This window comes from Alkaliphilus metalliredigens QYMF (assembly GCF_000016985.1).
Classification (GTDB): domain Bacteria; phylum Bacillota; class Clostridia; order Peptostreptococcales; family Natronincolaceae; genus Alkaliphilus_A; species Alkaliphilus_A metalliredigens.
On the sequence record NC_009633.1, the window covers coordinates 2,593,902 to 2,648,054 of the forward strand.

A 54,153-nucleotide genomic window follows, 5' to 3' on the forward strand; every position below is an offset into this window, starting at 1 on the left:
CCAGCATTGGACGTGAGGTCCCAGCGGCCACCGAAATACGGCAACCTTTCTCCTTCATTTCTCATGTAAACCCTGTCTTGGCCATGATCACTGTTGTCTTGAGGGAATAGTGCTAAAGTTTTTAGTATTTCTGGGATGTCTACTCCACTTGCAGCACTTATAGTCTCAAATGTTTCGTTTGCAGAACTAGAACCTCCGGTAGGGTTCTGGATGCTTGTATTGATTCTAATGCCACTAGGGGAAGAAGTAGCTGCATCAAGTTTCAAAGTTCCCGTAGTGCCAGGATCTACAAATGAACCATCTGGCATAATAGCTTTCCAAAGAGTACTATTAACACTTTGATTTACGTGCATTGCAGCATTGTTATAAGGGATAATTTGAATTTCTCCATCAACTAACCTGTATCCACCAAACCACTCCCAGACGTTTCCGTTAAGGTCATAAATTCCATCCGTAGTTCCATCGTGTGCCCAGCTTGCAGGTCCAGATCCAGTGGCTACTCTTTGTATTCTTCCAGAGCTGTCAAGACCTGTCGATGCTATCCCTCTTTCATGAGCTGCAGAGTGATCACTTCCATAATTATTATTACCTCTTGGCATTGTTCCATTTTTCTTGGACCATAGAGCTAATGCAGCTCTTTCTGCATTAGTCATAAGATGCCAACCCATACCTTTGTTCTCGCAAAATTGTTTTGCCTGGTCAAAGTTCAATGAATGTCTTGGATCCATCAATGGAAGGCTATACGCTCTATCTCCTTTTACGATGTTTTGATATTTGGAAATATAAATATTATTTTTTTCCACACCATCAATAATCCATGCCGGATGAGTGTTTTGGGTAGCTCCTGCGACAACATCCGAATTTCTTAATCTAGGCACTCTTACCATAAAACTTGGCATTCCTCTATCGTCCAAGATGATAGTGTTTTTCCCACCACTCAAGCCTTCTACAGCCAATTTCAACATATCGTAATTCATTATCTAAGACCTCCTTCGTTTAATGCCCACAATGTCAAAGTTACATTATCCATAGAAAAAGGAACTGGTTCGAGTCTAAATGATTCTTCCTCGCCCTCAGTTCCTTCGCCTTCTACATCCTCTATAGGCACTTCTTTATATTCTCTTGCCGGAATGTCTATTTGAGCTATATACCTTTGAGATACTCCAGTTGTTAATATTCCATCACTGTTCTCGCAGATATCAATCTGTACTGGATAATCTCTTTCGCACCTAGCTAGATTTATAAATAACTCATCTCTAAAAGAGAGAAGGTTGTTCCCCTCTTGGAGATATTCAATCTTTTGTCCTTCGTTTTTTTCGATTATTTTCATGCTTAAACCCTCCAATTCCTTTTAATTTCCATCGTCTTTTCCGCTATATATTCAGCCTTTTCTTTAGCCTCTTTACTGGCGGTATTTGAGTTTTGGCCGAAGTCTTTAAGGATTTGCTCTTGCCTTTGTTTTCTTTCATTGTTCTTAACTATAAAATTAGACATTATTGATACATACCTCCTTGAATATAATATTTAATTGTTATGTTAGTAGCACTGCCTGTAAAGGCAATCTTGAATCCGTTTAACTGTTTATCTGTAATTAAAATATTTCCTGCATTTCCGTTTGCAGATACTACCTCAGTATGAATTCTATAATCTGTTGTATCTCTAGGTTTATTCATGGCTACGGTTTTTATGGAGTTGTTAAAAGGGAACACATCTGTGTTTAAAAGAGAAATTTCGCCTATCTCTCCCTCAAGATCCGCTAGTACTCTTTTTTGTTGAAGGTTCATTTGTGTCAACATGCATGACATTAAGCTAGATTCGTATATTCCGTCTTCCATTCGGTTCATATTTACTTCATCGTGGAGTGTGCCTTCTTGGAGGACGTTGTCGTGTTGGTCCAGCACCTCGTCTTGCCATTTTATGATATTGTAAGGGTTCATTCTATATCACCTCGCTATAAGTGTATTCAAAGCCAGTCATAAAACCTTGCCTTCTGGCTTTTTCAATTACATCTGTCTGTTCGTCAATTACAGAGCCTCTGTTGTCGATTAACTCTACTCTTGTTATTGTTTGAGGAACTTGAGCTGCAGGAATGTAGAATAATATCCTAATTGTCATTCCTTGTCTTTCTACTTTCCTAATAGGGATTATTTCTTTAACACCATTAGAAAAAGTCACTCTTGCCTCTTTTGTCATGATTTCTATACTGTCTAAAAGTCTTTGTATCCCATAATTATTCATTATACCACCTCTATTCTTGTGTATTTGAGGTTCTTGCTACATACTAATGGACTCGATGCACCTTTAGTGGAATTGACCTGTTGATCCAGTCCACTTTCGTCTAAAAAACCTTGAGTTTCATAAACTAAATCTTTGCTACAGGACAGTGGATGCGAAGTTCCACTGATGCTTTGTATCGAATTTTCAATTTGTCCTTCACTTAAAAATCCTTCGGTTGTATAGATTAATTCTTTACTACATACCAAAGGATCTGATGTGCCACGTATTGTATTTTTCTCATATTTAATATCATCGGAAGTTCTATATCCTTTAGTTGCTATAAACTCAACATCTTCTTTGCTGCAGACAAATGTACCTATAGCATGTATTATTTTAGAAAAACCGTATACATCTTTTCTTTCTAGATTAAATCCTCTAGAGTACCGATTCCCTAAATAGAAACTTTCATGAGAGGGTTTAATTCTTTTGATTTCCCTGTATATGCTAAGGTAATCTATACCACTCTTAGCTGTACCTATCGTTACCATGAATACATGAGGCTCTACATTCTCCAAAACCTCGACATATTCTGCAAAGTCTCCCGCAAGAGACTTAGTGACATTTGCTATCCTTGCCGGTGTCATTGGTGCTCTCAGTTTAATCCTGTACATAACCAATGCTCTTCTTCTTTCTATAGGGATTGAATTGTTTACCGGTATCTTTAAAAGCTCTTCCCAGTACCTCAGTCCCCACGTGGCTGTCTGTGGGAACAATTGCAGCAAAATATCATCTGTTATTTCATCTACATCGTCCCATTCGGTGCCAACGGATTGAAGAATAGCCTGCATTAACTTCGATTGATAATAGATAGGAGACACCGTTTTAAACATTTGTTTCGCCCTAGGAGAAGTCATCATAGAATTTTCACCTCTCCCAATGCCGGAACTTCACCTATAGGTATTAATATTGGATCTGTTCCGCCATTAATAGTTAAGCTTTGTTCGCTATAAATTTTAATGCCAGGTGTGCTTAGTATGACGTGACCAACAGTTTCTCTGTATACATATTCTGTTCTTTCTTCGTCTGTTGTTATCTTTATACTGCCGAGATACTCTCTTAAATTCGATTTCAATTCCTCTACCACTGTGGAAATTTCGTAATCATCTTTAAAAATTATACTAACAGATATATCTATAGCTATTATTTCTGGTGCTGCTACTACAGCATTGGCATTAATGGGAGCGAGTCCGCCTCTATTTTTTTTAACTAATGGAGCAATATATTTTTGAACCTGCGATATTAATGTTTCGTTTGCTGGTTGTCCATTAGAATCCATAATTAAAATTTTGGTAGATCCCGTTCCAAAACCTTCCCACTCTGGTATAACATATACCTGGCCTACCCCAGGAACTTGTTTGGCCCATCTAATGTAATCCCCATCTGAACCACTTAAAGTTTCCTCATAGGCAGCCAAAACCCTTTCTCTGTATGCATCGTCACTTTCTTTCTCGGTGCCTCCTGTAAGGGGTTCTGCATTGGTTATTGATGTTATTCCTGGGATCGGCCTGTCTGGCAATGTTATTGTGTTTGCTGCTACGTTTCCTACCGTGCCAGGCTCCAAGCATTCTATAGGGACCATAGCCTCTCCCGATTCATTTATATCTGTAGACTCTAAAACTTTAAAGCCTATAGATGGAGTGTCGGTAGATTCAGTGTATATTACTCTGTCTTTCGGCACATAAGATGCAGGGCTCCCGGTTACTTTTAGGTATCCGCTGGATTTGGTTGGAGGATTCCTTTTTTCATCCTTTATTTCTCCGTGTAGATCTAAAAACTCTTCATAGCTTGTTTGGGGGAAGGCGATTCTAAGCATGTTTTGTAGTTTCAACTGCAACAACTCTGCTTTTTCATCTGCAGTAGGCCTTGTGGTATCCCAGAACATATCTCCCTCTGCTAAATTGATATCCGGAGGAGCATTTTTAAGCATCCTAGCATGTATAGTTTCAGCATCTTCTTTTAGAAAATCTGGCATTGCTAAATCTTTGGGCATTTTATCACCTCATTTCTTCCGAATGTTCGAGGGTGAATAGCTCATCTAGTACCGTGATAACATCAAAGGAAAAATAAAGATATTCCTTGTTTTTATCCCATTTAAAAGAAAAGTTTTCTACCCTTCTTGTATAAGGGTGGACCATCAATGCCTCTCTAGTCATTCTATTTACTTCTAATTCTATAGCCTCTTTGCTTATGTCTTGTCCAATCAAGGTATAGTACTCTTGTCCGTATATATTAGAATAAGAAAGATGCTTATTCCTCTTTGTACATAGAGCTTTTAGGCACCATTGCTTGTATGCCTCTAGTCTATTCACTAAAAGCACTTTTCCATCTGGCCCTCTTATAAACTCGCCTTTTTCGAAATCAAAAGCATAAGACTTTTTAAAGTTTTCTACATTATCACTTTCACTCTCAACCATTTCTGTTATTTCAAAATCCATATTTTCTGGAAATAAATCCGGCATTATACAACCCTCCCCACTATAACGTGATCAGAGCCTTTGTTTACTATTGCAACCAAGACTCTGTCTCCTGTTTTTAATGACTTTAGCGGCTCTGGTGTAACTAGGTCATGAATATGATTTCCCTCTGATTCCGGGTGAGAATGTTGACCACTGCCTTGGTATTGACTATGCTCTCCACTGGGCCCGTGAGGATGACTTCCTTGTCCTTGAGCTGTTTTCTGCATATAAGGTTCATTGACCGTCAGATAATGGAGTAGCATGCAAGAAACTTCATGTTTGAAGTTATCTAGCTTTACTTTTTTATGTCCTGTCATTGTCCCTAGCACAAGGCCGGTATTAAATAACGCAGCTCTAAGAGTATTGTTTTGTTTTTTTTGTAACTCTCTGGCTATCTCATCAAGAACTTGCATAATATTTCCTCCTTATCTGGGCCAATGATTCTAGGACTAGCTCCATAGAACCTGGTTCCCCTAGTTTATGGTTCACTCTGCTTACGTAAACATAAAACCCGTTTATCTTAACTTTATCTCCAGCTCTTATACCTGGGATATCAATTCCATTTGTGACAATCTGCCCTTCTCCTTTGGAGAATAAAGCATTCGCTTTCTGATTTGCAGTGCCCACATCTTGGATTTTTTCATCCTGGATAACTTTCTGCAGGGTACCTATTTGAGAAACATCTTTTTCGAATGTCCCCATAACTGGAGATTTCTTATCATCTTCTTGCTTTCCAAGGACCTTTACCTTTGACACAGAACCTTCGAGAGTTCCAGTCTGGCCAATATGATCCAAAGAATTACTTATGTCGTACACTTGCTTGTTGCTACCTAATCGAATTAGATCAAGTTTATTTTGCATTCGATATTTAAAAAGACCGCCTCCTTTTTCAGCGGTCTCCTTAAGATCATCGAGCATCATTTCGTAAATAGTTTTAATTTTAGGAGGAGATTTAGAAAGTGGTATCTCTGTGTCTGCGAAATTCCCTGTAGGGATTCCCCAGTCTCCACACATCTGTCTGGCTCTTTGTGTCGCTGTGGTGCCAGCCTCGAACAAATACTCGTCCTCGCTCCTTTCAATGTAAATCGTCTTTTCCTTGCAAGTTATATTTCCTACTTTCGAGTGCTGTGCAGTTGTATTCTTAGTCCAGACTACACCCTTGAACACAGTTCCTTTTCCTGGGTTATTGTTTTTTATAATCTCTATAGAATCTCCTTGCATTAATGAGAGCTCCTTAGGGATTACAAGTCTTATATCTGCGGTGTATGCTATGGAGTCAATGGACTCACCTAGGGATATTTGTAGTTTAAGATTGTCTAACCTTATATTACCTTTCAAAATAACCGTATACATTCACATCACCCTGGTATAATAAATTTTTGACCGGGATAAATTAAATTAGGATTATTTCCTATTACCCCTTTGTTTGCAGTGTATATTTCTTGGTATCTAGATCCATTGCCTAGCACTTTCTTTGCTATCTTAAACAAACTATCACCGCTTTTAACTACGTATAGTTTTTCTTGCTTCGGTTGAGTTCTATTTTCCTTTAGTTTTGGAGCCGGGGAAGGGGATGTACTTCTTTCTATCTTTATTAATTCAGTAGCATCTTCTCTCGCTACTCTAATGTCTAGAGAGATGTACTTGTCCCCTTGGTTTTCGCCAGTTCCATCAACTTGGTAATTTGCAATATTAACCATCTCATTGAAACTGAAATCCGTGATGATCAGTCGGACCATGGCAGAGGATTCAGACCACCCAATGATTTTATTCAATGCCTGTTCCGGATCAGGTATATTTCTATACCTGCAGTAAGGCTCATATTCAGAGGGGAACATAGTGTCTAATGTCATGGTTCTAATCCTCTTGGCCTTCTCTGCAGGGAAATCTTTATCTCCTTGATACAGAATGTCAAAGGTATCGTACCTTTTGCCACCGTTGATTGATACCGAGAATGGATTTACCGGAAAATGAAAGGTCTCTTCTTCTGTCTTAATATATACGTCCATGTTCCACCTCCTACTTTTTATCTTTTAATGCCTCAAGTAGTTTTCTTCCGAACTCCTCTTGAGCCGCTTGCACTACTTCGTGAATATCTTCACCATCTCCATCTTTGCCAGAGCTAGATACATCTACATCCACATTGTCGATATTGATGTAGTAAGTTGCACCACCACCGCCAGCAACAGCTACTGGTTGAGCTTTTTTTGGTTTTTCTTCTCCTGTGACCTTCGAAATATTGGATCTTATCTCTTTTGTTTTTTCTATTACCTTCTGGAACATTGGCATTTCTTTTAGTTTTTCCGACTTTGGCAAGCTCATTTCTATAAAGCTTTTCAGAAGAGGCTCTTTAGTCGCCATCTCGTCATCGGTAACAACCTTGTGTACGTTATTGATTGCGGTCTGCAGTTGAGGTATTTTGTCTTTGATACCTACTGCAAGGCCTTCGGTTGTAAACTCTCCGTATTCCGTGGTAAGTTTTGAAGGCGAGTTGATTTTTAACCTGTCTTTTATTCCGCCGGCCACACTCGATGCTGCATTTCTAGCAGCTTTTACAGGAGCTGTTACCGCAGATTTAATACCGTTAGCAAGTCCTTTCATAATATTTTTACCTATTTCTAGCATTTGCCCCGGTATATCCGTAACTGCGTTTACAACTCCCTTCCCAACTTCTTTAGATGCGTTTACCGCAGAACTCATCAAGCTTACTATTCCATCTTTTAGAGATGTAAACATTTCTACACCTCTGTTAAACAATCGTCCAGGAAGTTCTTTGAACCATTCAACAGTTGCTGTCCAGCTCTCCTTGATCCAACTGCCAAGCTGAGATGCCTTTTCTTTAACTGTATCCCAGTTCTTCCAAAGAAGGACACCTGCTGTCACCAATGCTCCTATAGCTAGTGCTACCCATCCTACTGGTCCCATCAGTGCTAACAGCCCTTTTCCTAATCCTCCTGCAACTAAAGTCATTCCTTTTGCAGCTACTATAAAACCTTTTACGCTGGCTATAGCACCCGCTATTATGGTTCCAATCTTGAAGGCTGCAAAACCTGCAGCTATTCCTATCAGTACAGGCGAGAATTGTTTTAATAGACCAATCAACTTCTGAACATAAGGGTATGCTTTTGTTCCAAACTCAATAGTTCGGTCCACTAGTTCGACAATTTTTTCTGTAATGTCCGGTATTTTGGCAGTAAACCAGGTTACAAAATCTTTAGCATAGGGAGCTAGTCTTTCTCCGAGCTCTATTTTCATTCCTTCTACAGCTGATTTTAATATGGTGAACTGACCACTTAAGGAATCCAGTTTAATGTCAGCCATTTCTTTAGCTGCACCCTCAGCGTTTATTAAGCTTTGAGTATATTCGTCAAAATCTTCCGTGCTGGTATTTATTACGGCTAACATGCCAGACATAGCCTCTTGGCCAAATATGCTTGCCATGGCTTGCTGTTGTTGTTCTTGAGTTAAGTCTGCCATAGACCCCCTCATGTCACCCATGATGTCATTGAAAGGTCTCATGTTCCCGTCTGCATCTGCTACAGATACCCCTAGCTTGTCTAGCCATTTCTGCGATTCTTTTGTAGGCTTTGACAATCTTGTAAGGGCTCCTCTTAGAGATGTACCTGCTTGAGAGCCTTTTATACCTGCGTTGGCCATCATGGCTAGTGCAGCGGTTGTTTCTTCTGCCGACATACCAAATGCTGTAGCTGGAGCTGCAGCATATTTGAATGATTCACCCAACATCTCTACGTTTGTATTAGCAGTTGAGCTGGCCTTAGCCATTACATCTGCTAAATGGGTAGTTTCCTGGGCCGACATGCCGAAGGCGGTTAATGCGTCCGATACAATGTCAGCGGTCCTTCCTAAATCAGTTCCACTTGCAGCTGCTAGATCCAATAATCCTGGCATAGCCTCTATAATTTCATTTGTTTCAAACCCCGCCATGCCGAGGTAGTTCATTCCCTCGCTAGCCTCTTTAGCACTAAAAGCTGTGGTTTTGCCTAATTCTTTAGCGGTGTCAGTTAGGATGGCCATTTCTTCTTCTGTGGCCATCGTTGTGGCTTGGACATTCTTCATTCCTTGCTCGAAATCTGCAAAAGTCTGAATGGTATTGCTCAATCCAAATCCGCCGATTAAAAGAGTACCAGCCATTGCTACTGCTGAAAATCTTTTTACTGCTTTTTTAGCAAAAGACCCTATTCTGCCTTCAACTTTTTTTAGAGGGGAGGATAATTTGTCGTTTAGCCTCACTGCTGGATTAGCATCCATTCTGTCTAGTTGTCGCATTCTGCTTTCGGATCTTTGAGTGTATTTATCCATTGCAGATAGCCTGTTCGTTGTTTCTCTGTCCCCAGATATGCCCACGTTGACTTCTAAGCGATAAATTTCCCTTTCTGACAATTACCTCCCCCCTTTGCCTTTAAGCTTATTTTTACTATTCTTGTTGCCACCGTTAGGGGGGCTCTTCGCCTCCACCTCTACTTCATGGTCGATGAAGGCAAATAAAAGCTTTCTTCCCATATCGGTTTTTGACATAACAAAGTCGGGATCCATGTTGTGTTTTACGAATAAATTATAAAACCTTGTTATCGTTGGAGCCCGACCTATTAGTTTTTTATTTCTTCTAGCTCGTTATCAAAGCCAGATAATTCCATTACTTTATCTCCAAGAGCTACCATTTCTCCTGCTAGTAGCCTTCTCTTGATGACTTCTCGGCCAGAAGATAGGCTCAAGCTTGAAAGAAGTCTTTTGTCGCTCCAATTTGGCTTGATTGTCGCTGACTCGATAAGTGCTGCATTGAACTCTTCTTCGTTTAATTCTTTAGTTCTGTTGCCACGGTGCTTTCTTTCTACAGTGCACTCTTTTCTGATTCTCTGAATTTCTCTTTCACTCAAACCCTTTAGAGTCACCTGGATTCCCAGCCTCTCTATTGCATAAGTTCTCTCTGGGGCATCTGATGGTTCCAAGAGTTTATTTATAATGTCATCCTCAGACATCTCAATCATTTCTTCTTCTGTTAACTCTTCTTCTAGGATTGTGTTTTTTTCATCTAACATGTTTTATTCTCCTCTCTTATTGTGCGGTAACTGCATCTAATAATTCATAACCTTCGAAAGTAAACGGAGTCTCTTCTTCAATTATCTCTCCGCTAGTTACATTTGCTAATTGAATGCTATCAGCCATGCAATTCTTAAGTCTTACCCTCTCGTGGCCATAAGCCTCTGGATCCTCTAGAGATATGATGAGTTCAAATCTTTCAAATCCCTGCTCAATCATCTTTGACGTAACTTTGTAGCCAGAGAAAGTTCCAGATCCATTTTTTTGTCCTTTCTTGTACCTGGTCCAATCATCTCCCATTACGTTTAGTTCTCCTTTGGACATCTCTACTGTGGCCTCTACAGAGTTGGCATTGGTTTGCCACTCACCATCTAATAATAATTTAGAAAAAGAGCCATAAAAGGCTCTATCTGGATTAAATGACATTATCTATTCCTCCTTTTTTATCGAATGTATCCTGTGCCCATGATTTTCTTCATTACGTTGATGTATTTAGCATCCCATCTCCAGAAGAATTCATCATTGGCGGCAGTTCCTTGTAGTTCTTCATCTATTTCTACTTTGAAATTTTCTATAAGCTGTCCAATTTGAAGTGTTTCGAAATACAACTTTAGAGCAGTCAAAAGTGCAATTTGGCCAGTCTCACCATTCAAGACTTTTCCGACATACTGTCTATTTCCTGTTAATGAAGTATCCTCGTCAACCATGTCCATGAACTTTATCGCCCTTAGAAAGCCCCAGGTTTCGTTCTGGTCCTCGCCATATCTCTTAAGGGTGTTAACGTCATCTTCAATCACTACCGCACCATCGTCATGCCTTAAAACCATTGTCCCAGACAAAATAGAGCTTGTAATTTCTTCATCACTTAAGTGTGTTGTTACATCGTTGAATATTGTTACTTGGTTGCAAAGTGATGCTCTCATATCTTGCCCTTCACCAAGTGCACAAACATACACAGCGACCTCTGCTGGAGTGTAAACCACCCCATCTAGAATCCCACCCGTAGAGCCAACATTATGAAAACCTTCGTAATTATGAGCTTTAGATCTGTTGTTGGCATCGTTAATGTTTTCAGTCAATTCCCCGCCTACAAAAGCTCTTATTTTCTTGCCGTTCTTTCTATTCCTTTTTACCCAAGATCTAACGCTCGTGTGCAGAGCTGGGTCCGTCACTCCATCAAGAGTAAACCCATTAAACTTATGCCCTTCAAATTTGTCCATTGCATTGATGTAGTCCTCGTTTGTCACTCCTGCAACACCGTCACTTCCTCCTGTTAGTGCTTGTGTTACAACATCTGCAAGAGGACCATTCGCCACCTTGGTAGCTTTTAGCCATTTATTATCCTCGTTTTCGTTGATAACCTCTACGATTTCTTCCATTGTTCCAGTTAATCCAGTGAATGTATATAAAAGCCTGGTTCCTTCGTGCAATACGATATCTTTCGCCTCTTCGTTGACAATACTAGGCCTAACCGTGACTTTAAACTCTCTGGTACTTGGATATTTTGTCTCAATCTTTAGTGCATTGGCATCTGATGTATTTTTCAGTGTCACCTCTGCCACCTTTTCACTTCCATCAGTTAATCTGTATAGTAATAACTGTCTTGGCCCACCCAATAAAGCAAGTCTACCAAGCCTATAGGCTGTGTAATTACTATCTGAACCGAAGTTATCCATCAATGATCTCTCTGATGTTATGGATACCACCTCTTTAGCTGGTCCCCAGTTTGCCTTTACAGGCATTGCTACAATACCTCGGCGACCCATCTGGATTCTTGCCAGTGCCGCAGCTTTAAATCTGTTGTAAAACCCAGGCCTAATAGGTCTATCTGTTTCTGACCATGTTCCGCTCGCCATGATTACTTAACCTCCTTTTTAGGTTGATTCACTTTCTTTTTTAAGAATTGATTTACCTTGGTCTTAAAATTTTCTTTGGACATTTCTTCTTCCTCGCAATTAAATAGAGCACCCGCAGCAATTTCAGTTCTGTATCCTGTAATAGTCTCGCTATTCAATATCAGTTCCTCAATTTTATACTTGTGCTCTGTAGGTTTTGGAGTTGGTTTTGTTGTTTTCTTGGTATCGCTCATCTTATACCTCCTTAATTAATTTTGCCCCTTCCATAGATATGTTCTATAAAAGTACCTCCTCTTTCTATGCTATTTATCCTAGTCATTGTGACCGTAATTTGACCGGTACCCAACATGTCACTATCTCTGTTTTCTCTAATAGACTTTATTATTAAATATCTTCTGTCCTCTATGTCTAAAGGGATTTTGATAGCACTCATTAGAGATTGCTCTATAGTGTCTATAATTTGATTCCTTTCGTCTTTTTTATCACTTACAACATGGATTCTAATCTCTCTATTCTCCCTGTAGGATGAATAGTTTATTTCTTCGGTGGCCTTGCTTATTGTTCGACACAAAACAGAAGGAACTTGGAAATCTTCTCTCCAAGCTCCTTTGTATGATTTGACTCCGCTTACTTCTTCGATAAATTCTGCAGTTGACTTTTCCCATGTATCGCTAGAGGTGTCTGTTTCATGCAAAGCTATGACTGAAAAATTCAAACCTCTTACAATGGCTTTCCACTCTTCATCCACCATGTCTTGTCCTATGGTTCCGTTGAAAGTAGCAGTGTATGATAATCCTGTATTTGGATCAGTAAAAGTTTTTAGATCCAGAGACTCTATAGTTTCAATCATGAGATTGTCTAACGTCTGAAAAGAACCTAAATCAGCATATATCCACACCTCTAGAGCTCTCTGGAAACTTGTAGGGTCCTGTCTCGATGAGTCTGTTCCTTGCACCACCACTCCATAAGGTTTAGGAGTATTATGTTTAGGAACGTTAGGTTCATAGCAATCCTTTAGAGTTGTAACATTGTCTAGTATCTGTTTTCTCACTCCTGCCCTCATCTAATCACTCCTATTCATTAGCCCACCAATCCGATACATTCTTCATGAGCCTATTCTTGTTGTTTTTTAATGTGTTTTCAAGCACCGGATGGGCTCGTGTACCTGGATGATTGACCATTTTCACAGGGTGAGCCGCCCCGCTCCAATATAATGCCTTTTTGTTCTTAGGCCTTATAATATGGGGTTGGCTCCCTTCTTCCAGGACGGCTCCGTATTTGACTCCATGAGCAAGATATATAGTTAAATCTCTTCCTCTCCCGTCAACACCAGAATGTATAGATTGCCTTGCATGACTGGTCCTATCTCTCCATGTAGCACCTCTTTTGGCCTCTGATGATAATATTCCAGCAAAATTTAGGAGGATCATATGGGTTCCTGCTAGCTTTCTATTGATGTATTCCGTTGACCTAGATGATACCATTAGCTCACCCTCTTCAATTCACATTGGTACCCGCAAATTTCACCTTTTACAATCTGCGGGTATATTGCCAGAACCTCCATTTTTCCATAAGGAGATTCAAATTCTATTCTCTCTTCGGACAAATCCGTAAGGTCCGCATTATGATCTGCCAACATTCCATATTTTTTACTGGTGTCTGCAGTTCCTTTCGTATCGCTTATTACTGAAACTTCCGGATTCTTCTGTTGGAATATCCTCACCGTTAAAGTCTTGCTAGAATCGTCAATCGACCATGCACCATTGACTATTTTTCTGGTAGATACAGCTATTGTTATCTCCATCGGATTTTGCTCAATGGTATTTATGATATCCTGTTTTCTTTCGTTTGCAGTTACCATTAAGACCTCACCTCTGCATTCGTCCTTAAGATAAAACTGCCCGCATTGGTTCTACAGGTACACTTATCTTTGAAATATTCTGCATTGCTTAAGGCTGCCTTTATTTGGTCATTTATTCCGGCTTTTTCGTATGATTCTATGCCCACTGTGTACTTTTTGGTATCAGTCAGATTTAATCTAGTAGCAATTAAGCTCCAACCCTCCGATACAGCACAATATAGACACCCCGCCTCATCTAGCAGCATTTGTAGTTCCTCTGGAGAGAATATCTTCCCCTCTTTATCGTTTAAATAAAGTTGGAGTTTAGTTATGTCATTCATAAAATCCCTCCTAAAACAAAAGGATAATGCCTTAAAAGCATTATCCTAATGTGATTTCTTGAACATTCTCGTCAATTGCCGCAAACACACCTCTGTAGCAGTAAGCAACAATTTGCTCTTCAACTAATCTTGAGACGTCTTTGTTTCCAGACTCCACAGTGTAGTCCCTTTTAACCAATTCTTTGAATCCTCTCTTCGGTCTGACTAAATATGCTTTTCCTTGATCTACACCTTTGTACTCATGATGTTTCTTGCCTACTGTAACTTCCCATCCATCGTAGTAAACTACAGAGTTAATCCCAGAGATAGCTGGATATACGGTGCCATTAATTTGGTGACCACCTTTAAGGGCCATTTCAATGTCCATGGCATCTGCTGAATTAGCAAGTAAAACAGTTCCTGGTCTCTTTGCTGTTCTAGAAGTTTTGACAGCCTCCGCTATCGTCTTATACATTCCTAACCAAACTGGATCATCTTGTTCCCCCTTGAAGGCTGTTTTGTTTGCAGCCTTGTAACTGTAGTTAATAATAGGGAATAAGTGTAAATGGTTCAATAATGCATTGTATGCCTCTCCCATCGACTTATTTAATAACTCAACGTTGAACGTCTCGTTAAAATCAATCATTTTCTTTGTGTATTCAAACCCAGTAGTATAAGTTTTAATCCTTGCTGTAGGACCATGCTCTGCAGCGATGCTACCAAACTTAACCTCGTCACCTTCCATATGCTCTAGGAACACACAGTTTCCGTGCATAGCCCATTTTGCATCTAACACCTCTGGGAAGTTAGGATCTGTTATATTGTCATAGATTGGCTGGTAAAGTAATTGAACTTGCTCTTTTCCAAGCTCCACATCTAGAACCACTTTCCTAAGTAGGTCTTTAAGCTCCGAAACAGAACCGAAGTTGATCATCTCTCCCAATGGTTTACCAAAGTCCAAAAGATCCATTTCTCCGTTTACGATTTTCTTTACTGCATAGTCAACTTCTCCGGCGACAACAAAAGGAACTTTTTGCTCAATGCTTTGTTTTCTACGTTGTTCCAACAGTGTGTCTTGACTAAATACTTTAATCATCTATATCCCTCCTATACTTGTTGTGGCAGCAAAATAAAGTGAATTACATTGCTAGCATCTTTTTTATTGGTTACTTTGCCTACTAATCTGTTTGGTGTTTCTTCTGTTCCTGGGTTAGTTGTAAGTTTTTTAGTTGAGGCCTTGTAATAAACTAGGTCTCCTTTGTTGAATGCATCTGCAGCAGTAATTTGATCTGTTTCGTATTCTGCCTGCTCAATGTTCAAGCCAATAGCAGTAGTTTCGCCTGCTTCTGTTTTTGCACTTTCCATTGCAACTCCGAAGAACCCATCTAATAATACAAATGTTTGGGCTACTACAGTGGTGTTTTCTGGTACGGTTACCTGCAAGCCTTTTCCGTCACTTATTTTAGCTCTGTTGATTGGTGTAATGGTGCTAGGTGTTGGTTGTCCTTTAAATGCCATCGTTTATTCCTCCTCTAATTAAATTTGTGCCCTTTTAGATTTCAATCCGCTTGTTGTAGATGCAGCAGATCCGATTCCAGGGCCTTGATCAATGTGTTTATCCGACAATACTTTTTTCATTAAATCATCTGCAAGGATCTTGTCGATTTCCCCTGCAATTACTTCCTCTGTGGCTCCATCTTCTACTTTAAGCATTTTCTTTACTAGGCCTTGAGCCATCTCGCCAGTTACTTTTTTCTCTACAACCTTGTCGATTGTTTTAGTGAAGTCTTTCTGACTTGATTCTTCCAGTGCCTTCTTGCTATTCTTAGCCACTTCAATTACATCCATCTCCCCTGTTACTCCAAGGGCCTCTTTTACCTTGCCAAGGGTTTCCTTAGCCTCTACCGCCTCCTTGATTTCTTCCATCTCCCCAGCTAGTTTATCTGGTGTGATGGCCATTTCTCCAAACACTTGGTTATATGTTACTTTACCAGTTTGGAGTAAACCGTTTAGGTTGCTAATTAACTCTTTGAAATCCATCTTTTTTCCTCCTTTATTCATTTCGCCTGCAGGTGTTGCAGGTTCATATATTTTCTTCTCCACTACCTCTGTCTTTTCCCCTAGTTTAATCTCTTGGTTGTCTATGATGAACGGAATGCTATACAGTTTGGTGGGTTGGTTTTGTTGCTCGTATTCCATGATTGCTGTGTTGTTGTCATATCTAATACTTCTAACCCAAACATAATCATGTTCACCGATGGAGAAATACTCTTTAGCTGCAATTCTTAGGTCTTCTCTAAGCTTTTCAAATGTGCCGTCAAGCTGTTCTCCTGTTATGTCGTTCATTTCCATGCCGACAATCTTTGTTGGCATTCCTGGGCGATGTAACGGAGTCCAGTCTATAGATAATGGCTCATATCCCACTACATCCATTTCTCCGGTTGTTTGATTCTTTCTTAAATCCGGAAAGCCAAATATACTCACTTCTTGGATTCTTTTGGTTCTTATCCACCTTTTTAGGCTTTTTGCATCCGCATCTACCAAGCCTCTAAAATAAGCTTTATCTCCTCTCATTTCTGCCCCTATCCAGTGTGTTGCTGGTGGAACGAACTCTGTCGATACATCCTCTGGCCTTTGATGCCCCAAAAACCCATTTAACGTATATTGCTTTGTATATTCCACAATGTCCTGCAAGCTTTTAGGAGTATAATTCCACCCTCTCTTACTCTTGCCTGCTGGAATTTCTACAACAACCTCTAGAGGATCCTCGTCCATTTGTTTCATTTGCTCAACATCTACATTTTGTGCTAATTGTATATCTCCTGGGGAAATGCTTGTTGCCAAGATTGCACTAATGTTGTCCATCTCTCCATGCATGGCTTTTTGTTCGCCTGCCAATATCCTTGCTTTCATATTCTTGTTTCACCTCCTTACGCTGCATAGTTTTCTTGGTACCATCGCTCTAAATCTGGTTGCGATGATGGATTTTGTTCCCAAGCTCTCAACCTCGCTACCAATTCTTCTGGATCCTCATTAATAGTAGTCATAATGCATAGGCAGTTTGGGTGAAAAGGATAGAGCGGAGCTTTATCTAGGGGGTATCCTCCTGGCCCTAATCCGTAATCATCTGCCATAGTTATTGGATCGCAAATGTCATACTTTGGGTGGCTTGCAGATAGTATATATTTAATCCCTTTGGTAGCTGGGTTGAGATGGGCTGCTTTTGTAGTTCCCATACCATAAGCTGATGTCATTTCGGTTCTGGCTAATCTTAAAGCCTCATAACTAATATCCTCTGGTATTCTACCTGGCATTCTGGCCATCATATTAGGATAGTCTTTAGCAAATGATTTTTTTCCTTTTTTAACATAGTTTTCTATGCCTCTGGCCACAGTCAAGCAATCTTCTCCACTGGCCACTCCGGATGTTAGAATGTTATTAATGCTCTTTCGGTAATTTTGGTTCTTGTTCCATATCTGATCACTAAGCTTAAGGCCGTATCTGCTCCTGGACCACATGGCCTCTGCAGAATCTATATTCATTCTGTAGAAAGTGTCTTTAACTATGCTTTTAGACACTCTTGTTATGCTGGCTCTGTCGATAAGATTCAGTGTTATTTTTTTAGAATATCCGGAGCCTGCCTGGATATTTCTCTTGATGTAATTATCAAAATTGATTGTAAGCTGCCCATTTAAATCGTCTATTCTGGTTTTCATCTCTTGTTGAATTCGTCTTAGTCTAGCCTGGTCAAATGTGTTAAGGTTACCCTCCGCTACTTGAAGAGATATTCTCTTAGACATATTTTCGTAGATTTCTCTTATTTCCTGTTCCTGGTCTAGCCTTAGCTCCATAAATTCTTTCCTTTGCTGCAGTGCCCAAGAAACGTATGGTCCACTTTCTTCTATTAGCTTATCCACTCCTATGTTGGTGCCTATTTTATTACTCATCCTCATCACCTATCAAGGCCTCGTCTATTTTGGCAACTTCATCTACCCAGCCTTCATGGTCACGGAACCTGTTTCTTATTCTCCTGGTTCTCATGATCTTTTCTCTTTCTCCTGGAACCTCTGGATCAGTAGAGAGGTATTCTCCCATGGTATCTATATATTCTGATAAAAAGTTTACTGCAGCCTCTTCTGAAATGATGTTGGCATTTAGAGCCTCGTTTAATGCTGATGTTATATGCTTTAGTGTCTCGGCCATGGCTTTATCGTCTCTCGGATCCACTTCGTCCCATCCTAAGGACACGGTGTAATCTGAAAACTTGTAGCCTCTTACTTGGCTGGACATCGCTAATACCATTCTAGCTAACAGTTGCCATTGCTCCGCAAACTGTTCTCTTTTTCTCTTAATTTTATTTACCATTATAGGCATTTGCTCTTTGACACTAGCCAGTGCACTTGGAGTATGGACTCCGAATATGAATTCTGGTGTCTCTGAAATATCCACAATGCAATAGAAAATCATTTTTAGCAATTGCTTTGCATCACCAGTTGCACTCTTTACTTCAATAAACTGTGCATCCTCGTCTTGAGTGAAAAATAGAATTTCATGGCCATCTAGGTTGATGTTTCCTCCTTCTTTGGCAAACTTCACCGGATCCTCTATGCCGAAGTTGTTGGCCAGAAAACCAGCTACATCCTTTAGCTTTAGTTTTAACTTTGGGGTGCTGTGCATTTTAGACCCTTTTAGAGCATGGAGCATTACATCATGGTATGCCTTTATATAGGGTTCTATAGGTTCGATATCACTCTGCCCAAACTTCATAGTTTCGTCTGGTTCGTTTTTAAAGTGGATGATAGGTATAAACCCCCAAGTGTTTGGAAAAGTCCCCGATTCAATGCCCTCTGGCTTGTCTCCTGTGATTTCTATCGTCCTCTCCTCGGCTGTAATGGTTTGTTTTATTGTCGCAGTCTTTTTAACATCGCTCAAGCCGGTCCATTCTTGCTTACTTTCAAGTATATAAGCTATAGGTTCCCTGGTGATTGGATCTAGTATGATGTCCTTTACTTCCTCCGGAGGGATTATGTTGTAAATAAGCCTTTCTTTTTTCTCTGGGTATAGAGGGTTGTTTCTTTTTTCTCTTGTGATCCACACATAACAATCCCCTAGTTTTAAGGCATTGCTGTGAGTTCTTATCATTTTAGATGTATTTTCAAGAGCGAAGTCATTCAATAGCTCCTGTGCATCCTCGTCCTCTGTGGTATAGTGAGGTACTCCCATGAATCCAACAGTTGAGTTAATAACTGGCTTTATAAATGCAGAGCCAAGCTCATATTTCTTGTTTTTATTCTGATACAACTCTCTGGCCAATTGATATTCTACTTTAGAACTATCAAGGGTATAGGTGGTAAAAGACGTGCCTCTAACCCTCATCATTTCGCCAGATATTTTACTCCTTAACCAGTGATAAGGGTTAAAAAATTTCTTACCCATATATCTTCCCTCCTTTCAACATGGACAAGTCTGTATATCCATCGCTAGCAAATGAATATATAACTGCATCTGCCCGGTCTGGCGACTCTCCAATTCGTCTTTTCATTTCGTCTTTACTCTCTAGTTCAATCCTGCCCTTGCTATCCACTTTGTATTTTCTGTTTGATAGTTGCTTGATTAAAATATCATCCTTAGGTAATTGAATGACCCCCGGTTCCCCTTGAAGGAATTTGGACAAGTTCTCGTCCAGGAGTTCTCGGATGTTGTCCCACATTTCTGCTGCTTTATTGTAATAATGCTCTGGATCATCGGCTTTAGATCCATTCTTTATAGGTACTATGATGTATCCTAGACTTTGTTGCCTATTAATTTCTCTTAGCCTGTCAGTTACCCCGCCGCCTAGTCCATCATCATCTATTTTTATAACTATCTTGTTTATCTGCAGGTGCTGTGTCTTTAATCTGTCAACAGTCCTTAATATGTTTCCGGCTGTCTCCATAGTGTCTTTCTTTGAATACTGCTGCAGGTCTAGAACTCTATTGCCTATCCTAGGGGCAATGATGGTTTTGTCATCGCCAAATCTAGCAATATCGGCTCCTATGTTTAATGTATAGGCATTAGATATATCTACCACAGTTTCTGCCGCCTGCTCCGTAACCTCTAGAGAAATTAAACTATCTGCCTCTCCTTTTGGGAAGTCTCCTAAAACCCTCACTCGGAACACATCGCTATCTGCCCCGTATTTCTTCTTTAGCATTTCAATATTTTCTTTAGAGGTTCGTGGGCTATCCATAGATGATACTTTGTGGGATTTGTAAGTGTCTCTGTCCCTGTTGTGGCTATCATAAAAGGTCCCGCTTGTTTTGGTAGGGTTACCGCATAGCAAGAGCTTATTTTCATATCCTGTCAAGGTTCCTAGTATTGCCTCCATGATTGGATCTGCGACCCCAGAGGCCTCATCTACCACGAATAACATATAGTCCTCATGGAACCCTTGCATGTTTTCTGGCCTTACTGCAGTTCTAGCTGTGGCCCACCATCTTTCCTCAAATCCATTCATGTAGATTTTGGTCTTGGTCCATCTAAGCAGTTTGTCTACCTTTGACTTTGAGAGCCACTTAGATATCTCTGCCCATAGAACGTCATATAGTTGCTGCCTTGTGGGTGCTGTGGCGATTACTTTCGGAAATGGCCTTGTGCATAGGTACCAGGTTATCGCAATGCTTTCTAATCCTGTTTTCCCTACTCCCTGGCCAGACCTAACGGATACTTTCGGGTGTTGTGCTAAGTCCATTAATACTTTAGCTTGCCACGGGTCCGGATAGAATCCTAACATGTCCTCGGCAAACCAAACTGGATTATCCCAGTAATTGTCTAATAATGCTATAAGTGCTTTATCCATTTTCATCACGTCTCTTTGCTGCTATTTGCTCTATTGCCCTCACCCAATCCTCTGTTTCTTTGCCAACTTCTTCGTCCTTCATATTGTCGATTTCAACCTGCAGCTTTTGTATTCTTAGCTCCTGCTCTTTAGTGGCCATTCCTCTATCTACAAGCTCGTTATAGGATTTAATTAGACTCCTTAACTCTCCCATTGCTCTGGATTGTGCCTGGAGGAATGTTGCATATTTGTCCCAAGCGAATTGCAACTCCCACTCTTTTTCTTCTGTAAAGCTCATGCCTTTTATGACCTTATGTTTCTTTAGGTGCTCCGTTATATCGTCCTGGTCTTTTACAAACATTATTGATTGAGCTCTTATAATTGCAGCATACTTCAATCTGATGCTATCCCATAATAGGTCTAATTGGTTTATCTCTTCCAGTTCGTCAAACAGTTCCATTGTTTCATCCGGGAGGTGTTTCGAGTAAAAGCCATGTTTCTCTGCTCTCTTATTGCCCTTTGGTGGCCTGTTACAGTTCCCTACAGCGTTTTTATTTCCAAGTTGACCTATTACTCTCTTAATGTTCTTCGTCTTGTTTTGGGAGTCTTTCTGGCCATTTTGAGCACATTCATTCCGGGTGCTGTCAGTGTCGTTGCCATTTGTTGCAACAGTGTTGCTTGTTGCGTCAGTTTGTGTCGCAACATTCTTAAGGAAATCGTCCCACTTTTCCCTGTTCTTTCTAGACCTTAAGGTTGAGGGTTTGATTTTGTATTTATCAGCTAATTCGGCTAATGATACTTTTTCTCCATCAACAGTTCTTTTGAGGTATTCTTTTTTTATCTCTAGCCAGTTCGTTTCATTGCTCATCTCCCTCCCTCCAACTCTTTTAAACTCTTCTAATACATCATCGCTATTCACAAAATAAGTTCAAGTAAGCTATTGCCGCCCTCACGTCTGGTTGTTTATGTTTCTTAACCTTCTTTACTTCTGTAGTGTTATCTTTTTTATTTGCCTTGATTTCACTCTCTTCATACTCGTATCCGGTGGCAGCCTTAAATATAGATTTCTCTATTTGCATAACGCTCTTTGCTCTATCCTCCATATTTATCACCTTTTTTCTGTATTTTAAAAAAGGGCTTTCGCCCTTAATTATTAGTATGAATTTCTTTATAATTAGTTTTTTCTCCACTTCTGATAAGGAAAACATCTTCGTCTGTGCCTGCGTATTCGATGTATCTTTTCACAATTACATCGGTGTATTTTTCATCAAGTTCTATAGAATAACAGATCCTACCCGTTTGCTCGCAAGCCATTAAAGTCGAACCACTGCCCCCGAATGGGTCTAATATAATGCAATTACTCATACTACTGTTTTGTATCGGGTAAGCACATAGTTCCACCGGTTTCATAGTCGGGTGAAGGTCTGACTTGGTGGGCCTGTCAAAGTTCCATATAGTATTTTGCTTTCTGTCTGAATACCATCTATGTTTTCCGTCTTTTCTCCACCCAAATAATATGGGCTCGTGTTTCCATTGGTACGGACTTCTACCAAGGACTATGCTTTGTTTTGCCCATATGCACACACCGGATAAATAAAACCCTGCGTCCACGAATGATTTCCTAAAATTCAATCCCTCGGTATCTGCGTGGAATACATATATAGATGCATCCAATTCCATAGAACTGTGCATGTTCTTGAATGCCGCCAACAGAAAACTATAGAAGTCATCACTTTTCATGTCATCATTCTTTATCGTTCCTGCCTTTGCCTCATAAGCTACATTATATGGCGGATCGGTCACTACTAAATTCGCTTTCTTCCCATCCATCAATATCTTGTAGGTATCTTCCTTGGTACTGTCTCCGCAAATTAACCTGTGTCTCCCCAGGAGCCATACGTCCCCTTGTTTTGATATAGCAGGCTCCTTTAATTCCTCTTCTACATCAAATTCATCTTCTTTTATTTCTTGGTCAGTCATAAGAACCTTATCTAGTTCGTCTAATTCGAACCCTGTTAGTTCTAAATCAAAGTCTAGCTCTTCCAATTCTCTTAACTCTGTTTCTAGCAGGTCAAAGTCCCACTCTGCAAATTCACTTGTTTTGTTGTCGGCAATTCTAAAAGCTTTGATCTGTGCCTGAGTCAAATCATTGGCCTTTATTACTGGCACTTCTTTTATGCCTAGTTTCTTGGCCGCTTTGAGCCTTGTGTGCCCAGCGATTATTTCGTTGTCACTATCTATTATTATCGGGTTCTTGAACCCGAAACTTTCAATGCTGCTCGCTACCTTATCTACCGCATTATCATTCTCCCTGGGATTGTTTATGTAAGGTATTAGATCGTCTACATCCATATATTCAATGTTTAATCTTTTGTCCACAACAAGCCACTCCTTTTCTTGCAACAAAAAAGATGTGTCCATCGACACACCCATCTTCGCTTTAAGTTCATATTATTCTGATACTACTATATTACCACTTTTAAATGATCCGTTGGTAAGCATTTCCTAGGTTAATCGTCATGTTTTTGTCTAGTAACTGACTTATCCTGTTTTTTCCCGTTGATTGTGAATAATATCCTGTTGATACTTTCTTTCCTTTTCTCTTTGCACCATCCTTCTGAATAGCATACTTTTCCAGCCACCTTATACCATTCTAAGTTTTCTATGTAGAACATGTTTATTATTGTTCTCTCGACATCTGATAGTGCGTCCAAGGCATTATCTACCATCTTTATTTTGTTGGTTTCAAGAGAAATCTTTCTTTCGAGGTCTCTCTTGATTCTATCTTTTCTCTCTATATTTTTCAAAGCATTATTCTCTGTGGTCCTGTTTATTTTATTGGTTTTGGATGTTGGTTCTCCGTAGGATATTCCTTTCATTCCATCATCTATGTCAAACTCTAGCTCTAAATTTTCAAGCTTTAGTTTATAATTCTCGATAGAGGCTTTGATGATCTTGTAGTTGTAAAGTATTCCTTCGACTTGTCTATAATTCATTTCTTCCATACGACCCCTCCTAAGTTATATCTTTATGTGTCAGTCCCAGTTCCACCAGGGTTTCATTATCTATTATGATTCCGTATATCTTATATAAATTAAAAATGTCTTCCTCTCCCTCCTGGTGCACTTTGTTGTGCCAATCTCTAGAAAGGGCCATAAGTTTTAGCCCCTCATGACTCATTCTCTTTCTGTTCCTGCCCATTCCTACTCGTGATCCTGTTACATGATGTATATCTGCATTCGGTTTTCCGGTTATGCAGCATTTTCTATATTTAACACATCCATAGAGGTACCTGTCGATGTCCTCTGTTCTATTTAGAGCTTTGTCTGTTAATGGTATGTCCCATTTTAGAATAAAATCAATTATATGACTTATAAAATTCCTTGCAGTGGTTACACTACAATTGGAGAGGGAAAAATACTCCTCTCCAGTCGTTGCACAGTAATCATATTTTAAGTATTCCTTTAGGTACTCTGGATCATCTCCAATAAAAGCTGATATATCTCTCACTGTGGCATATACCTTTTTTCTCTGATCCACTGTTATAGTTCTACCATCGTTTATTCTTATTTCTGCATCGATACCGTCTTGGCCATCTATTTTGTATTTATATATCTGTCGCCCTAGTTTTTCGCCCGGAATAGTTACTATAAGGTCTGTGCCCTTTTCCGTCTCTCTTAATTTTGTTATTCTGGAGAAGTAATGCATTTTACCCACCCCCTCTTCCGCCTAAAATGCTTTTGCCTTTCTTTGATGTCTTCGAGCGGTTCCTAGAATGTAATCTCTTCATCATCATCTATTGCCGTAAAATCATCATCTTTGTATTTGTTTTGATCCGACCCTCTATCTCCCCACTCTAGAAACTCCACATTACTAGCAATTATATCTGTCGAATACCTTGTCTCGCCAGATTGTGTTTTGTAGCTGCTGGTTGAAATCGAACCATTTATTGCTACCAATCTTCCTTTAGCAAGGAAGTTAGCACAGTTTTCTGCTTGTTTTCCCCATACTATAATTCTAATAAAGTCTGCAGTTGACTGGCCTTTTTCTTCAAATTCTTTTTTCTTGTCCCTTGCAAGGTTCTTGTCTACTGCTAAAGTAAAATTGCAAACCGCTTTTCCTGTGCCTGCTATAAATCTTAACTCTGGGTCTCTAACTAACCTGCCAATTAAAACAACATTATTCATTTTGAGATTCGCCTCTTTCTTTTTACTCTTATAGTTTACGCTCAACTTTTACACAAATTTCGTCTACGAAATCGTTGAATTGCCTGCAGAGTTGATTGATTTTATATAACCTATGTTCGTCTCCTCCCTGCGGAAAATCTAATATGCAAAGTACATCAGGATAAGTAAATGTTTCTTTGTTTACCTCCCAATATTCTTCTAAATTTGTAAACCAATACTCGTACACTTTTGTAAATAAATCTAGGTCTTTCTCATCCTTTATAAGGAATAGTTTATATTCATGTTTATGTCTAAAGCTAAGCATCGAAGGGAAATTTGCTTGTGTCTCAATTCCTAGTTTTTTCTCAACTTCTTTTTCCATCTTTTCTTGCTCTTTTTCTTGCTCATAATATATACAATCATCTTCATCGGTAAATTCTTTGCCATCATGAGCTATATATAAAGTCTTGGTTAATGTTCTAGTTATTTTTCTCATCGCTTTCTCCTTTCGTCATTCTTTCAAATTCTTCTCGATTAAAAGTTCTCATTCTAGCACAAGTCATCATTTTAGATCCATAACAACTATCGTGTTGTATGCACTTCTTGCAGGTTAACGCATAAAATTTATTCTTGTCTATTCGCATCGCTCATTCTCCTATTCTTAAAATCTTATAAAAATATCTTTTATCACTATTTCGGAATATTTTACTCTTTCGAGTTTCACATTTAAATCAATTCCAGTATTGGACCTAAGTCTGAAATTAATCTCATTTTCTAGCAACTCTATATCTTTTTCTGTATTTAATTGATCTTTAAACGTTTCCTCGAATGTTTTTTTAATAATGCCGAGTATGCTTACTTTTTTTCTTTTATAATTTTCTTCAGCTATGATTTTTTGTATCTCACTATCAAGAAAATATTTTTTCATCACTCACCCTCACTTTTCTTTTTTCTTCCTCCCACCAAAGAACCAACCAATACATATGTTTTAACCTTATTCTTTTTTCTTTGTTGCTTAAAAGATCTTTATAATCAATTACGTTGTTATTCATTCGCTATCTCTTTCTGTGACTGCCTTAACTTCCCTGTACCCTTGCTTGATGCATTTGCTGGCATACTCTGCCATTTCTTCGGCATCATGACATTCTATCGTCATGTTGTTTGTTTGATTTTCGTCTTTAACATAAATCATGTATCTCATATGGCACCTCTTTTTCTTTTTTGCTTTTGAATATGCTTTTGCAAATGTTTCGCAGTCGTATATTTTCTCACGTAGTAGGCTATTTCTTCTCATCATTCTTCGCCTTCTCCTATTATGATTTCGCCATAAGGATCAATCCCTAGCTGTCTGCATTTCTCTCTTGTCGATGTTCCACCGCCATGTCTAGTCCTACTAAGCAGCAGCCTTTGAACAATTTCAACATAACTATACCTAAACCTCGGTATCCCTTCTGTATGTTCTACATCCATAAACTCCATGTATTCCATCATGTGTGCGTGGACTTCTTCCATAAGTTGTATGCATTGTTCTACAATGTCTTTTTCCGAGTGGCTTGCAAGCTCAAGCTCTTTGATTTTGTCACTTACCGCCCCAGTAACTGCTGTCAATCCTTTTATGGCATCTTCGCTAAACTCAAAGTCTATAGGATCTCTGTCTTTCCCGTGCTCTGTAAAGTATTCAACTTCTCCCAATACCACTAATGCCTTGATTAGACCACTTAAATAGCCTTGCTTGTAGTGCTGTGGGCTTTTATCCTCGTCAATCCAATCGATTAATTCTTGGTTGTTTAGTCTTTTTCTTAAAAGTTCGCTGTTAATTTTCATTTTTGTTCCTCCTAGTCCATGATCGATTTGCATCGCTGACATATCATAAAATCAACTCGTCCTACTTTTTGTGGATACAATTTATTTGCGTTTACTCCACACATCCCGCATTTTCCAGTTTTATTTTTATTGCCTAGTTTTACTGGCGGCACTTCTTCTCTTAACAACTTTAGATATTGTTCTCTTTTATTCATCACTCTGCCTCCTCTAGGTTTACTATGAAACAAGCAGGATCACCCGCTTTGTTTCTCAGACAGTCTTTTGGGCAAATTGGAATTTCGTTAATGTAAATTCTTCTATTCTGTAGTGATTTAAATTCATTAATTCTTTGCCTTTCCTTAGCACTTTGTAAGTATTCGCAAGAATTATGTCTTGAAAAAATCCCCTTGTTTATTCCGCTTATCTTTGCGTATTTGCACACTTTCATCTACTCTATATCCACCTTTACCTCTTTGACATCTACATCCACTCCGCACTTGGCCATTAGGTATATAAAGTTCTCGACCGACATTTTCACCAACTCTATATCGTCTTTTAGATATGATATGCTCTCTGCTTTTAGTCCAGCTATACGTCTGTTATTGTTTTTTGGACTCTTGGGTCTTTTGTTTGTGAATGTTATAAATTCGATTCCAGCTTTTGGCATTGGGCCATTTGAATAGTTGTTCCAGATGTCCACTAGTTTTTTAGTTTTTGCTGGATAAGACTTTATCTCGACTTCCATTTTTGTCACCTTGGATCACTCTCCTTGTTTTTCATATGCTTTTCCCATGGTGTTACTATCATTCGCTCGTTCTCTTCATCTACCGTTAGATTATGGAATGTTTTGCACTTTGGACAGCTCCCACTACCCATGTCTGGCATTCCAAACCCTTCCTGGAAGATTGATTTGCATGCCCAGAACTCATAGCCACATATAGGACATTTACAGCCTTTACTCATTGTTTTTCCTACTTTCTTACTTAATCATTTTTAAATCACGTAGTATTCTCTTCCTAAGCTGTTCATCATCTTCTCCATCATGCCTCTCCTGGTAAATCAATTCAGCTAAGCAATCCAATTCACGATCACGTGCTATTGTCAATTTATCTAGCATTCCTTTTTTAATTTCATCCGATTCTTCTATAATTGTGTGTAGTTTATAATTGTGTCTTTTGGTTGTATCCAATTCTCTTTTTAAGCCTTCAATTTCTTGCTCTCTAATCATTGCTAATTGCTTGTATCGTTCGAGTTCGCTTGATAAGGTAGTTTTTTCAGCTGTTATTATGTTTAAATTCTCAATGAGTTTTTCTTCGTGATCTCTTAGTTGAGTGTTGCTAAGGGCAAGTTCTCTGATTCTTTCCTGTTGAGTGTTTATTCTATCTTCTTTATCCTTCATTTGAGTAAGATGTAAAAACGTGTTGATTTCTTCTGGCAGACCGGTAATTTCAAATTTATCATTTTTGTATTTCACTTACTCCACCTCCTGTTAATTTACTTTCTTTTGGTACAGCCCTTTAAATATGCCCTCTTTGCTATAGATCCTACCGCAGTCTACACAAACTACGGCTTTATGCACCCGACCTTTCTTGTTTACTATAGTTACCTCCACCATATCTCCGTAACATCTATAACAATGCATCTAATCACCCTTTATTTTCGACCTCCGTATCTATCCATCATATAGTTGAGTATGAATGCCATGCTTACCCAACTAACAATCGACCCCAATAACATTCCCGCTACAAAATTAACCACTATATTATCACTCCCTCCAGATTATCCACATGACGATTCTGCATAAAATAATTCCTGCCGACCCCACTGCTAGCATTAGCACAAACATTATCAATCCTAATTGTAGTAATCCTGCAATGCTAAATTCCATTTCACTGGTCCTCCAATCTTTCAGCCAACCTCTCTAGCTTATATATCTTGTTATCTCTTACCAGACCCTCTATTTCAAACAGAAGTTTCATCTGCTCCAACATTATCTCGACGTCCGCTATTTCTTCTGCTATGTTTCCAGTGACCTTCTCCCCTCTAAGCACCTTGCATAGTTCCTTTTGCAATTCAGCCATCTCTTCAAATACCATTGTTATTTGTGCCTCTTGGCCCCATGTCACTAAAGCTTTTTTATAAACCTCTATTTTATTTATCAACCTCTCTTGTTTTAACCAGGCTATACACTCTTCTTCTGTTCTAAAATCTTCTGCCCATGCGTCTCCTGTCGAATTGTCTACCCCTACATAGCACATGGTACAATTTGTTTTGGTGCTATCTATTTTGATTCCAACTGCATAAAATAATCCTATGGGTTCTCTGTTATCTATAATTTCCGATATATGTTTTAGTCGGACTTTCTTAATCATTCTCACAGCCTCCTTTATCCATTTCGAGTTTCCTACTTGTAATTTTTATTGGTCCGATTATCCTTCAGCTCTATCCTGCATAGCAGCTCTAAATCTCTTTCTTTTAACATGTTTTTGATCTCCTGGATCGTGTCATGCACTTGTTTGTTTCTAGCTTTTTCATTAGCCTTTTCTGCTATATTTTCACTTTCTATAACCTTGGCTAAAGTCGGATCGTAGCACCCAGATGCATTCTTCCAATACTTTTCCATGTCAACCCCTCCTACTTAACAATTTTTAGATTCAGCTCTGGGTACATGTATTCAAATAGTTTTTGTTTTATTTTAAAGACTTGAGTCTCCACTCCTTTTACATCAACTACTTCTGTAGTGCCATCATTATTCACTATCACAAAGTCAGCCACATAATTTATTGACCTAAAAGTAGTACCGTTCTTTTTGAAAGTTGGCAACAACTCATACCTTTGCTGTATTCCAAAGTCCTTTATTTCTCCTGCTTGCTTGAGTAATTTGAGTTGGTGGTAGTAATCCGCCTCTTTCTTGCTGTCAAATTCTATGGCATCAACAGTCGTCTTTTTATTGTTGTACTTGCTTTTTCTTTGACTTTGTGGTTCTATTGGTAGCCCTTTTTTCTTTTTCATGAACTCCTTGTACTGTTCTTCTGTCCATCTCATCGTGCTCCCCCCTAGCTCTTTCCATTGCCTCATAATATTTCAATCCTGGATTAGTTCTAATTAATTCAGCTGCTCTTTCTATAATTTTATTGGCCATAGCTTTTCCGCCCCTTTTTGATCTATTCTTTTACCTTAGATTTTCTCTCGCTTATTTTAGAATAAATATCTGCTAATATGACTCCTGTTCTCGTTAGGTCAGCATCTGATTGTATTAAATTGTTTCTGTTCATTACCAATAATTGTTTTCTGGATACTAGGACTAAGTTACTTGTGTCAAAATTTCTTTTGTCTCCATCGCCAAATATCACTGCATGATTGTCCGGTACAGGTCCATTATGTTCTTCCCATATTAATACATGTTTTAATTTCCAATTCTTATTGAGGTGTCCATCTTGGATCTTTACGTAGATGTATCCGTCTTTTGAGTCAATCCTCTCGGTTCCTATCGGTACCCTGTTGTATGGTTTATTGCCTTTTTTAAACTGAGTTTCAGCTCCTCCTGTTACTACTCCCTTCAATCCTTTGTTCCAGGTTTTATGGCCTCTTTCAAACTTTCCGTCCAATCCGCTATTGATGCTGTTATTGCCATAGTGCGACTTTATTTGCTTGTGAGTGTAGCTTTTTCCAAAGGTTTTGTTTAGTAGCTCCGCCATATCTTTTGGTCCTACACCTGCATGGTTCTCATTGATAAATTTCCTTATTTCCTCCGGATATAGCTTTGTAGGCCTTCCGGCTGGCAACCCGAGCGGTGTTCCGCTTTTTAATTTATGGTTTGATTTGTAAGACTTCATTTTTGATTCTGTAAAATCAGTTCCAAACTTAGCATTTACAAGTTCCACTAATTCTTTTGTAGTAGTTCCAGAAACATTGTTTTTGATAAATTCCTTCACTTCTTTGGGATGCCTTTTCATCATTCCCCCTCCAGCATTTTAGGCAGGTTTTTATCCGCATCATAAGCATCTTTCATGAATTTCTGCCCTTGTAATACCAAGTTTGCATTTTCAACAATCTTTGCCGCAACATCTGTAACTGCTTTCGCTCTTGTTATTTCCTCTTTTAGATCCTCGCCTTTTATATCCTCATCGCTTAACCTTTCTAGTTGAGCGAATAAATGGTCATTCAAATCTCCAAGTGTGTTTTTCATCAAGATCGCTCCTTTCTTCTGTCTTTTCCGTTCATGGTTATTCCCATGGTCATTTCGTGGAGCCTGCTCACTATAGCTCCTGCAGTTTCGTAATTGCTTTTCCTGGCTAGCCTGTCCACTAGTTTTTCGTCATCGTAGTTTGTTGTTACTATGGTCGGCAGGCACCTTTCGTACCTGTCGTTTATAATGTCGTATAGCATCGTTGCCGCCCAATCGCTGCAATATTCTTTCCCTAAATCATCTATTACCAAGAGATCTACCTCTTTATAAACCTGCAGTATTTGATATTCACTGACGTTCCTATCTTTGTCATACGTTTTTCTTATCTGTGCCAGCAAGTCTATTGCTGTCATGCATATTACTGGAGTTCCTTTATTTATTAGGTCTAGTGCTATCGATACCGCAAGATGTGTTTTTCCTGTTCCAAATCCTCCAGAGAAATATATCCCTTCGCCTGTTTCTTTAAATCTCTGGAAGTTTTCTGCATAAAGTTTTGAGTTTCTATATGCATCTTTATTACCTTGATCTATCTCATAATTTTTAAAGGTTCTGTTTTGAAATCTCTTTTTGATTCCGCTGTTTCCTAGTAGCCTTTCTATTCTTTCTCTCTTTTTTCTACTCTCTTCTTCTAGTCGTTCTCTTTCCGCTATTTCCTTTTTTTTGTTGTCGTACCTTTCCCAGTAGTCCGTAGCTTTATTGCATGTGCACCTCTCGTGACTTATCCAGGCTACCACCCTGTCCATCATCGGCATTACTACACCCTTCTGATATAAGTCTTTTCCGCAATATTTACATCGCTTTGGTGGTTCTGGATCCTTTGAATATTTGTAGCCTCTTTCCTGGATTTCTTTTGATGTGAATATAGTGTCCTGGTTACTCTGTTTCTCCTGGGATTCTGAATCCTCGCATTCCGCTTGATTTATTTTGTGGTGTTGGTTCTGGTTGTACAGGCCTATTATGTTGCTTATCGCCTCCACTCTTCATCATCTCCTCTCGCCTTTTTTCATTTTCCTGGTATTGCGTTAATGTTTTGATCCCATCGTTGAACCAGTTCCTCATGATGCCTTTCGCATATCTCCATTTGTCGGATGGTTTTTTGTTTTGCAGCTCCCTTTCAGAGATGTCTATGGCCTCCATGAGCAATTGATCTTCCATTCCGTCATTAAGGTAAGTTTTTATGTTTTCTATGTCCATTGGACTTGGCATCATAATTAAGGTTTGCATTTTTCTATAAATGTTCATCTGCGGCAATTCTTCTTTTTGAGGTTTTGCATTTGGGGGGGTAGGGGTTTGTTTATCTGTATCTTCTGTATTGATATCTGGATCATCTAGTTGCTCTTCTACTTCCTCCGAGCAATAGTTTTCTACGAAAGGTATTATCCTGTATTGTGCTGCTTTGCTGCCTTTTCCAGGGAGCACCTCTATTCTCCCTAGCTTTACAAGTTTGTCTCTCGCAGCATATATTGCATCTCTTTTGAGCCCTGTTTTCGATTCTAATGTTGAGATTGGTGTTGATATCCACTTCACCCATCTAGCTGTACATGCTAGATGCATCAGTGTGTGCCACAACAATATCTCTTTTGCTTTTAGATGATTGGTCTCTTTCCAGATATAAAATTGTCCTATTTCGATTTCCACATTCAGTTTCTGCCTCTCTTGCATACCCTCAACCCCCATTAGAACACTTTCTTGCTGATATCTATTTCTAGTCCTTTACTTCCTATATAAACCGGCCTACCTGTAGACCTCTCTATTTCTTCTTTGAATAAATTCTTGTCACTGTTTTGGCTACTTAAGTGTATCAGTACAATATTTTTGGTATTGCTCAAGTCGCTACTTCTTAAAAATTCTTTTACATTTTCTAGTTCAAAGTGAGATTTTGTTATTCTGTTTTTTAGACATTCCAGGACCAAGCCTTTTTCGATATTCTGTTGTAAGATTTCTTTTTTGTAGTTGCACTCGACCATTATATGGTCCAGTCCTTTAAATTTATACTTACAGTAGTAGGAGTCTGTTATAAATAATAACTTTCCCATGTCTTGATGCTGGATCAAGAACCCTAGCGGTTCCTCTGCATCGTGCTGTGTATCGAATGGGAGTATTGTAAATCCCCCCACCCTTATTTTTTCTTGTGCCTTTATAGCTTTTAATCTATAGCTTTCTTTTAATCCTAGTGCTTGCATTGTTCCGTTGCTGGTGTACACATCTATCCCGTTTTTGTTTAGTTGTTCTATACTTTTGCTGTGATCCTTATGTTCGTGAGTTACAAGGCAACCCACGACTTTTATTGTTTCATAACCAAGGCCCTCCTGGATTTTCTTGAATGTCAATCCACATTCCAAGATTAACGTTTCCTCTTTATTTTCTAGCAAGTAGCAGTTTCCAGAGCTGCTACTTGCTATCACCTTGAGTCTCATTTAAAATCCTGGATCCTCGTATAAGTCATTTGCACTTTGTTGCTTTCCGGTATTGTGCTGTCCTTGGTTTCTGTTTTGGGATCCAGATGTTGCTTTTTGGCTTTCGTCTTTTCTAGGTTGTTTTTGGTTCTTTTCTTCTGTTATTTCATCTTCTTCTATGTCGATTACCTGGTTATTGGCATTTTGTTGTATTTCTTCGGCCACTTCTACTTCTACCGTATTAGTTTCCTTTACGATTACCTGCTCATCGTCAGTGTACATGGCTCCTAGGTTGTCCGGGAATGCCTCCCTTAATGCTTGTACAAGTGCTGTTTTTCTTATCATGGTCTTGGGCATGGCTTTCCAAGTTGCTTGCCCTTTATTGAATTCGTCTATGTTTATCTTCGTAATGTATGGGTATTTTTTGTCTTTCACATATACCTCTGCCCATCCTCCTAAAAGTTGGTCTCCTGGTAGGCTAAAGCTCCCCTCTAATTCTAAGGTTTCTTCTCCTCTTTGGACTATAATCCCGGCTTTTATTCCATCGAATTTTGGGTGATCGAATGCCCTCTTCATGTATGCCTCTTTACTGGTGATTAGTTGTGCTGGTGCTCCCTTAAACTTTACTAGGTATGCCTCGTTTAAGAAGGGGTTTAGTTTTTGGTACTTACACAGGTTGATGAACATTACTATTTCCTGCTCCGATACCGTGTCGTTCCCTCTGGTGAGATAGTTTTTTACCATCCCACCTGTCAGTTTTACCTCTTGACCATTAACCTCGTAAACTACCGGTTTGTTTAAAATTTCATTCGACATATCGCATTCTCCTTTTCTCTTTTATTGAGCTTTTCCCAAGCACCCCTTGGCCACCTTGAATAACATGTCCATCTTTTTTTCCGCTGCAATCATAGCGTGTATAGCTATGTCGATTTCCCTTTCAGTTGCAGCGTGATCCATTCGGTTCTTGGCCAGCTCCATCTCTGCCTTTGCCTCTTCTATGCTGTCGGTTATATCTTTTCTAGTAATACTGGCTATCACTTTTTGGCCTCCTTTTAGCTTTCAGCCTCTATCCTTAGTATTTTGTGTTTGGTTACTTTAAGTTTTATAATTTGCGAGTCGCTTGGTATGAAGTTATTGATTGACTCTGAATTATCAATAAAAATCGGTGTATAGGTGTCGTAGTGTCTGCATAGGCTGTTGATTACATCCAGTCCCGCATTGACTTGTCCTGCTGTGTTGGCATTGTCGAATGGTACTCCGTCTACTAGCACATCGCATGTTTCGTCTAGTGCTCCGTTTATCTGCTTTTTGAAGAGTCGGAAGGATACCTTTTCAAATTTCTCATTGATGCTTTGCTCTATGATTTCTGCTTTGGTGTTGATGAATTGATCTGCTATACCCTCTTTCTTTTCGATTTCATTTATCTGTTGAGATAACCCCTTCTCTTCTTCCATTAAGACTTTTATTTTTTCCTTGGTTTCCTGGTTAATCTCTTCCTGGTGCAGTTCTTTTTCTTTTTCCTTAAGCTGTATCTCCATTTCCTCTTTCTTTCTTCTTAGGTCTTTTATCGTAGTATCGTGATCTCTATTTTTTATTTCGTTTTCTATTTCGTTTATTTTTTTGATTAATTCTTGGTATTCTTGGTTGTCTGCAAGCAGGCTGTTGATGTCGGTTTTTTCTTTGGTACCTAGCAAGCTTTCTTTTTTTCTTATGGTGACGCTTAATCTCTCTGCTTGATTTTGCAGGTGGTCTAATTTTTCTTTAGCTTGCTCTAATTCTTCCTGGTACCCCTCTACTTCTTTGGATATGGACTGACCTTCCTCCCTTAGTTTTTTCAGTCTATCCACCTGGTGAGCTTTGAAGTTTTCTTCCATTTCAGTTATCTTGCTTTCTATTTCATCTTCTGGAAATGACCTTTTGCAAGTCGGGCATGCTTTTATGCTGTCGTCTATGTTTAATTCTCTGGCCGCCTCTTCTTTGTAGTCAGTTCTTAGCTTTTCTAGAGTTTTTCTATTTTTATCAATGTTTTTTTCAAGCGACTCTATGATTCTAATTTCGCTATTGATTTCTGGCTGTAGCTCTCTTAGTTTTATCTGCAGTTCTTTTATTTCATCCTTGGTTTCTTGGTCCGGATCCTTTATTCCGCTCTGTAGTTCATGCTCTATTTCCTTTTTTCTGGTTTTTATCTCGAAGAGCTCGTCCTGTTTTTTTAATTGTTCTTCTCCTAGCTTGGTTGCATCTAGCATTTGTTCTTCTGTTGCCTTGATTCCGCTTTTGATAAAGTTTAATCTAAATTCTATGGCAGTTTTATCGATTTCTTTGATGGTCCCGTTCAGCGTTTCTATTTTTACAGGTATATTTTCTCGTTGCTTGTTGAGTTCTCTCCTCTGGTAGCTTAGAGATTTTTTTAGCTCCTCTATTGTTTTATCTTCTAAGTCCTCTTCTATCGCCCTTAGGCTTGGGTTTGCTAAGAATACATTCTCGTTGGTTATGTCTCCTCCTGTTAGGGAAAATAGTGTACCTCTTCGCTCTTTCCAGCTTAGTTGCTGTGAAAAATAGTGTGGGTCTGTTAGTAGCTGGAATATTTTCTCGTCCACCAGCTGTCCAATTTTTTTCTCGTACTCCGATTTCTTGACTGGTATGTCGTTAATTACTCTTTCTATTTCGTGCCCAGTGAATGTCGGTTGATCCTCTCCTCTTTTTTTGGTCCATACTTCCTTGTAGGTCTTTTTTAGCTTTAGCGGCCTTCCGTCTATTTTAAAATAGCCTTCTACCGTGTGGTCTAATCCGTGGATCTGCTCACCATCTTCCAGCGTCTTGATTTCGAATTGTGACCTTCCCTTGCTATCCTTCTCGAATAGTAGCCATGTGAATGCATCTACTACCGTTGTTTTTCCTGTTGCATTTTCTCCACAGATGGTTGTGGATATCGGGTTAAACTCGATGTCCTGTTCTCGGATTCCCTTAAAATTCCTAATTTTCAATTTTTCTAAAATAAATTTCATGCTCTCAGCCTCCTTCTCGATATCGAATTAACGTACTCCTTAAATATGTTCTGCTCGTATATTTCAGCTGTAACTACCGCTAAATATCTTTTATCATAAGTCGTTTTACGCAATTTACTCTGCCATGTCAGTTTATGTTTTGCATAATCGTGTGCCTCTTTGTACCATTCTGGATCAACTTCGTATCCTAGTATCGCCTCTACTTTTTTTATTAGGTCGCTCTTTTCATTTTCAGCCACCTGTGATATAATGGCTGTATCAATATTTTTGCTTGTGGCCTTTAGCACCTCATCGTGCTTTGGGCCTTTTATTTTTTCTCCCACTCTTCGTCCTCCTTATTATTTTCTGTGTCGCTCTCAAATCTTACGAATTTTCCATCTTCACAAATGCTAATTATTCCGTATTGAGTATAAAGCTTTTCAGCTAGCTCCAAGTTGATCATTTTGTTTTCACCTCCTTTCTATGCATCTCTTTTGTAATCAGCTACTGCTACTAATATGCCAGGGCTTATGTCGTCTGATATTTTCTTGATGTCGATTAATCTCACATTCGGTTTTACTTTAATCGCCCTAGGCTTGTCCACTTTTCTTGCCTTTCTTTTTCTTCTTGGCACGTTAACCCCTCCAATTATTTAGTACCATTGCCCAGACGGTGTATAGTGGAGCCATTCTCCGTTTTTGAACACTACCTTTAGGTTTTCACCCAAGGGACTTACCTTGACAGGAGTCCACCCATCTTTGTAGTCTGTTCCAACCCCCGCCTTGTGCTTAATATTTGTTCTAATCAAAATGTCTTGTTGCTCCTTTGTTAACTTATTGAACCCTTTCACACCTTTCATCCTTGATCAACTCCTTTTCGTAAAATTTATTTTTTAGTTCGTTGAGTTTTTCGTCTATATTGTGTGGTGTAATTCCAAATTCCTTTTCCATATATTCCGCCAGGTCTGTAGCCTGTTTTTTTATAGCTGCACTCACACGCTTGTCCCCCTTTTGTTTCAAGTTTTAATCATTATCCTTCCGTTGTTGCTGTTTCAGATACTTCGGTTTTAAAAAAAATTTCTTCTATCGGTAGTCCTAAAAACTTCGCTATCTTTTCTGCCTCTTCTAGAGAAAATTTTATTGTTCCAGTTTCTTTCTTGTAGTAGGCAGCTGGTGTTTTTAACCCCAACATATTTGCCATTTCTAGAGCAGTTATACTCTTTTCATTCCTGATATTTCTTAATTTTTCGTACATCTTCTTGCCTCCTTCGGTTTCTGTTTTGGCAACCTTATGATTCTCATTATAGTTTCTATTATGGATATTGTCAAGAGAAATTTTAATATTTTTTTCTATTATGGATATTTTGTTTGTTTTCCATTATGGATACTATATAATTATATTGGAGTATACTATCTGTTAGAAGGGTGTATCATTTAGAAAAGGAGGAAGTATTATGAGAATAAGAGAATTGCGTCAAGAACTTGGAATGACACAAGAAGAGTTAGGTCGAAAGATCAATCAAACAAAATCAAATGTTTCAAAGTATGAAACTGGCACGTTAGAGCCGAATATCCAAACACTAAATTTGCTGTCAGATATTTTCGATGTGTCTATTGATTATTTAGTAGGTAAATCTAATATTAAGAAACAAGATGCTTGCATTGGTGCAGAAATGCACGAACTTATGAATAATCTTGGTAATCTTAGCGAGGAAAGCAAGAAAGAACTTGAAAAGTATGTCCAGCTTTTGAATATGAAAGATCAGCTGGATAAAAGCAAAGAAGAGCAGTCATCAGTTTTGGAGAAAGAAGCTTAATTGATTTGTTGAAAAACAAATATCGTAAGTGAAAGAGGTTATTCATGTAAAATTTAAAATTTAGGGAGGTTTTAAGAATGGGTGCAAAAAATAAAGTTATCGCAGGTGAGTACAAAGGAAAATCATTAGCAGCAGCTCTAGGGACCGTTATAATATCCACCAGCTTTACTAAGTCATTGGTGCTAGACAATACTACTGTTGATGAAGTCGAAGTCGTTACTGACGAGCATAGAAAGAGTGCTGCAAGTGGCGTTGCTCGTGGATTAGTGGGAGGAACTCTCTTGGGTCCATTAGGAATGTTGGCGGGAGGTTTGTCTGCTAAAAGCAAAGGTACTTACACTCTTGTTATTCGTTTTAAAGATGGAAAAGAAAGTTTGGTCGAAGTTGATGATAAGATCTATAAAGCTCTTCTTCAAAAGTGTTTTTAATCTTACTCGCCTTATCTATCTTATCTATCTATCATTATATATATAAGATTAATAGATAGATAGATATATAAGTTCGGAGTTTGTGTGGGATTTGTGTCGGTATGAACGATACTAATATTATTAAGCCACTATTACAAATTCAATGAAACCTTTGAAAACACTAGGTTTTACAGAGTGGAAATTCTAAAGAAGTAGCTTTATTTTGTGTGGGATTTGTGTCGGAGTTTGTGTGGGGGTGTTTTTTCTAGTGTCGGAGTTTGTGTCGGTATGAACGACACTAATGTTTTGTGTCGGAGTTTGTGTCGGTATGAACGACACTAATGTTATTGTATTTTTATTTTGTATAGGGATTTGTGTCGGTATGAACGATACTAATATTATTAAAAAGGAGATGTTTTATTATGAAAAAAGCATTAAAAATTTTATTAGGGATTACTGCAGTTATAATTGTGATATCTTTTTTGGGAGGCAACTCTGATAATAATGACGAAGTGGATCCAGTTGATGATGTTGCTGCGATTGAGAACGCACAGGAAGAAAAATCAATTAATCCTTACGAGGGTGAAAAAGCAGAGTTGTATGATTTAATTGCAGGCATCATCAATGAAGGTGGCTACTTAAATACTACCGTTAACGAGATAACTTTAAATAAGGACATGAACAGTGGCGAAGGTGGGTATATTCTTTTAGTTCGTGGGACTTTTGATATAAAAAACTCTCGTGAAAATGGCAATGATGTATTGAGAATGTATTCGAACGATCTAATGGGAACTCTGGCCAAAGAAGGTGTTGAGGATATAATAGAAAGTGCTATATTCTGGCATGACGATTACAATGATAGAACTGTTAAATATTCTTATGAATACAAAGATGGCCAGTACGAAATGTACGATGTTATGGGAGAGTAACTCTATGTACGAATAGTTTGTCGTGTCGCAAGTGACAATGCTTTATGTAGGTATAAGCGACACTATTTTTATATTTGAGAGGTGATTTTATTGGAGAAAGCAGCATTATACATTAGAGTGTCAACGCACCACCAGATTGACAAAGACTCCCTTCCTTTTCAAAAAAAGGAACTTATCAATTATTCGAAATATGTGCTAGGTGTAGATGAATATGAAATATTTGAAGATGCTGGTTATTCTGGTAAGAATACAGATCGTCCAAAGTTCCAGGAGATGATGAGCAGGATTCGTGCTGGGGAATTCACTCATGTTTTAGTTTGGAAGATTGATCGTGTTTCTAGGAACCTTCGTGACTTCACAGAGATGTATGATGAAATAAAAAAATACAATGTTACTTTTATTTCTAAAAATGAACAGTTCGATACCTCTACCGCTATGGGCGAGGCTATGCTAAAAATTATCCTGGTATTTGCCGAGTTAGAGCGAAAGCTCACAGCCGAGAGGGTTTACTCGATTATGCTATCAAGAGCTGAAAAAGGGTTATGGAATGGAGCTCCTGTGCCTTTAGGGTATGACTTTGATGAAGAATTAAAATTTGCTGTTGTAAACGAAGAAGAGGCCAAGATAGTAAAGTTTATTTTTGATACCTATGAGGAAGTAAAGTCTACCGGAGAAGTTAAGCACCGACTAGAGGCTAATGGTATTCGAACTAAAAGAAATGGCCACTGGACTACCAAAACTATATCAGACGTGATTAGAAACCCTTTCTATGTTGGTACTTATAGATACAACTACAGATACAGTCCTCATGGAAAGATAAGACCAGAAGAAGAATGGGTGGTTGTGGAAGATAATCATCCTGCCATTGTATCTAAGGAGCAATATGAAAAGCTTAATAAAATAATGGATTCTAATGCTCACGGAAGAGGTACCGATAGAACAAAAGAAAATCATATCCATGTTTTTAAAGGTCTAATTAGCTGCAGTAAATGCAATAAAAATTATATTGCATCTACCGATCGCCCTAGGTCTGACGGATACAGGCCTTCTGTTTATCGGTGTTATAATTACGTCCATAACAAAAAGCAATACAGAACATGCAGCGGTGGTATTGGCGAGGTTAAACTCGGTCCATTTGTAATTAATTATATAGCTAACCTAATTAAATCAAATGAGTTTATTTCCACCTATGGATCCAAAGGAACTGAAAAAGAAGTTGAGAAAATATTATTAAAAGGATCCTCTTTTAAGGGTGTTGCTGGCATAATTGCCCAGGATCTAAAGCATACTTACGAGGTTTTGTTGAAAAATACTGGCGACATTCTTTTTGATAGTATCGAGGAACCAAAAGATATCGAACAGGATATGGAGCTTGAATCTTTGAAATCTGAAAAGAAGAAAATCGAAAGAGCTCTTCAAAGGTTAGAAGATTTATATCTATTTTCGGAAGATAGTATGTCTGAAAAGAATTACCTGGTGAAAAAACAAGAGCTTGAGAAGAGAATTAATTCTATAAACGACAAAATAAAAAAGAGGTCCCAGGAATACTCCAGGAACCTTCCAGGTCATGATTTAAGTTTTATAAAAAAGGCCACTCAATATCTTTTGGCCCATAATTTATATAACGATCGAGCTATTAATTATAACAAGATTGTGAAAATGATAGATAAGAAATTGCTGCAAGATTTTATGCAATGTGTAGTTAAGAAAATAACAGTAGATGAGGATAAAACAATTTCATCTATTGAATTTGTTAATGGCCTTTCCCATAGGTTTATATACAGAAAATGATATGGTAAATATTAAATACATCTCGCTGAGTTCATTTGACATCCATAAGTAATAATAATGTATTTTTTACCCTTACCATTATAATATACTTTTAATTCTTCCATAATCCGATGCTGTTTTTCTAATTCAGCAATAGCGATTTCTGTATGTTTTCGTTCACCCATTTATTGGACCTCCTTAGTGGTTGTTTGCTCTACAATTATAGCATAATATACAATTATATTATGCAAAATAAGTTTTGTAAAATGTAATTATACAATCACATTTGATAAGTAGATCTGACTTGGAATCTTTTCCTGTCCCTTTAGTTTTATTTATGTTATCATATAATTGTGATTTATGTAAAAAAGAAATAGGAGGTATTTAATGATGAATTTATCTAAAAGAATTACAAGTATGCAAGAATCTCCCATCAGAAAGTTGGTTCCTTACGCTCAAGCTGCTAAAGCTAATGGGAAAAAGGTATATCATCTAAATATTGGACAACCAGACATCGAAACCCCTTCTTCTTTTATGGAAGCTATTCGTAATTTTGACGAAAAAGTGTTAGCCTATTCATTATCTCAAGGAATGCCTGAATTAATAGATTCAATGATTGATTATTACAAGAAATATGATATGCATTTTGAAAATGACGAAATTTTAATCACTAATGGAGGTTCAGAAGCCTTATTATTTGCTATGATAGCTGTGGCTGATGCCGGTGATGAAGTTTTAGTTCCTGAACCATTTTATACAAATTACAATGGGTTCACTTCTGCTGTTGATGTAAAGGTTGTTCCAATTACATGTAAAGCCGAAGAAGGGTTTCATTTGCCAAATAGAAAGTCAATTGAGGATATCATTAATCCTAAAACCAAGGCAATTATGTTATCTAATCCAGGAAACCCAACTGGCGTGGTCTATACAAAAGAAGAAATACATATGTTAGCAGACCTAGCTAAGGAATACAATCTATTTATTCTTGCAGATGAGGTTTATAGAGAATTTGTATATGATGGACTAGAATACACTAGCTTCGGTAATATAAAAGAAATTCAAGATCGTGTTGTTATTATAGATAGTGTTTCTAAAAGATATAGTGCTTGTGGAGCTAGAATTGGTTCCGTTGCATGTAAGAACAAAGAATTAATTAAAGAAGTTTTAAAATTATGCCAAGGAAGACTATGTGTACCGACATTAGAGCAAGTAGGTGCAATCGAGTTATATAAAACGCCAGAAAGCTACTTCAAGACTGTAAACAAGGAGTATGAAAAACGTAGAGATATTGTATACACTGAACTAAATAAAATGCCAGGTGTTTTATGCAAAAAACCTACAGGCGCTTTTTATGTAGCGGCTAAATTACCAGTAGATGATGCCGAAAAGTTTGTTATTTGGATGTTAAAAGACTTTGATATAGACGGGGAGACGCTGATGATGGCTCCAGCAGAAGGATTCTATGCCACCCCAGGTCTTGGCAAAGATGAGGTTCGAATTGCCTATGTACTGAATGAAGATGACTTAATGAAATCAATGAACTTATTAAAGGTTGCACTAGAGCTGTATCCTAATAAAACGATATAACTAACAAAATAAGAAGCCTGGGAGGTTATCCAGGCTTCTTATTTTGTTAAAAATCCCTTATTCCTTGTTTTAAAATCACAGTACCTCTAGATATATTTCATATGTACTAGGAAGACTGTTTATTATGAATCTATAATCCGAGGAATTTTAAATGGGTTATATAGAAGAAATATTATGTAGTCGGTAATTTCTCTTCATCCTTTTTAGAGCTAAAAATTCGTGTGAAAAAAGGTAGGTTTTTATGCTGTTCTCTTTTAATACGGTCTTTTAATTCTGAAATTTCATAGGACTTTTCCTTGATTTTCATTTTCAATTTTGCATTTTCGCAAATTAATACATCCTGATCCTTACGTCCTAGTTCACTTGTTAATTCATCAACCTTCATTGTCAATTCTTCAATTTTCTCCTGATAATCCATACTTCTAAGCATAACAAGAAGTTCATTCTTCAATGATTGGAAGTCGTCACTCACCTTATTTTTACCTTTAAATGAAGGAGAATTAGCGTCCATGGCTAATTGTTCTTCTATGGCAAGGGAATCAGGCTCAGCATTCACCTGACTCATAGCTACTTCAGGATTGCAGAAAGAGTTAAAATTATGATTATCTTGAGAAAGCAAGACCTCTTTTATTTTTTTATTGGACAAGCCTTGTTCTTGTAGGCTCTGGATTGTTAATAATTGGCTTAGCTCTGTATCGGTAAAATAGCGTCTGTTATTTGATGCACGAGGGATGTTTAGCTCGAATTCTTTTTCATAGAAGCGGATCACATGTGGTTTGAACTTTGTTATTTGGGAAACGTCCTTCATTGAGTAGGTTTTATTCTCTTTTTCACTCATTTAATCACCTCCACTTGTACTACAGATTCAATACTAGTACAAGATTTTCCTGTCTATTAGAAGGACTTTCGTCATACAAATTTAGTCAAATTACAAACAAAACTGATTAAATTTATTATATTTAGACAAAAAAAGAGAAGAAGTTAAACTTCTTCTCTTGGGTTTAGATATTAGGTTACGCTTCAGACCATTCATTTTCGAAAAGTGCTCTAGATAAAGAAATGATATTTTCTACATCTGAAACAGAGGCCATTTCACAGTTACTATGAATATATCGTGATGGTACGGATAGTACGCCTGATGGTACCCCACTTCTCGTTAGATGGATTGCACCAGAATCTGTTCCACCAAACTCCAGCACTTCTAATTGATATGGAATTCGAAATTTCTTTGCTGTTTTAATCATATGATTCTTTATCATGGGGTGGCAGAGAATCGAGTTATCTTTGATCTTGATTGCGGCACCAGCACCTAATTTTACTGCCATTTCCTTTGCCTTAGGTGTGTCTCCAGTAGCTGTTACATCAAAAGAGATAGCAAGGTCAGGTTCTATATGAAAAGCGGCTGTTTTTGCCCCTCTAGTACCTACTTCTTCCTGTACAGTGAAAACAAAGTAAAGGTCGTGTTTTATTTCCTTTAACTGCTTTAATACTTCTATCATGATAAAGCATCCTATTCGGTCATCTAATCCCTGGGAAATCACTTTTTTATCATCAATAATAGGTTCACTATGATAAACGCATGTGTCTCCAATAGAAACCATGGTCTCCGCATCCTCCTGTGAAGAGGCACCGATATCAATAAACAATTTATCTAAAGTTAAATCTTTTAATGTATCAATTTTTTCACTACCAATGACTCCAATGACACCATTTTCGAAAATAACTCTCTGGGATAATGTGATTGCGGGAGAAAGACCACCGAGGTTAGAAAATCGTAAAAAACCTTCTTTATCAATATGGGTTGTCATAAGACCAATTTGATCCATATGTCCAGCTAACATAATTTTTTTACCGGGCCCTTTTTTATGGGCAATCAAATTACCTAGGTTATCGGTATAGATTTCATCTACTAAGTCTTTGATCTCTTCTGAGATTAACTCAGCGACCTGCGCTTCATTCCCTGACGGCCCATAGACTAAAAGTAATTTTTTGAGCAATTCTGTGCTAAATTCTTTCATTATATAACGCCACCTTTACTTATTTTTTCAATAAACTTTACAGTTAAATTTAATGTGTGTCTATAATCATCTAGACTCAATACAGAGGCCGGTGAATGAATATAACGACAAGGAACAGCTAAAGAAACGCAGGGAGTTCCTTCTTGGGCAAGGTGAAAGCTGCCAGCATCATTACCACCGAAGCTTGATCGTCTATATTGCCATGGAATATTGTTTTCCTTTGCGGTTTCAATTAACGAGTCTACTAGAGGGCGATTATAAATAGAAGTACGATCCATGATTGAAATGGCAGGACCACCATCTAAATTCGTCGCTTGAAAATGTGGTTCAATCCCTTTTACATCTGAACATGTAGTTCCCTCAAGAACAATTGCCAGATCTCCTTTTATTTGATTGGCTGCAACTGCGGATCCTCTCAATCCAATTTCTTCTTGCACTGTAAAGATTCCAGTTATATTAACATTTAAATCCATTTTAAGCAACTCAATTAGTATCGCACAGCCTACACGGTTGTCTAAGGCTTTGGATTTCACTCTATTGTTAGCAAACTCAACATAATCACTTTGGAAAGCAATGTAGTCTCCAATAGAAAGCAATTTTTCCGCTTCTTCTTTAGAACTCACACCAATATCTATGTACAAATCGTCAATTGATAGCGCTTTTTTTCGCTCAGATGGTTTTTGCATGTGGATGGCTTTGGCTCCAATAATGCCAATGAGCTTGTTGTCACCAATGAGCACAATTTTAGAAACCAGTATTCTTGGATCAATACCACCAATTGGTGCAAATCGCAGGAGCCCACTCTCTTCAATACCCTTTACCATCAGGCCAATTTCATCCATATGGGCTGTGACGATGATTCGATAATCTGAGTTAACTGTGTTTTTTGTTGCAAATAGATTACCCATGCGATCAACTCGTAGCTGATCTACAGAATCATCTAGTTCACCTTTTATTAGCTCTCGCACTTCTCCTTCATTTCCAGAGACTCCTAAGGCTTCAGTTAATTTTTTTAATAGCATAATAATGACTCCACCTCCTGAGTATTAAAGGAAACAATGAATTGTGATAGAAGCTTTCCTGTTTTTTCTATGTCGGATAAACAAATTGTCTCCACAGAGGTATGCATGTAACGTAGTGGAATTGACAATAAACCTGTTGCAACACCTGAACGTGCAATTTGAATAGGCCAAGCATCTGTTCCTGTTGAACCTGGAGCGACTTCTACTTGATAATCAATATAATTTTCTTGAGCCACTGTCTTTAAATGTTTAAAGATTAATGGGTTGATGTTGGGGCCCATGGTAATGGCAGGTCCCTTTCCCATTTCGATTGTATCAAAACGATTTAACTCTGGTGTTCTTCCAAATCCCACATCAATGGCAATACCAATATCAGGGTTAATCTGATAAGCGGAGGTCGTAGCACCCCGTGTACCGACTTCTTCCTGTACAGTGGCCACGCAATAAACATCTATGTCATGATAGGAATCTTGTAGTAATCGGAGACATTGGTACAACACAGCAACTCCAGCACGGTCATCTAAGGCCTTGCCTGCAAGCCATCCATTCTGCAAAGTAGAAACCGCTCTTTTAACAGTAATGACATCGCCAATTTGGATTTTTCCCTCTAGGGCTTGCTTTGAAAAACCAGTATCAATCACCAAGTCTTCAATTGATAAAGCATTCTCTCTTTCACTTGCATCTGTGAGGTGAGGTGGTTTTGCGCCAATAATACCGTAGGTTTCCTCAGAACCATGAATCAATACTTCTTGACATAGGAGCGTCCGCTGATCGACACCACCAATGTTTGTAAATGAAATAAAGCCTTTATCATCTATATCTTTGACCATTAAGCCTATTTCATCCATATGAGCTGCTAGCATAATTTTTTTTCCGCCACTATTTCTGCCTTTTTTAATCATAATTAAATTTCCTAAGGCATCTTTTTTGATTTCATCAACATAGTCTGCAAATATACTGGTAATAACTTGAGAAACTTTCTCTTCATGACCGGATACACCGGAAGCTTCCGATAATTCAATGATTACTTCGCGTAAATTCATATATTGGCCTCCTTTCTAATAAAAAAATATATTACCAACATTACTTAGTATATCAATTTTCCTGTCATTTCTAAACATTGGAAATAAAATAATATTAAAGTAAAAAAAATATAGGAGAAATGCCTCCTATATTTTCTCCTATTTATCGATTACTTTTTTGATAGAAAAAAGTTTTAAGAGGTGAGAGATTGTATCTATGGGGCAATATAATTTGTTCAGTACTACCCACAAACAAAATACCATCGCTACCTAAAGCGTCATGGAACTTTTGATACATCTTACTCTTGGTTTCTTCAGTAAAGTAAATCATGACATTTCTACATAGTATTAAATCACAGTCACTAGGATAAGCATCCTCAATTAGGTTGAGTTTTTTAAAACGCACACGATTCTTAATGTCTCCACTTATCATAAAACGCTCACTTTGCAAGGTAAAGAAGCGTTCGATAAACTCATTAGGCAAGTTTTCAACACTTTTAGGTGTATACACACCTAGCTGTGCCTTAGTTATAGCACCTTCGTCAATATCCGTGGCTAATACTTCAATGTCTTTTAGTGGATAAAACTTACTTAAAGCCATCACTAATGAGTAACATTCCTCACCAGTTGAACAAGCAGAACTCCATATCTTTAACTTTTTCCTTGTTTTTAATAAGTTAGGAATGATTTCTGAATTTAGAATTTCCCACTGTTGTGGATTACGATAAAACTCCGACACATTTATTGTTAGATAGTTGATAAATTCATCTAGCAGTTTTTTGTCTTGGTTAATTGCATTATAGTACAAGTCGTATGTAGGGAAATTATTTCTTGTAATCAATGATTCAATTCGTCTTTTCATTTGTCTTTCCTTGTAAGAAGATAAATCGATCCCTGTTTTTTTATAAACCTTTGTTATAAAAAGCTGGTATCCTTCCATATAGTAAATCCCCCTTAATATTTAAGCGTCATACTGTAAGTTAAAAAATAAAGAGTCAAAGACTCTTTATTTTTTATCATTCATGTCTATTATATCTCCTATTGTTACATTATTATCTTCATCAGTATATTCTGTGGGTTCATTTTCTGTTGAATCCTCTTGTGCAGCTGTCATACTCAAGCTAATCCGTTTCCCATCTATATTGATGTCTAATACTTTAACGTTGACATTCTGTCCAACATGAAGCTCTTCTGAAGGCTTTGCAATATGAGCTTCACTAATTTGAGAAATATGAACAAGACCATCTAGTCCAGGCATCAACTCTACAAAAGCACCAAAGTCGACAAGTCTAACAACTTTTCCTTCTAGGATATCTCCTGCCTTAAATTTATCAGCGATTAATGTCCATGGTTCTGGCTGGGTCTGCTTAATACTTAAAGAAACCTTTCCAGTGGTTTCATCAAAGTCGATTACTTTAACTTCAACTTGATCCTCAACACTAACGACTTCAGAAGGGTTTTTCACTCTTCCCCAAGATAGTTCAGATATATGGACTAAACCATCAATTCCGCCAATATCAACAAAAGCACCAAAGTTTGTCAGACGTTTAACTTCACCTCGGATTTGCATACCCTTCTCCAACTTTGCAAAAACATCAGCCTTCTTTTCTTTATTTTCCTGTTGGAGTACTTCTTTTCTAGATAAGACAGCCTTGTTTTTTTGTCTATCAATTTCAATTACTTTGGCATTGAAGCTCTTACCTACAAATGTTTTAAGGTCATCCACATATCGATCGGATAATTGACTAGCGGGTATAAAGCATCTAATTCCTCTAGCAATGGCAATCACGCCACCTTTAACTGATTCCACAACCTTGGATTCAACTAATGATTCTGTATCATGGATTTTTTCTAGGTCTTCCCATCCTTTTGTGTGTTCAACACGTTTTGTAGATAATAGAACGTTTCCTTCTCCATCATCAGTCTTGATTATATAAACACTAATTTCATCATCTGCCTTTGCCACATCTTGAGGTGTGATAGTAGGATCATTAGAAATTTCATCCCTAGGGACGATTCCATCGGCCTTATATCCTATATTTACCGTAATACCTTTATCAGAAACTTGAATTACCTTTCCTGTAACAACTTCTCCTCTTTTAGGTCTGATTAGTGATTTTTCTATTTCTTCCATTAATTCTTCCATATCGTGACTCATATAATTACCTCCTAAGAATTTTGTTAATAAAATGATGATTTATTATAGGTTACGTAAGGATTTAACAACTTCATCAACAATCCATATTGGCGTAGATGCACCAGCTGTTATACCTATACGGTTATAATTTTGCAACGCCTCTAAATCAAGATCTACCACTGTTTCAATATGATAAGTATCAAGTGGCTTTTCTTCTTTACAGATGGCTACTAATTTTTGTGTGTTAGAGCTATGATAACCACCAATTACGATCATTGCATCAACTTCTTGTGATACTAATTTAGCCGACTCTTGCCTTTCTTTAGTCGCATGACAAATTGTGTTAAATTGTTCAACCTGATTGGATTTTGTCGAGATTAGAGTACTTAATTCCTCATATTGGACAATTGGCATTGTTGTTTGTACCACAATACAAACTTTATCTAATTTAGGAATTAAATCGACATCAGTTATCTGTTGAACAGTATACGCTTCATTATTACACCATCCGTTAATGCCAATTACCTCAGGATGCTCTGGATTACCTATGATGGCAATTTTATAGCCTTTATTAAAGTACTCTTCGACGATGTTTTGAATCTTCTTTACAAAAGGACAAGTAGCGTCAATGATGTTTAGGTTTTTTTCCTCTGCTAAACCATACGTTGCCTTTGAAACACCATGAGATCTAATAATAACGCTTCCATCATCGATTTCAGAGATACTATCCTTGGTATATACACCGTGGCTTTCTAAGCTACTCACTACTTGATTGTTATGAATTAGAGGACCTAATGTATAAATTGAATTGTTTTTCTGATTGTTTTTAATTTCTTTAAAGGCAGTATTAATTGCTTTTTCTACTCCAAAACAAAATCCTGCATGTTTTGCAATTACTAATTCCATATTAAACCTCCTAAATTAAAGAAATGAAAGCATCGTAAGATGAAATTAGAATCTATTAATGATTCGATAAAATATTTGAAATTCCTTCTTATTTTGTAGTATTTCCATATTATTTTAATTCATTAATTCTTGTATGGTATCTAATATGTTCTGGCTTATTTGTTGGTACTCATCTGTTGTTAATTTTTCATCGTAATAATCACTTAAATCCATGGGATCACCCACAATTACTTTTAATTCATTAAAAAGCTTATAATTACTTATGATAGCGATAGGGATGACAGGAGAACGGGATTTAATGGCAATCATTGCAATACCAGGCATAGCTTCTTTCATTTTTCCAGTTTTGCTACGGGTTCCCTCAGGAAACATTCCTAAGCTATTGCCTTCTTTCAATATTTTCAAAGCAGTCTTAATGGCTCCAATATCGCTTGTACCTCTTTTAACGGGGAAAACCCCTAAATTCTTTATTATCAAACTCATTAATGGATTAGAGAAAAGTTCTTCTTTAGCCATATAATGAACTTTTCTTGGCAAGGATGTGCCGATCACCAATGGATCCCATAGGTTAAAATGATTTGAACAAATGATGGCTTTTCCAGTAGTGGGGATTTTCTCAACATGAGTAAGTTCTAGCTTATATAAAAGACGGAGAAGGATGTTTACCACTCTTTTTATAATTCGATAAAATAACATTTACCCTCGTTCCTTCCCATTAAAAATACGTAAAACTTCCTCAACAATGGCATCAATTGACTTGCCAGTTGAGTCGATTACAACCGCATCATCGGCCTGTGTTAAGGGTGCGTATTGGCGCTTACTATCCATCTGATCTCTTTGAATAATTCCTTGTTCAACCTCCATTAAGGAAGTCTGTATTCCCTTTTCAACCAACTCTATATATCTTCGTTGTGCACGCTCTTGAGTTGAAGCCGTTAAAAATACTTTAATGTCTGCATCAGGTAAAACATGGGTACCAATATCTCTACCATCCATAATCACATTTTGAGACAGAGCAATACATTTTTGAAGAGAAACCAAATGCTTTCTCACTTCAGGTATTTTGGCAATATGAGAGACATTGTTATTAACTTCTGGACTGCGAATTTCAGTATTTACGATTTGATTGTTGACTGCAATATCTTGGTTAATAAAGGTAATATGTATAGAAGTACATAGGTTAACAATGGCCTCAACATTATGTATGTTAATATCATTCTTCAAAGCCCAGTATGTTAGTGCACGATACATAGCCCCTGAATCAACGTAGGTATACCCTAACAATGCGGCTAATTTTTTTGCAACAGTACTCTTGCCTGCACCAGCTGGTCCATCAATTGCAATTTGTTTGAATGTCATTTCATCCCTCCTTTGACATAGTGAAACCACCAATCCATGGTGGTTACTTTATACACAAATCAGGTCTAAGTTATTTTACACTCTTAGCTAAACATGGGGTAATCTCTTTATATTTATTGCACCAGCTCATATGTCCATTGCATAATGATAATTGGACAACTTTCAGAAACTGTAGTAGAACTACGAATTCCCCTAACCAACATCATATGCCCCTTGCATATTAAAAATTATACATTAATTCTTTCAAATACTCAAGTATATTTAAATTTGAATCCCACTCAGTATTTGAATATCACCATTTATGTTAATTTGTCCGTCATAAAGAATCAATTTAACATTTTCACTTACTTCCACAATATGAACTGTAATCAAATCATCATACATTTGACCATTCATTTGTATCAAATCCTTATCAAAAACCTGTAAAACTAATCTGTTTTCATCATTAAAAGTAGCGTAAACTTCACCATTTACTAAAACTTCTAGTTCAGGATATGTTGTATAATGACTTAATTCAATGGTAATAGAACCACTAGATACTAGTGGCTCACTTAATATTGCATGTGAATCCCCATCAACAGATTGAATGTAGTGGTGATAATTTGTGAATATAATGACTAGAATGAGCATACTGAAAAAAAGAATCGTAAATCTAGTCAACACATCTTCTATTATTTCAACAGCTTTATTAAAGTTCACAGATTAATAACCCCTCCTGTTAAGTTGAACTCCCAGCTAAAAAACCAGTAGAGAATGCAATTTGCAGGTTGAATCCTCCAGTTAAGGCATCTACATCTAGTATTTCTCCTGCAAAATATAACCCTTTAAGTAATTTAGACTCCATTGTACTTGGGTCTACTTCCTTGATATCGATCCCACCAGATGTAATAATGGCTTCATTAATACTTCTCATTTGCTTTATAGTGAATATCATTCCCTTGAGGGATTGAATAATTATATTTCTGTCCACCTTAGATAGTTGACTTAAGAGTATGTCCTCATTTATTTGTAATGTCTTTAAAAGACCCAATACAAAATTTTTAGGTAGTAAGCTTTGTAGAAATCCTCTAATTGTTTTTGAATGTCCTTTTACGTTCCGAGAAAGAAGTTTTTCTAATAATACATGTTCTGTCATATTGGGTAAAAAATCTACTGACATAGGAGATGTACCCTCTTGCAAATATCTGGCGATGTAGGCCGAAAGTTTTAAAATAACAGGACCTGAGCACCCATAATGAGTGAACAGTATGGAATCTCTAAGTGAGATCCGTTTCTTTCCCTCTACCTCATAGGAAACAATCACATCTTCTAAAGAAATTCCCATGAGGGTCTTCACCCAACTCTCATTTAGTTCCAGGGAGACTAGACTTGGTCGTAGTTTGATAATACGATGGCCTATTTGTTTAGCCAGTTTGAAACCATCACCAGTACTTCCTGTATGAGGATAGGACATGCCACCAGTAGAGAGAATCACCTTTTGAGTATAGATGGATTCATTATTGTTTAATTGAACGCCTAGAACCTTCCCATTTGAAGTCAAAATGCTTTTAACCGTAGCGTTATAGCGTATTTTCACATTGTGTTTTTTCAATAAATTTTCAAATAATGAAATGACATCAGCAGACCTATTACTTTGGGGGAAGACTTTATTGTCTTTTTCAATTTTTGTCTCTACATCATGACTACATAAGAAATCAATTAAATCATAAGGAGTGAAGGTATTTATTGCCTTATATAGAAATTTTCCATTAACCATGGTATTAACTATGATATCAGAAGGATCACAGTAATTTGTAACATTACACCGGCCACCACCTGTGATAGCTAACTTTTTTCCCACTTGCATATTTTTTTCCAATAGGATCACAGATTTGCCCTTTTGTGCAGCCATTAGGGCAGCCATCATACCTGCAGGACCTCCACCAATAACAACAACAGAATTATTCATGTTCATCACCTACTGACAGTATATCCAAGTGAGACAGGTCATTATACTTTACCAGTACAGGACCACATTCTTTATACTCAATTAAGTTGATGGCACAATTATTCTGCTTTAAACGATAAAAATTGCTTAAGGGCATTCCTAATACATGCAGTAAGTACAATTTTATGACTGCACCATGACTAACTAAAACAAGTCTATCTTTCTTTGATTGAATCATTATATTCTCAATAGCCTCAACGATGCGTTTCTGAGCATTTTTCAGATTTTCTCCCTTGGGAATAAGGGTTAGATGCGGTGTGTCACGCCAGCATGAAAAGTCATCAACGTAATTAGACTCAATTTCTTTAATTGTTAGTCCTTCCCATTCCCCAAAATTCATTTCCGATAATCCATGATCGTAGTGACAGGGAATGCCTAACTGTTCTTTAATTATCATGGCTGTAGATTTGGCTCTATTAAGATTACTGGAATAGATAACCTGTATTTTATTATTCATTAATTTTTGACCAGCTAACTCAGCTTGTTGAAGACCACCAGGAGTGAGCCTGGAATCTCTCCTACCTTGGGTTCTACCCTCTAGATTCCAATTTGTCTCACCATGGCGTAATAAAAAAAGTTGTTTCATATTAATCAATCCAATCTGTATGGTTTATTAGAAGCTACGTTGAGAAAATTATACTACTTAATTGACAAAAACGAAAGACGATCTAATGATCGTCTTTCGTAGATTTATGATGTGGGTGAGTCGTATCTAAATATTAACCTTGTCGATCATATATATTATATTTTTCCCAAATTTCTTCTAGTTTATTAAAATAATCCGTAACCTCTTCTTTTTCCCGCATACCAACTGCAACAATGATGGCATTGATTAAGCTTAGGGGTGCAACTAAAGAATCTACAAAGGATAACATATTACTTTTAGCCGTTAGAGAATGGTCTGCTATGTCAGCTAATGGAGATAATAAACTATCTGTAATACCAACGATTGGAACCCCTTGTTCCTTAGCATATTTTACAGTTTGTAAAGTTCTATTAGAGTATCTTGGAAAACTGATAGCAATCACCAG

At 37.8% G+C, this 54,153-nt stretch carries 80 protein-coding genes (2 of these 80 running past the window's edge); 5 read left to right on the forward strand and 75 right to left on the reverse strand.

The genetic code is table 11. The features are described 5' to 3' along the window. The 61 genes from AMET_RS12615 to AMET_RS12885 form a co-directional block, all read right to left on the reverse strand. Positions 1–977, reverse strand: partial view of an SUMF1/EgtB/PvdO family nonheme iron enzyme gene (locus AMET_RS12615; RefSeq protein WP_012063679.1) — the 5' portion only. Its footprint begins 82 nt before the window's first position; only the first 977 of its 1,059 coding nucleotides appear in the window; its start codon is at positions 975–977; its stop codon lies off the left edge, out of view. Next, positions 977–1,330, reverse strand: coding sequence for a hypothetical protein (locus tag AMET_RS12620; RefSeq protein WP_012063680.1), 354 nt, complete (start codon positions 1,328–1,330; stop codon positions 977–979). Before AMET_RS12620 ends, AMET_RS12615 begins: the two co-directional genes overlap by 1 nt. Before the next feature lie 2 nt (positions 1,331–1,332). Further along, positions 1,333–1,494: a hypothetical protein gene (locus AMET_RS26270; RefSeq protein WP_012063681.1), complete on the reverse strand. Its 162-nt coding sequence runs from the start codon at positions 1,492–1,494 to the stop codon at positions 1,333–1,335. After that, positions 1,494–1,937, reverse strand: a complete 444-nt coding sequence (locus AMET_RS12625; RefSeq protein WP_012063682.1) for a hypothetical protein — start codon at positions 1,935–1,937, stop codon at positions 1,494–1,496. The genes AMET_RS26270 and AMET_RS12625 overlap by 1 nt, the downstream gene beginning before the upstream one ends. A 1-nt stretch (position 1,938) precedes the next feature. Then, positions 1,939–2,238 carry a hypothetical protein gene (locus tag AMET_RS12630; RefSeq protein ID WP_012063683.1) on the reverse strand — a complete coding sequence of 100 codons (300 nt, stop codon included), beginning with the start codon at positions 2,236–2,238 and terminating at the stop codon, positions 1,939–1,941. Next, complete coding sequence (locus AMET_RS24375) at positions 2,238–3,107, reverse strand: YmfQ family protein (RefSeq protein WP_198135341.1); 870 nt, start codon at positions 3,105–3,107, stop codon at positions 2,238–2,240. Before AMET_RS24375 ends, AMET_RS12630 begins: the two co-directional genes overlap by 1 nt. 23 nt (positions 3,108–3,130) lie before the next feature. Further along, positions 3,131–4,267: a baseplate J/gp47 family protein gene (locus AMET_RS12640; protein ID WP_012063685.1), complete on the reverse strand. Its 1,137-nt coding sequence runs from the start codon at positions 4,265–4,267 to the stop codon at positions 3,131–3,133. Positions 4,268–4,271: 4 nt separating this feature from the next. Then, positions 4,272–4,736, reverse strand: coding sequence for a DUF2634 domain-containing protein (locus tag AMET_RS12645; protein WP_012063686.1), 465 nt, complete (start codon positions 4,734–4,736; stop codon positions 4,272–4,274). Beyond that, positions 4,736–5,146 carry a hypothetical protein gene (locus tag AMET_RS12650; RefSeq protein WP_012063687.1) on the reverse strand — a complete coding sequence of 137 codons (411 nt, stop codon included), beginning with the start codon at positions 5,144–5,146 and terminating at the stop codon, positions 4,736–4,738. The genes AMET_RS12645 and AMET_RS12650 overlap by 1 nt, the downstream gene beginning before the upstream one ends. Continuing rightward, positions 5,133–6,086, reverse strand: coding sequence for an XkdQ/YqbQ family protein (locus tag AMET_RS12655; RefSeq protein ID WP_012063688.1), 954 nt, complete (start codon positions 6,084–6,086; stop codon positions 5,133–5,135). The genes AMET_RS12650 and AMET_RS12655 overlap by 14 nt, the downstream gene beginning before the upstream one ends. A gap of 5 nt (positions 6,087–6,091) precedes the next feature. Then, on the reverse strand, positions 6,092–6,742 hold the full coding sequence (locus AMET_RS12660) for a LysM peptidoglycan-binding domain-containing protein (RefSeq protein WP_012063689.1): 651 nt from the start codon (positions 6,740–6,742) through the stop codon (positions 6,092–6,094). 10 nt (positions 6,743–6,752) lie between these two features. Beyond that, positions 6,753–9,134: a phage tail tape measure protein gene (locus AMET_RS24380; RefSeq protein WP_012063690.1), complete on the reverse strand. Its 2,382-nt coding sequence runs from the start codon at positions 9,132–9,134 to the stop codon at positions 6,753–6,755. A gap of 206 nt (positions 9,135–9,340) precedes the next feature. Next, positions 9,341–9,790 carry a phage tail assembly chaperone gene (locus tag AMET_RS12675; RefSeq protein WP_012063692.1) on the reverse strand — a complete coding sequence of 150 codons (450 nt, stop codon included), beginning with the start codon at positions 9,788–9,790 and terminating at the stop codon, positions 9,341–9,343. A gap of 16 nt (positions 9,791–9,806) precedes the next feature. After that, positions 9,807–10,217: a phage tail tube protein gene (locus AMET_RS12680; RefSeq protein WP_012063693.1), complete on the reverse strand. Its 411-nt coding sequence runs from the start codon at positions 10,215–10,217 to the stop codon at positions 9,807–9,809. 17 nt (positions 10,218–10,234) lie between these two features. After that, complete coding sequence (locus AMET_RS12685; RefSeq protein ID WP_012063694.1) at positions 10,235–11,647, reverse strand: phage tail sheath family protein; 1,413 nt, start codon at positions 11,645–11,647, stop codon at positions 10,235–10,237. 2 nt (positions 11,648–11,649) lie between these two features. Then, positions 11,650–11,880 carry a hypothetical protein gene (locus tag AMET_RS12690; RefSeq protein ID WP_012063695.1) on the reverse strand — a complete coding sequence of 77 codons (231 nt, stop codon included), beginning with the start codon at positions 11,878–11,880 and terminating at the stop codon, positions 11,650–11,652. Positions 11,881–11,891: 11 nt separating this feature from the next. Beyond that, positions 11,892–12,710, reverse strand: coding sequence for a phage tail terminator family protein (locus AMET_RS12695; protein ID WP_012063696.1), 819 nt, complete (start codon positions 12,708–12,710; stop codon positions 11,892–11,894). A 10-nt stretch (positions 12,711–12,720) separates the two neighbouring features. Further along, positions 12,721–13,131, reverse strand: coding sequence for a hypothetical protein (locus AMET_RS12700; protein WP_012063697.1), 411 nt, complete (start codon positions 13,129–13,131; stop codon positions 12,721–12,723). Next, a complete protein-coding gene (locus AMET_RS12705) occupies positions 13,131–13,508 on the reverse strand; it encodes a hypothetical protein (RefSeq protein ID WP_012063698.1) in 378 nt (125 codons plus the stop codon). Before AMET_RS12705 ends, AMET_RS12700 begins: the two co-directional genes overlap by 1 nt. Beyond that, positions 13,508–13,828: a hypothetical protein gene (locus AMET_RS12710; protein WP_012063699.1), complete on the reverse strand. Its 321-nt coding sequence runs from the start codon at positions 13,826–13,828 to the stop codon at positions 13,508–13,510. Before AMET_RS12710 ends, AMET_RS12705 begins: the two co-directional genes overlap by 1 nt. Before the next feature lie 40 nt (positions 13,829–13,868). After that, positions 13,869–14,903: a phage major capsid protein gene (locus tag AMET_RS12715; RefSeq protein ID WP_012063700.1), complete on the reverse strand. Its 1,035-nt coding sequence runs from the start codon at positions 14,901–14,903 to the stop codon at positions 13,869–13,871. An 11-nt stretch (positions 14,904–14,914) separates the two neighbouring features. Then, complete coding sequence (locus tag AMET_RS12720; protein WP_012063701.1) at positions 14,915–15,325, reverse strand: DUF2190 family protein; 411 nt, start codon at positions 15,323–15,325, stop codon at positions 14,915–14,917. An 18-nt stretch (positions 15,326–15,343) separates the two neighbouring features. Further along, entirely contained in the window at positions 15,344–16,720 is a 1,377-nt protein-coding gene (locus AMET_RS12725; RefSeq protein ID WP_012063702.1) for a hypothetical protein, read from the reverse strand. A gap of 17 nt (positions 16,721–16,737) precedes the next feature. Continuing rightward, positions 16,738–17,760, reverse strand: coding sequence for a hypothetical protein (locus tag AMET_RS12730; protein WP_242661287.1), 1,023 nt, complete (start codon positions 17,758–17,760; stop codon positions 16,738–16,740). Next, the gene (locus tag AMET_RS12735) at positions 17,747–19,243 is read right to left on the reverse strand and encodes a phage portal protein (protein WP_012063704.1); all 1,497 of its coding nucleotides are present in this window, start codon (positions 19,241–19,243) and stop codon (positions 17,747–17,749) included. The genes AMET_RS12730 and AMET_RS12735 overlap by 14 nt, the downstream gene beginning before the upstream one ends. Then, complete coding sequence (locus AMET_RS12740; RefSeq protein ID WP_242661289.1) at positions 19,236–20,651, reverse strand: DEAD/DEAH box helicase family protein; 1,416 nt, start codon at positions 20,649–20,651, stop codon at positions 19,236–19,238. Before AMET_RS12740 ends, AMET_RS12735 begins: the two co-directional genes overlap by 8 nt. Then, a complete protein-coding gene (gene terS, locus AMET_RS24385; protein ID WP_157047253.1) occupies positions 20,638–21,543 on the reverse strand; it encodes a phage terminase small subunit in 906 nt (301 codons plus the stop codon). Before terS ends, AMET_RS12740 begins: the two co-directional genes overlap by 14 nt. Next, positions 21,536–21,814: a hypothetical protein gene (locus AMET_RS12750; protein WP_041720779.1), complete on the reverse strand. Its 279-nt coding sequence runs from the start codon at positions 21,812–21,814 to the stop codon at positions 21,536–21,538. Before AMET_RS12750 ends, terS begins: the two co-directional genes overlap by 8 nt. After that, positions 21,771–23,003, reverse strand: a complete 1,233-nt coding sequence (locus AMET_RS12755; protein WP_330368591.1) for a DNA modification methylase — start codon at positions 23,001–23,003, stop codon at positions 21,771–21,773. The genes AMET_RS12750 and AMET_RS12755 overlap by 44 nt, the downstream gene beginning before the upstream one ends. Before the next feature lie 131 nt (positions 23,004–23,134). Then, on the reverse strand, positions 23,135–23,629 hold the full coding sequence (locus tag AMET_RS12760; RefSeq protein ID WP_012063709.1) for a hypothetical protein: 495 nt from the start codon (positions 23,627–23,629) through the stop codon (positions 23,135–23,137). A 10-nt stretch (positions 23,630–23,639) separates the two neighbouring features. Continuing rightward, positions 23,640–24,332 carry a putative HNHc nuclease gene (locus AMET_RS12765; RefSeq protein WP_012063710.1) on the reverse strand — a complete coding sequence of 231 codons (693 nt, stop codon included), beginning with the start codon at positions 24,330–24,332 and terminating at the stop codon, positions 23,640–23,642. 62 nt (positions 24,333–24,394) lie between these two features. After that, complete coding sequence (locus AMET_RS12770; protein ID WP_012063711.1) at positions 24,395–24,811, reverse strand: single-stranded DNA-binding protein; 417 nt, start codon at positions 24,809–24,811, stop codon at positions 24,395–24,397. A gap of 28 nt (positions 24,812–24,839) precedes the next feature. Next, entirely contained in the window at positions 24,840–25,286 is a 447-nt protein-coding gene (locus tag AMET_RS12775; RefSeq protein WP_012063712.1) for a hypothetical protein, read from the reverse strand. Next, positions 25,270–25,434, reverse strand: coding sequence for a hypothetical protein (locus tag AMET_RS25815; protein ID WP_157047255.1), 165 nt, complete (start codon positions 25,432–25,434; stop codon positions 25,270–25,272). The genes AMET_RS12775 and AMET_RS25815 overlap by 17 nt, the downstream gene beginning before the upstream one ends. Before the next feature lie 17 nt (positions 25,435–25,451). Further along, positions 25,452–25,718, reverse strand: a complete 267-nt coding sequence (locus tag AMET_RS12780) for a hypothetical protein (RefSeq protein ID WP_012063713.1) — start codon at positions 25,716–25,718, stop codon at positions 25,452–25,454. Beyond that, entirely contained in the window at positions 25,699–25,842 is a 144-nt protein-coding gene (locus AMET_RS26275; RefSeq protein ID WP_012063714.1) for a hypothetical protein, read from the reverse strand. The genes AMET_RS12780 and AMET_RS26275 overlap by 20 nt, the downstream gene beginning before the upstream one ends. After that, positions 25,839–26,087 carry a hypothetical protein gene (locus AMET_RS12785; RefSeq protein WP_012063715.1) on the reverse strand — a complete coding sequence of 83 codons (249 nt, stop codon included), beginning with the start codon at positions 26,085–26,087 and terminating at the stop codon, positions 25,839–25,841. Before AMET_RS12785 ends, AMET_RS26275 begins: the two co-directional genes overlap by 4 nt. Then, on the reverse strand, positions 26,084–26,614 hold the full coding sequence (locus AMET_RS12790; protein WP_012063716.1) for a hypothetical protein: 531 nt from the start codon (positions 26,612–26,614) through the stop codon (positions 26,084–26,086). The genes AMET_RS12785 and AMET_RS12790 overlap by 4 nt, the downstream gene beginning before the upstream one ends. A gap of 11 nt (positions 26,615–26,625) precedes the next feature. Beyond that, positions 26,626–26,808 (reverse strand): hypothetical protein, encoded by a 183-nt coding sequence (locus AMET_RS12795; RefSeq protein WP_012063717.1) that lies wholly within the window; start codon positions 26,806–26,808, stop codon positions 26,626–26,628. A 233-nt stretch (positions 26,809–27,041) separates the two neighbouring features. Then, a complete protein-coding gene (locus AMET_RS12805; protein WP_041720782.1) occupies positions 27,042–27,347 on the reverse strand; it encodes a hypothetical protein in 306 nt (101 codons plus the stop codon). Next, complete coding sequence (locus AMET_RS12810; protein ID WP_012063720.1) at positions 27,344–27,556, reverse strand: hypothetical protein; 213 nt, start codon at positions 27,554–27,556, stop codon at positions 27,344–27,346. The genes AMET_RS12805 and AMET_RS12810 overlap by 4 nt, the downstream gene beginning before the upstream one ends. Positions 27,557–27,572: 16 nt before the next feature. After that, positions 27,573–28,067, reverse strand: coding sequence for a hypothetical protein (locus AMET_RS12815; protein ID WP_012063721.1), 495 nt, complete (start codon positions 28,065–28,067; stop codon positions 27,573–27,575). 291 nt (positions 28,068–28,358) lie between these two features. Next, positions 28,359–28,481: a hypothetical protein gene (locus AMET_RS26920; protein ID WP_278184212.1), complete on the reverse strand. Its 123-nt coding sequence runs from the start codon at positions 28,479–28,481 to the stop codon at positions 28,359–28,361. A 1-nt stretch (position 28,482) separates the two neighbouring features. Beyond that, positions 28,483–28,965: a nucleoside triphosphate pyrophosphohydrolase family protein gene (locus tag AMET_RS26565; RefSeq protein WP_012063722.1), complete on the reverse strand. Its 483-nt coding sequence runs from the start codon at positions 28,963–28,965 to the stop codon at positions 28,483–28,485. 32 nt (positions 28,966–28,997) lie between these two features. Then, positions 28,998–29,216: a hypothetical protein gene (locus AMET_RS12825; RefSeq protein ID WP_012063723.1), complete on the reverse strand. Its 219-nt coding sequence runs from the start codon at positions 29,214–29,216 to the stop codon at positions 28,998–29,000. An 11-nt stretch (positions 29,217–29,227) separates the two neighbouring features. After that, entirely contained in the window at positions 29,228–29,605 is a 378-nt protein-coding gene (locus AMET_RS12830; RefSeq protein ID WP_012063724.1) for a DUF1064 domain-containing protein, read from the reverse strand. After that, positions 29,541–29,735 (reverse strand): hypothetical protein, encoded by a 195-nt coding sequence (locus AMET_RS26570; protein WP_242661291.1) that lies wholly within the window; start codon positions 29,733–29,735, stop codon positions 29,541–29,543. Before AMET_RS26570 ends, AMET_RS12830 begins: the two co-directional genes overlap by 65 nt. 22 nt (positions 29,736–29,757) lie before the next feature. Further along, positions 29,758–30,552, reverse strand: coding sequence for an HNH endonuclease signature motif containing protein (locus AMET_RS12835; RefSeq protein WP_242661293.1), 795 nt, complete (start codon positions 30,550–30,552; stop codon positions 29,758–29,760). Beyond that, positions 30,549–30,782 carry a hypothetical protein gene (locus AMET_RS12840; protein WP_012063726.1) on the reverse strand — a complete coding sequence of 78 codons (234 nt, stop codon included), beginning with the start codon at positions 30,780–30,782 and terminating at the stop codon, positions 30,549–30,551. The genes AMET_RS12835 and AMET_RS12840 overlap by 4 nt, the downstream gene beginning before the upstream one ends. Beyond that, the gene (locus tag AMET_RS12845; RefSeq protein ID WP_198135343.1) at positions 30,782–31,759 is read right to left on the reverse strand and encodes an ATP-binding protein; all 978 of its coding nucleotides are present in this window, start codon (positions 31,757–31,759) and stop codon (positions 30,782–30,784) included. Before AMET_RS12845 ends, AMET_RS12840 begins: the two co-directional genes overlap by 1 nt. Next, positions 31,656–32,444: a DnaD domain-containing protein gene (locus AMET_RS24390; RefSeq protein WP_012063728.1), complete on the reverse strand. Its 789-nt coding sequence runs from the start codon at positions 32,442–32,444 to the stop codon at positions 31,656–31,658. Before AMET_RS24390 ends, AMET_RS12845 begins: the two co-directional genes overlap by 104 nt. Before the next feature lie 14 nt (positions 32,445–32,458). Then, on the reverse strand, positions 32,459–33,199 hold the full coding sequence (locus AMET_RS12855; RefSeq protein WP_012063729.1) for an MBL fold metallo-hydrolase: 741 nt from the start codon (positions 33,197–33,199) through the stop codon (positions 32,459–32,461). After that, positions 33,200–33,994 (reverse strand): phage recombination protein Bet, encoded by a 795-nt coding sequence (gene bet, locus AMET_RS12860; RefSeq protein WP_012063730.1) that lies wholly within the window; start codon positions 33,992–33,994, stop codon positions 33,200–33,202. 21 nt (positions 33,995–34,015) lie between these two features. Beyond that, entirely contained in the window at positions 34,016–34,216 is a 201-nt protein-coding gene (locus tag AMET_RS12865; RefSeq protein ID WP_012063731.1) for a hypothetical protein, read from the reverse strand. A 14-nt stretch (positions 34,217–34,230) separates the two neighbouring features. Next, positions 34,231–36,183 (reverse strand): AAA family ATPase, encoded by a 1,953-nt coding sequence (locus tag AMET_RS12870; RefSeq protein ID WP_012063732.1) that lies wholly within the window; start codon positions 36,181–36,183, stop codon positions 34,231–34,233. Continuing rightward, positions 36,180–36,506, reverse strand: a complete 327-nt coding sequence (locus tag AMET_RS12875; RefSeq protein WP_012063733.1) for a hypothetical protein — start codon at positions 36,504–36,506, stop codon at positions 36,180–36,182. The genes AMET_RS12870 and AMET_RS12875 overlap by 4 nt, the downstream gene beginning before the upstream one ends. After that, positions 36,491–36,625 (reverse strand): hypothetical protein, encoded by a 135-nt coding sequence (locus AMET_RS26925; RefSeq protein WP_012063734.1) that lies wholly within the window; start codon positions 36,623–36,625, stop codon positions 36,491–36,493. Before AMET_RS26925 ends, AMET_RS12875 begins: the two co-directional genes overlap by 16 nt. An 18-nt stretch (positions 36,626–36,643) precedes the next feature. Beyond that, the gene (locus tag AMET_RS25820) at positions 36,644–36,796 is read right to left on the reverse strand and encodes a hypothetical protein (protein WP_012063735.1); all 153 of its coding nucleotides are present in this window, start codon (positions 36,794–36,796) and stop codon (positions 36,644–36,646) included. 18 nt (positions 36,797–36,814) lie between these two features. Further along, positions 36,815–37,021 carry a hypothetical protein gene (locus tag AMET_RS12880; RefSeq protein WP_041720785.1) on the reverse strand — a complete coding sequence of 69 codons (207 nt, stop codon included), beginning with the start codon at positions 37,019–37,021 and terminating at the stop codon, positions 36,815–36,817. Continuing rightward, positions 36,996–37,157 carry a hypothetical protein gene (locus AMET_RS25825; protein WP_157047256.1) on the reverse strand — a complete coding sequence of 54 codons (162 nt, stop codon included), beginning with the start codon at positions 37,155–37,157 and terminating at the stop codon, positions 36,996–36,998. The genes AMET_RS12880 and AMET_RS25825 overlap by 26 nt, the downstream gene beginning before the upstream one ends. A 34-nt stretch (positions 37,158–37,191) precedes the next feature. Then, a complete protein-coding gene (locus tag AMET_RS12885) occupies positions 37,192–37,416 on the reverse strand; it encodes a helix-turn-helix transcriptional regulator (RefSeq protein ID WP_012063738.1) in 225 nt (74 codons plus the stop codon). Positions 37,417–37,615: 199 nt separating this feature from the next. On the opposite strand from AMET_RS12885, the gene AMET_RS12890 reads away from it, so the two are divergent. The 4 genes from AMET_RS12890 to AMET_RS12905 all read left to right on the forward strand — a co-directional run bounded on the left by AMET_RS12890 (position 37,616) and on the right by AMET_RS12905 (position 41,105). Beyond that, positions 37,616–37,978, forward strand: a complete 363-nt coding sequence (locus AMET_RS12890; RefSeq protein WP_012063739.1) for a helix-turn-helix domain-containing protein — start codon at positions 37,616–37,618, stop codon at positions 37,976–37,978. A 77-nt stretch (positions 37,979–38,055) separates the two neighbouring features. Continuing rightward, a complete protein-coding gene (locus AMET_RS12895; protein WP_012063740.1) occupies positions 38,056–38,406 on the forward strand; it encodes a hypothetical protein in 351 nt (116 codons plus the stop codon). Positions 38,407–38,807: 401 nt separating this feature from the next. Beyond that, positions 38,808–39,314: a hypothetical protein gene (locus tag AMET_RS12900; RefSeq protein WP_012063741.1), complete on the forward strand. Its 507-nt coding sequence runs from the start codon at positions 38,808–38,810 to the stop codon at positions 39,312–39,314. A gap of 81 nt (positions 39,315–39,395) precedes the next feature. Next, positions 39,396–41,105, forward strand: coding sequence for a recombinase family protein (locus tag AMET_RS12905; protein WP_408626376.1), 1,710 nt, complete (start codon positions 39,396–39,398; stop codon positions 41,103–41,105). Between the two features lie 11 nt (positions 41,106–41,116). Here AMET_RS12905 and AMET_RS25830 read toward each other — a convergent pair whose 3' ends face one another. Then, positions 41,117–41,269 (reverse strand): hypothetical protein, encoded by a 153-nt coding sequence (locus tag AMET_RS25830; protein WP_012063743.1) that lies wholly within the window; start codon positions 41,267–41,269, stop codon positions 41,117–41,119. A gap of 205 nt (positions 41,270–41,474) precedes the next feature. Between AMET_RS25830 and AMET_RS12910 the strand changes: the two genes are divergently transcribed. Next, complete coding sequence (locus AMET_RS12910; RefSeq protein ID WP_041721653.1) at positions 41,475–42,671, forward strand: pyridoxal phosphate-dependent aminotransferase; 1,197 nt, start codon at positions 41,475–41,477, stop codon at positions 42,669–42,671. 172 nt (positions 42,672–42,843) lie between these two features. Here AMET_RS12910 and AMET_RS12915 read toward each other — a convergent pair whose 3' ends face one another. The 13 genes from AMET_RS12915 to AMET_RS12975 all read right to left on the reverse strand — a co-directional run. Beyond that, positions 42,844–43,509, reverse strand: coding sequence for a MerR family transcriptional regulator (locus AMET_RS12915; protein WP_012063745.1), 666 nt, complete (start codon positions 43,507–43,509; stop codon positions 42,844–42,846). Positions 43,510–43,684: 175 nt separating this feature from the next. Next, a complete protein-coding gene (locus tag AMET_RS12920) occupies positions 43,685–44,689 on the reverse strand; it encodes a M42 family metallopeptidase (protein ID WP_012063746.1) in 1,005 nt (334 codons plus the stop codon). Further along, a complete protein-coding gene (locus tag AMET_RS12925) occupies positions 44,689–45,711 on the reverse strand; it encodes a M42 family metallopeptidase (protein ID WP_012063747.1) in 1,023 nt (340 codons plus the stop codon). The genes AMET_RS12920 and AMET_RS12925 overlap by 1 nt, the downstream gene beginning before the upstream one ends. Then, entirely contained in the window at positions 45,702–46,754 is a 1,053-nt protein-coding gene (locus tag AMET_RS12930) for a M42 family metallopeptidase (protein ID WP_012063748.1), read from the reverse strand. Before AMET_RS12930 ends, AMET_RS12925 begins: the two co-directional genes overlap by 10 nt. Positions 46,755–46,896: 142 nt before the next feature. Beyond that, positions 46,897–47,673, reverse strand: a complete 777-nt coding sequence (locus AMET_RS12935; protein ID WP_012063749.1) for a CheR family methyltransferase — start codon at positions 47,671–47,673, stop codon at positions 46,897–46,899. Between the two features lie 66 nt (positions 47,674–47,739). Then, positions 47,740–48,891, reverse strand: a complete 1,152-nt coding sequence (rpsA, locus tag AMET_RS12940) for a 30S ribosomal protein S1 (RefSeq protein WP_012063750.1) — start codon at positions 48,889–48,891, stop codon at positions 47,740–47,742. A 42-nt stretch (positions 48,892–48,933) separates the two neighbouring features. Continuing rightward, positions 48,934–49,776, reverse strand: coding sequence for a 4-hydroxy-3-methylbut-2-enyl diphosphate reductase (locus AMET_RS12945; protein ID WP_012063751.1), 843 nt, complete (start codon positions 49,774–49,776; stop codon positions 48,934–48,936). 114 nt (positions 49,777–49,890) lie between these two features. Further along, positions 49,891–50,472, reverse strand: coding sequence for a lysophospholipid acyltransferase family protein (locus AMET_RS12950; protein ID WP_012063752.1), 582 nt, complete (start codon positions 50,470–50,472; stop codon positions 49,891–49,893). Further along, on the reverse strand, positions 50,473–51,135 hold the full coding sequence (gene cmk / locus AMET_RS12955; RefSeq protein WP_012063753.1) for a (d)CMP kinase: 663 nt from the start codon (positions 51,133–51,135) through the stop codon (positions 50,473–50,475). A gap of 261 nt (positions 51,136–51,396) precedes the next feature. After that, positions 51,397–51,834 carry a hypothetical protein gene (locus tag AMET_RS12960; RefSeq protein WP_012063754.1) on the reverse strand — a complete coding sequence of 146 codons (438 nt, stop codon included), beginning with the start codon at positions 51,832–51,834 and terminating at the stop codon, positions 51,397–51,399. 19 nt (positions 51,835–51,853) lie between these two features. Then, complete coding sequence (locus AMET_RS12965) at positions 51,854–53,083, reverse strand: BaiN/RdsA family NAD(P)/FAD-dependent oxidoreductase (RefSeq protein ID WP_012063755.1); 1,230 nt, start codon at positions 53,081–53,083, stop codon at positions 51,854–51,856. Then, positions 53,076–53,708 carry a histidine phosphatase family protein gene (locus AMET_RS12970; RefSeq protein WP_012063756.1) on the reverse strand — a complete coding sequence of 211 codons (633 nt, stop codon included), beginning with the start codon at positions 53,706–53,708 and terminating at the stop codon, positions 53,076–53,078. Before AMET_RS12970 ends, AMET_RS12965 begins: the two co-directional genes overlap by 8 nt. Before the next feature lie 133 nt (positions 53,709–53,841). Then, a protein-coding gene (locus AMET_RS12975) for a MurR/RpiR family transcriptional regulator (RefSeq protein ID WP_012063757.1) crosses the window boundary here: on the reverse strand, positions 53,842–54,153 show its final stretch. It continues 555 nt past the right edge of the window; the window shows 312 of its 867 coding nt (coding positions 556–867); its start codon lies beyond the right edge, outside the window — the gene reads right to left on this strand; it ends in the stop codon at positions 53,842–53,844.

Bases quoted from the DNA above. Each gene is read 5' to 3' on its own strand.
- AMET_RS12890 (WP_012063739.1), top strand. From the start codon at position 37,616: ATGAGAATAAGAGAATTGCGTCAAGAACTTGGAATGACACAAGAAGAG.
- AMET_RS12675 (WP_012063692.1), bottom strand. From the start codon at position 9,790: ATGTTAGATGAAAAAAACACAATCCTAGAAGAAGAGTTAACAGAAGAA.
- AMET_RS12895 (WP_012063740.1), top strand. From the start codon at position 38,056: ATGGGTGCAAAAAATAAAGTTATCGCAGGTGAGTACAAAGGAAAATCA.
- AMET_RS12840 (WP_012063726.1), bottom strand. From the start codon at position 30,782: ATGAAAAACACACTTGGAGATTTGAATGACCATTTATTCGCTCAACTA.
- AMET_RS26565 (WP_012063722.1), bottom strand. From the start codon at position 28,965: ATGATTAAGAAAGTCCGACTAAAACATATATCGGAAATTATAGATAAC.
- AMET_RS12690 (WP_012063695.1), bottom strand. From the start codon at position 11,880: ATGAGCGATACCAAGAAAACAACAAAACCAACTCCAAAACCTACAGAG.
- AMET_RS12775 (WP_012063712.1), bottom strand. From the start codon at position 25,286: ATGAGAAAAATAACTAGAACATTAACCAAGACTTTATATATAGCTCAT.
- AMET_RS12695 (WP_012063696.1), bottom strand. From the start codon at position 12,710: ATGAGGGCAGGAGTGAGAAAACAGATACTAGACAATGTTACAACTCTA.
- AMET_RS12950 (WP_012063752.1), bottom strand. From the start codon at position 50,472: ATGTTATTTTATCGAATTATAAAAAGAGTGGTAAACATCCTTCTCCGT.
- AMET_RS12790 (WP_012063716.1), bottom strand. From the start codon at position 26,614: ATGAAAATTAACAGCGAACTTTTAAGAAAAAGACTAAACAACCAAGAA.
- AMET_RS12945 (WP_012063751.1), bottom strand. From the start codon at position 49,776: ATGGAATTAGTAATTGCAAAACATGCAGGATTTTGTTTTGGAGTAGAA.
- rpsA (WP_012063750.1), bottom strand. From the start codon at position 48,891: ATGAGTCACGATATGGAAGAATTAATGGAAGAAATAGAAAAATCACTA.
- AMET_RS12720 (WP_012063701.1), bottom strand. From the start codon at position 15,325: ATGGCATTTAAAGGACAACCAACACCTAGCACCATTACACCAATCAAC.
- AMET_RS26270 (WP_012063681.1), bottom strand. From the start codon at position 1,494: ATGTCTAATTTTATAGTTAAGAACAATGAAAGAAAACAAAGGCAAGAG.
- AMET_RS12900 (WP_012063741.1), top strand. From the start codon at position 38,808: ATGAAAAAAGCATTAAAAATTTTATTAGGGATTACTGCAGTTATAATT.
- AMET_RS12965 (WP_012063755.1), bottom strand. From the start codon at position 53,083: ATGAATAATTCTGTTGTTGTTATTGGTGGAGGTCCTGCAGGTATGATG.
- AMET_RS12855 (WP_012063729.1), bottom strand. From the start codon at position 33,199: ATGAGACTCAAGGTGATAGCAAGTAGCAGCTCTGGAAACTGCTACTTG.
- AMET_RS12920 (WP_012063746.1), bottom strand. From the start codon at position 44,689: ATGAAAGAATTTAGCACAGAATTGCTCAAAAAATTACTTTTAGTCTAT.
- AMET_RS25815 (WP_157047255.1), bottom strand. From the start codon at position 25,434: ATGCGAATAGACAAGAATAAATTTTATGCGTTAACCTGCAAGAAGTGC.
- AMET_RS12705 (WP_012063698.1), bottom strand. From the start codon at position 13,508: ATGGTAACTGCAAACGAAAGAAAACAGGATATCATAAATACCATTGAG.
- AMET_RS12810 (WP_012063720.1), bottom strand. From the start codon at position 27,556: ATGAGTAAAGGCTGTAAATGTCCTATATGTGGCTATGAGTTCTGGGCA.
- AMET_RS12780 (WP_012063713.1), bottom strand. From the start codon at position 25,718: ATGAAAAAATATTTTCTTGATAGTGAGATACAAAAAATCATAGCTGAA.
- AMET_RS26275 (WP_012063714.1), bottom strand. From the start codon at position 25,842: ATGAATAACAACGTAATTGATTATAAAGATCTTTTAAGCAACAAAGAA.
- AMET_RS12760 (WP_012063709.1), bottom strand. From the start codon at position 23,629: ATGGAAGAAATGAATTATAGACAAGTCGAAGGAATACTTTACAACTAC.
- AMET_RS12740 (WP_242661289.1), bottom strand. From the start codon at position 20,651: ATGAAAATGGATAAAGCACTTATAGCATTATTAGACAATTACTGGGAT.
- AMET_RS12650 (WP_012063687.1), bottom strand. From the start codon at position 5,146: ATGCAAGTTCTTGATGAGATAGCCAGAGAGTTACAAAAAAAACAAAAC.
- AMET_RS12625 (WP_012063682.1), bottom strand. From the start codon at position 1,937: ATGAACCCTTACAATATCATAAAATGGCAAGACGAGGTGCTGGACCAA.
- AMET_RS12930 (WP_012063748.1), bottom strand. From the start codon at position 46,754: ATGAATTTACGCGAAGTAATCATTGAATTATCGGAAGCTTCCGGTGTA.
- AMET_RS12715 (WP_012063700.1), bottom strand. From the start codon at position 14,903: ATGATTAAAGTATTTAGTCAAGACACACTGTTGGAACAACGTAGAAAA.
- AMET_RS12685 (WP_012063694.1), bottom strand. From the start codon at position 11,647: ATGGCGAGCGGAACATGGTCAGAAACAGATAGACCTATTAGGCCTGGG.
- AMET_RS12630 (WP_012063683.1), bottom strand. From the start codon at position 2,238: ATGAATAATTATGGGATACAAAGACTTTTAGACAGTATAGAAATCATG.
- AMET_RS12870 (WP_012063732.1), bottom strand. From the start codon at position 36,183: ATGAAATTTATTTTAGAAAAATTGAAAATTAGGAATTTTAAGGGAATC.
- AMET_RS12910 (WP_041721653.1), top strand. From the start codon at position 41,475: ATGAATTTATCTAAAAGAATTACAAGTATGCAAGAATCTCCCATCAGA.
- AMET_RS12885 (WP_012063738.1), bottom strand. From the start codon at position 37,416: ATGTACGAAAAATTAAGAAATATCAGGAATGAAAAGAGTATAACTGCT.
- AMET_RS12825 (WP_012063723.1), bottom strand. From the start codon at position 29,216: ATGGAAAAGTATTGGAAGAATGCATCTGGGTGCTACGATCCGACTTTA.
- AMET_RS12700 (WP_012063697.1), bottom strand. From the start codon at position 13,131: ATGGTATCATCTAGGTCAACGGAATACATCAATAGAAAGCTAGCAGGA.
- AMET_RS12680 (WP_012063693.1), bottom strand. From the start codon at position 10,217: ATGTCATTTAATCCAGATAGAGCCTTTTATGGCTCTTTTTCTAAATTA.
- AMET_RS26570 (WP_242661291.1), bottom strand. From the start codon at position 29,735: ATGGCCAATAAAATTATAGAAAGAGCAGCTGAATTAATTAGAACTAAT.
- AMET_RS26925 (WP_012063734.1), bottom strand. From the start codon at position 36,625: ATGATCAACTTGGAGCTAGCTGAAAAGCTTTATACTCAATACGGAATA.
- AMET_RS12640 (WP_012063685.1), bottom strand. From the start codon at position 4,267: ATGCCCAAAGATTTAGCAATGCCAGATTTTCTAAAAGAAGATGCTGAA.
- AMET_RS12620 (WP_012063680.1), bottom strand. From the start codon at position 1,330: ATGAAAATAATCGAAAAAAACGAAGGACAAAAGATTGAATATCTCCAA.
- AMET_RS12935 (WP_012063749.1), bottom strand. From the start codon at position 47,673: ATGGAAGGATACCAGCTTTTTATAACAAAGGTTTATAAAAAAACAGGG.
- AMET_RS12785 (WP_012063715.1), bottom strand. From the start codon at position 26,087: ATGATGAGAAGAAATAGCCTACTACGTGAGAAAATATACGACTGCGAA.
- bet (WP_012063730.1), bottom strand. From the start codon at position 33,994: ATGTCGAATGAAATTTTAAACAAACCGGTAGTTTACGAGGTTAATGGT.
- AMET_RS24390 (WP_012063728.1), bottom strand. From the start codon at position 32,444: ATGCAAGAGAGGCAGAAACTGAATGTGGAAATCGAAATAGGACAATTT.
- AMET_RS24375 (WP_198135341.1), bottom strand. From the start codon at position 3,107: ATGTTTAAAACGGTGTCTCCTATCTATTATCAATCGAAGTTAATGCAG.
- AMET_RS12925 (WP_012063747.1), bottom strand. From the start codon at position 45,711: ATGCTATTAAAAAAATTAACTGAAGCCTTAGGAGTCTCTGGAAATGAA.
- AMET_RS12880 (WP_041720785.1), bottom strand. From the start codon at position 37,021: ATGAAAGGTGTGAAAGGGTTCAATAAGTTAACAAAGGAGCAACAAGAC.
- AMET_RS25830 (WP_012063743.1), bottom strand. From the start codon at position 41,269: ATGGGTGAACGAAAACATACAGAAATCGCTATTGCTGAATTAGAAAAA.
- AMET_RS12770 (WP_012063711.1), bottom strand. From the start codon at position 24,811: ATGAATAATGTTGTTTTAATTGGCAGGTTAGTTAGAGACCCAGAGTTA.
- AMET_RS12830 (WP_012063724.1), bottom strand. From the start codon at position 29,605: ATGAAAAAGAAAAAAGGGCTACCAATAGAACCACAAAGTCAAAGAAAA.
- AMET_RS12710 (WP_012063699.1), bottom strand. From the start codon at position 13,828: ATGAATGACATAACTAAACTCCAACTTTATTTAAACGATAAAGAGGGG.
- AMET_RS12765 (WP_012063710.1), bottom strand. From the start codon at position 24,332: ATGCATTACTTCTCCAGAATAACAAAATTAAGAGAGACGGAAAAGGGC.
- cmk (WP_012063753.1), bottom strand. From the start codon at position 51,135: ATGACATTCAAACAAATTGCAATTGATGGACCAGCTGGTGCAGGCAAG.
- AMET_RS12730 (WP_242661287.1), bottom strand. From the start codon at position 17,760: ATGAGGATGAGTAATAAAATAGGCACCAACATAGGAGTGGATAAGCTA.
- AMET_RS12660 (WP_012063689.1), bottom strand. From the start codon at position 6,742: ATGGACGTATATATTAAGACAGAAGAAGAGACCTTTCATTTTCCGGTA.
- AMET_RS12835 (WP_242661293.1), bottom strand. From the start codon at position 30,552: ATGATGAAAAGGCATCCCAAAGAAGTGAAGGAATTTATCAAAAACAAT.
- AMET_RS12970 (WP_012063756.1), bottom strand. From the start codon at position 53,708: ATGAAACAACTTTTTTTATTACGCCATGGTGAGACAAATTGGAATCTA.
- AMET_RS12735 (WP_012063704.1), bottom strand. From the start codon at position 19,243: ATGGGTAAGAAATTTTTTAACCCTTATCACTGGTTAAGGAGTAAAATA.
- AMET_RS26920 (WP_278184212.1), bottom strand. From the start codon at position 28,481: ATGGAATTTAGCATTGCAGGATTACTACAATTAGGATTGATAATGTTT.
- AMET_RS12915 (WP_012063745.1), bottom strand. From the start codon at position 43,509: ATGAGTGAAAAAGAGAATAAAACCTACTCAATGAAGGACGTTTCCCAA.
- AMET_RS12655 (WP_012063688.1), bottom strand. From the start codon at position 6,086: ATGTATACGGTTATTTTGAAAGGTAATATAAGGTTAGACAATCTTAAA.
- AMET_RS12645 (WP_012063686.1), bottom strand. From the start codon at position 4,736: ATGCCGGATTTATTTCCAGAAAATATGGATTTTGAAATAACAGAAATG.
- AMET_RS12725 (WP_012063702.1), bottom strand. From the start codon at position 16,720: ATGAAAGCAAGGATATTGGCAGGCGAACAAAAAGCCATGCATGGAGAG.
- AMET_RS12795 (WP_012063717.1), bottom strand. From the start codon at position 26,808: ATGAATAAAAGAGAACAATATCTAAAGTTGTTAAGAGAAGAAGTGCCG.